This is a genomic window from Paenibacillus sp. ISL-20 (genome assembly GCF_018613005.1).
In the GTDB taxonomy this organism is placed as follows: domain Bacteria; phylum Bacillota; class Bacilli; order Paenibacillales; family Paenibacillaceae; genus Paenibacillus_AQ.
In genome coordinates this window covers 57,672-115,342 of the sequence record NZ_JAGGRD010000003.1, presented here as the reverse complement: position 1 = coordinate 115,342, position 57,671 = coordinate 57,672, and the positions used below count along the sequence as shown (strand labels likewise).

Sequence of the window (57,671 nt, the reverse complement as noted above, 5' to 3'; positions counted from 1 at the left end):
TCCACGAATCAGCATATGGATATTAGCCAGCGTGTGATCCAGGCGCGTTCCCGTAGCTCCTAGAATCAGGATGGATTCGGGGGAATGCTCCAGTGCCATTTCGAAGGCAAGCTCGGTGTCGGTCAAATTTTTATCGATCGGATCACAGTCGATTACCTTACCACTCATAGACCGTACTCGATCCATTTGGCCGGGCGGAATGGAGTCAAAATCTCCAACGGATAGGTGCGGCTTAATCCCATGTTCAATCAGGTAGAGGGCTCCGCGATCAGCCCCTATAATGAAGTCCCCGTTTTGAACCTCATCCAGGAAACGTGGTGACAACTCCCCACCTGTAAAGATCAGGACGCGAGTATGGCTCATTATATAAATTCCTCCTTTTTCGAGAGAATTGTCATTGTATTCTAGTATAGAGCAGTTTTCATGCTTGCACAATTTTAATAGGCACGGCTACAATGTAGTATGTAAATTGACGGGGGAGCGGGGGAACTGAATTTTGGACATGCATCTGTTTGACGTATTCAGTATCATTGGCACCATTGCGTTTGCCATGTCCGGAGCTTTTGTAGCTATGGAAGAGGAATACGATATTCTGGGGGTTGTGGTTCTGGGTTTAGTCACAGCCTTCGGCGGGGGTATTATTAGAAACGTATTGATCGGCGTGCCGGTTACCACCCTGTGGAGCCAGGGGGATTTAATCATGCTCGCGATGATTTCGGTGTTTGTAGCGTTTGTGCTGCCGCTCGGTTTGATTCAGCACTGGAAGAAAACGGAGGCACTGTTCGATGCGATCGGATTATCTGCCTTTGCAATTCAAGGGGCTTTATATGCTACACAAATGAATCACCCCATGAGCGCGGTGATTGTGGCTGCTGTGCTTACCGGAAGTGGCGGGGGAATGGTCCGCGATTTATTGGCAGGGCGGAAACCGCTGGTGCTGCGTGATGAGATCTATGCGGTCTGGGCCATGATAGCAGGAGTCGCCATCGGTCTTGGTGTCGCCACCAAGACATGGGAACTGCTGGCTTTGTTTGTTATGGTGATCGTATTTCGGATGCTGTCCGTGCTTTATAAATGGAAATTGCCCAGAAGGTCGCTGCATGAGGGCCATCCTGCGGCAGCTAATGGAAAGAAAATCAGTTCAAGTTAATGGAAGGTAGGCAACAATACTCATTAAGTTAGATTTCTCGTAAAATGACGATTTATTATAGCGTGAAGGAGAGAGGACTATGGTAACCGTTTTGTTTGTATGTTTGGGCAATATCTGCCGCTCGCCAATGGCAGAAGCGGTGCTGCGACATAAAATTGTACAGCGTGGGCTGCAGGAAAAGATCAGCGTGGATTCTGCCGGCACAGGAGATTGGCATATCGGGAATGTTCCCCATGAAGGAACCCGAAAGCTGCTGGACAGCTGGCAAATCAGCTACGAAGGAATGGTTGCTCGCAAAGTGGTAAGCGAGGATCTCGTCAAGTTCGATTACGTCATCGGCATGGATGATTCGAATGTGGCAAATATGCGCAAGTTAGCGGGCGGCGACCAGGCTGCGATTCTGAAGTTTATGGATTTGCTGCCCGATGAAAAGCTGCGCGAGGTGCCGGATCCGTATTTCACTGGAAATTTTGATGAGGTGTACCGGCTAATTGATGCGGGGTGTGACATCTTACTGGACAAAATCATGAAAGAAAAGCTATAATCGATTCGAACAAGCGGTGAGTCCACCGCTTTTTTGACGAAAATCATTGAAAGCGATACCAAGAAGAACGGGCTGCCGAACATAAAAGATGAACAATGCACATTCCATAAAAAATGCGCGGTTGTTCATCTTTTTTTGAAGTGAAGCAACATGAGTGGCGTAACTTGTGCTAAAACTATTGCTTCAAAGGTATTCTTTTTTGCTAACTGCTTTAAAGCGTAACGCATGAAGTCCCGTGTGGGACAGGCAATGAATTTTGCTGTAACAGGTCATTTATATAGCCAATGGGTTTTGCCAATCTATCGATTAATCCAGGAAGTACATAAGAGCAGCAGGGAGCTCTTTTTGCCAGAATCCCCAAAGGTGACGGCCGTCTTTTTCAAGATAGGATAGGGTGGCACCCCGTTCTTCCAGCAATGCCTTTGTTGAACGATTCAGTTCAACGAAGTTATAGACACCTGTATCGGTTGCGTAGTTGTCTTCTTGCAAGCCTACAATCATATAGATGTCGAGCCAGGATAAATCCTGTTCTTCCCTAATCATGTTCTGAGACTTCTCATAGAAGGCGCCGGACAAGCTGATGATTCGGGTAAAGAGATGCGGGTAACGCAAGGCGAGATGCACGGAGACGCTTCCGCCAAGGGAGTCGCCGGCGAGTACTCTTTCTGCGGGCTCTTTGCGCACAGGATATTTTTGTTCGACGAAGGGAATAATCTCTTCGGCGAAGCAGGATAGGTAAGCATCGAAACGGTTGCCGAATGGCGCATACTCCTCGGTGCGAACTTTGGTGTTCACTTCCACGCCTACAATGATGAACGGCTCCACGCCTTCTTCGAGTATGAGCTGGTTGGCCCAAGTCGCGATGCGACCAAAATTGAAAAATTCCTCTCCATCCTGACAGTAAACGACAGGATAACTGAGAATTTCATTGTATCCGGGAGGAAGGTAAATGCGCAGCGTTCGATTCTCCTGCAGAAACTTGCTTTCAATCACTTCTTTTACAATGGTTCGCTTCAATAAACGTTCATTCGTCATCATTCGTCACCTTTTTCGGGTTAGTTTTTGAAATGCGGTAAACAATAAGTTAAAATTACCCTGACATGTCTAAGTTGGCTGCTGTTCTATGATGTTTGTCATACTGTTATAGTATTATCTATTATCTGTTATACATACAAACGTTAAGAAATATGAAATTTTATCTCGTATTTCTTTGACGAATGGAGTGAAACAGGTGTATAATAATTCTATAACAGCGGAACTTGATATTCAAATATTTATTGAGGTGAAAAAAATGACCAAGGTTCCTTATGAAGTATATACCGAGGAAGTCGAAACTCTATCTGTACTTTCCCCGGATGGCAAAATCGTAAACAAAGATCTTTTGCCTGAATTGTCAGATGATCAACTGAAAGAAATTATGTACCGTATGGTATTTACCCGTACTTGGGACGACCGCGCCGTAAATCTCGGCCGTCAAGGACGTCTCGGTTTCTATGCTCCTGTATCCGGTCAAGAAGCAACAATGGTAGGTAGCGAATTCGCGCTTGAGAAAGACGACTTTGTCTGCCCGGGCTACCGTGATATGCCGCAAATCGTATGGCATGGACTTCCACTTTATCAAGCATTCCTCTACTCCCGCGGACATCAGCATGGCGGACAAATTCCAGAGGGTGTTAACGTATTGATGCCACAGATCATCATTGGTGCGCAAATCTTGCACGCTATGGGTATCGCTATGGGTTACAAATTGAAGAAGCAAAAACAAGTTGCTATTACGTATACCGGTGACGGCGGTTCTTCCGAAGGCGACTTCTACGAAGGTTTGAACTATGCAGGCGTGTACAAACTGCCTGTTATCTTCTTCGTGCAAAACAACGGCTATGCAATCACAACTCCATTCTCCAAGCAGACTGCAGCATTGTCTATTGCACATAAAGCTGTAGCAGCTGGTATCAAGGGTGTTAAAGTTGACGGCATGGACGTTCTCGCTGTGATCAAGGCCGTTCGTGATGCTGCAGAACGCGGCCGCAATGGCGAGGGCGCAACGCTTATCGAAGCTGTGACATACCGTTTCCGTCCGCATTCCCTGTCTGACGACGCTACGAAATATCGTACGAAGGAAGAAGAGGGCGAGTGGAACGAGAAGGATCCGATCGCACGTCTTGCGAAGTACCTGGAAGCAAAAGGCCTCTGGACAGAGGAAGATACAGCTCGCGTGAGAGAAGAAGCGAAAGCGAAAGTCAACGAGCAAATTAAAAAAGCGGAACAAACGGAAAAAATGACGGTACCTGGTTTGATCGACAGCATGTTCGAACAAACACCGAAGCATCTGGAAGAGCAGAAAGCCGATTTTCAATAAAAATGACGGGCCGATGATTGTCGAAGGTTGATCCTGGATAATCATCCGGTTTGTCATGGCTGTATGCCTCAGGTCTGTTTTAAATTGCGTTTTGACATCGATATATAGCCGCAAGGCATAACACTGGAATTTTAGTGAACTGTATTTCTTAAGGAGGAAATGAAGCAATGGCACAAATGAACATGAAAGAAGCGATTCGCGACGCCATGCGCGTTGAATTGAGCCGTGACCCTAACGTTGTCATCTTCGGTGAAGACGTAGGTAATGTCGGCGGTGTTTTCCGGGTAACGGAAGGCCTTCAAAAAGAATTCGGGGAAGAGCGCGTATTCGATACGCCGCTGGCTGAGTCCGCTATCGGCGGTTTGGCAGTAGGTCTCGGTATTCAAGGCTTCCGTCCGATCGCTGAAATTCAATTCGTTGGATTTATCTTTGAGGCGCTTGATCAAATCGTCGTTCAAGCAGCGCGTATGCGTTACCGTTCCGGTGGACGTTACAACTCCCCAATCGTATTCCGTACGCCATTCGGCGGCGGGGTTAAAGCAGCTGAGCTGCATACGGATGCACTCGAAGGTTTGATTACACAAACCCCGGGTATTAAAGTTGTAGTACCTTCCAATCCTTATGATGCAAAAGGACTCATGATCGCAGCGATTCGCGATAATGACCCTGTGTTCTTCATGGAGCACTTGAACCTGTATCATGCGTTCCGCGCTGAAGTTCCTGAAGGCGACTACACCATTGAGCTTGGTAAAGCTAACGTGGTTCGCGAAGGAACCGACGTTACGATCATCGCTTACGGCCTGATGGTTCATACCGCAACGAAAGCGGCGGACGAACTTGAGAAGAACGGAATCAAAGCGGAAATCATCGACTTGCGCACCATTTCTCCAATCGACATCGATACTGTGCTTGCTTCGGTTAAGAAAACCAACCGTGCCATCGTGGTTCAAGAAGCACAAAAATCGGCAGGCGTAGCTGCAGAAGTTATCGCTCAAATCAACGAGAAAGCGATTCTGCACTTGGAAGCTCCAGTGCTTCGCGTGACTCCGCCGGACACGGTGTATCCATTCGCGCAAATCGAGGACACCTGGTTACCTACTCCAGCACGTATCGTGGATGCCGTCAATAAAGTATTGAATTTCTAATAGCAGCAATATCTAGGGAGGTTTTTCAGTTGGCAAAATTTGAATATCGTTTTCCAGAGCTGGGTGAAGGTCTGCATGAAGGTGAAATCATCAAAATGCATATCAAGCCAGGCGACAAAGTAACAGACGACGACATCATCATGGAAGTACAGAACGACAAGGCAGTCGTAGAAGTTCCTTGTCCCGTGAACGGTACGGTTCAAGAAGTGTTTGCCAAGGATGGTCAAGTGTGCCGTGTCGGTGAAGTGGTAGCTATCATCGATGCTGAAGGCGACATTCCTGAGCAAGAAGCTCCTGCTGAAGAGCAGTCGGCGCAAGAAGCTGACGCAGCGAAAGGCAGTGCAGATACAACTTCTTCACCGGCTCAAAATGCTCCGGCTGACGCTAAACAAGGCGGAAACGGTGAAGCAGCAGCGCCAGCAGCACCTAACCGTGAAGTTCTGGCTACACCTAGCGTGCGTAAATTCGCTCGTGAGCAAGGCGTAGACATTGCACAAGTGCAAGGCTCCGGCAACAACGGTAAAGTGACTCGCGAAGATGTTGAAGCCTTCAAAAACGGTGGAGGCCAAGCAGCAGCTCCAGCGCAAGAAGCGGCTTCCGAAACGAAAGCAGCTCCTGCAGCAGCATCCGCAGCGGTGGATACTCGTGCAGAAGAAGAGCGCGTACCATTCAAAGGTATCCGTAAAGCGATCTCGAACGCCATGGTTAAATCGGCTTACACAGCTCCTCACGTTACGATCATGGACGAAGTTGACGTAACCGAGCTGGTAGCGTTCCGTACTCGCATGAAACCGATCGCCGAGAAGAAAGGCACGAAAGTTACGTATCTGCCATTCATCGTTAAAGCACTCGTTGCGGCTAGCCGTCAGTTCCCTGCTTTGAATGCGATGATCGACGAAGAAGCGAACGAAATCGTGTACAAAAAATACTACAACATCGGTATCGCTACAGATACAGACAACGGTCTGATCGTACCGGTTATCAAAGATGCGGATCGTAAGAGCATCTGGATGATCGCTGACAGCATCCGTGACCTGGCTGCTCGCGGCCGTGAAGGTAAACTGTCTCCTAACGAAATGAAGGGCAGCACGATTTCCATCACAAACATCGGATCTGCAGGCGGTATGTTCTTTACACCAATCATTAACTTCCCAGAGGTTGCTATTCTCGGTACTGGCCGCATCAGCGAAAAAGCGGTTGTGAAGAACGGCGAGATTGTAGCAGCACCTGTTATGGCATTGTCCTTGAGCTTTGACCACCGTATCATCGACGGCGCAACGGCTCAAAACTTTATGAACTATATTAAACAACTGCTCGCTAACCCTGAGCTGCTTGTTATGGAGGTGTAACTAATGGTAGTTGGAGATGCTTCTTTAGATATTGATACTCTAGTCATTGGTGCTGGTCCTGGTGGTTATGTGGCGGCGATTCGTGCCGCCCAACTGGGTCAAAAGGTTCTGATCGTTGATAAATCGGAACTCGGCGGTGTTTGCTTGAACCGTGGTTGTATTCCTTCCAAGGCTTTGATCGCTGCAGCTCATCAGTTCGAATCCGCTAAGCATGCCGATGCATTCGGTATTTCCGTGGAGAACGTAACGGTTGATTTCGCGAAAACACAGGAATTCAAAAACGGCGTTGTCAAAAAAATGACTGGCGGCGTAGCCGGTTTGCTGAAAGGCAACAAAGTGGAAGTTTTCAACGGCGAGTGCATGTTCATCAACGAAAACGAAGCGCGTGTATTCAATGATCATGAATCTCCGCGTTACCGCTTCAAGAACTGCATCATTGCTACAGGTTCCCGTCCAATCGAACTGAAGCCATTCCCGTTTGGCGGACGCATCTTGTCTTCTACCGAAGCATTGAACCTGCCTGAAGTACCGAAGAGCATGATCGTAATCGGTGGCGGCTACATCGGTGCCGAGCTTGGTCAAATGTACTCCAAATTCGGTTCGAAAGTAACGATCATCGAAGGTCTGGACAGCGTTCTGGCTGGCTTTGACAAAGACATGACAAGCCTCGTTACGAAAAACATGAAGAAAACCGGTATCGAAATTATCACAGGTGCTAAAGCTGAAAGTGCTGAGCAAAACGATAAAGAAGTTACCGTGAAATACTCCGTGAATGGCGAAACCAAAGAAGTAACAGCAGATTACCTGCTGGTTACAGTTGGCCGTCGTCCCAACACGGACGGAGAGCTCGGTCTGGACCTGATCGGCCTCGATATGGATGAGCGCGGATTCGTGAAAGTTGACCATCAAGGACGCACAAGCATTCCTCATATCTTCGCAATCGGGGATATCGTGTCTGGTCTGGCGCTTGCACACAAAGCTTCCTATGAAGGTAAAGTGGCTGCTGAGGCCATTTCCGGAATGCCTTCCGTTGTGGATTACAAATGTATTCCAGCGGTTGTGTTTACAGATCCAGAATGCTCCAGCGTAGGTTACACCGAAGCTCAAGCGAAGGAAAAAGGCCATAAAGTGAAAGCTGGCAAATTCCCTTACGCTGGTAACGGACGTTCCGTATCCTTGAACCATCCTGAAGGCTTCGTGAAGATCGTGGCTGAAGAAGGAACAGGACTTATTCTTGGAGCGCAAATCGTAGGTCTGGAAGCTTCCAACCTGATTGCAGAGCTTGGTCTTGCGATTGAAATGGGTGCTACGCTTGAAGATGTAGCCTTGACGATCCATGCACATCCGACGCTTGGCGAAATCGTAATGGAAGCTGCGGAATTGGTTATGGGTCATCCGATCCACATCATTGCCCGTTAATCCAAACGACGTTTTTCGAGTCATTATATATTCGGCCAGGAGGCAGAGAACGCGCAGGCGGTTTCTGCCTCCTGTTTTTGTGTGTGGATATCGAACATGGTAGACTGTTGATATGAGATTCTAGTGAGGTGACTATACATGAAACAATACTTGGAGCTGCTGCAAGACATTCTTGATCATGGAGTAGAGAAAGGGGACCGTACGGGGACGGGAACGTTATCCGTATTTGGAAGACAGCTGCGTTTTGACCTTTCCAAAGGCTTCCCTCTGATGACAACCAAGCGGATTCACCTGAAATCGGTGATCCATGAGCTTCTGTGGTTCTTAAGCGGGGAAACGAATATCCGGTATCTGAAAGAAAACGGCGTGCGGATATGGGACGAATGGGCGGATGAGGACGGCAATTTGGGACCGGTTTATGGCTCGCAGTGGCGAGCATGGGAAACGCCGGATGGACGCTATATCGACCAGATTGCCAATGTCATCGATTCGATTAAAAACAATCCCGACTCCCGGCGGCATATCGTCAGTGCCTGGAACGTGGCAGAGATCGATAACATGAAGCTGCCTCCATGCCATTTTGTATTCCAATTCTACGTGGCGGGCGGGAAACTCTCCTGTATGCTTACCATGCGTTCTGTGGACAGCTTCCTTGGGCTGCCGTTCAACATTGCGAGTTATGCGCTGCTCACCCATATGGTTGCCCAGCAGTGCGGCCTAGAGCCGGGTGAATTCATCTGGTCCGGAGGCGATGTCCATATCTATTCCAATCATATGGAACAGGTCAGAACGCAGCTTGAACGTGAGCCTTATGAGCTGCCGAAGCTGGTCATCAAGCGCAAGCCGGAGAGCATCTTTGATTATACATTCGAAGACTTTGAATTTGAGGGTTACCAGTATCATCCAACCATTAAAGCAACCGTAGCTGTATAAATAGAGTTCAAGCGGGTTTGCAGTGACATCACATATATAGGAAGGAGAGACTGGAGTCATGATATCCATGATATGGGCAATGGGCAAGGATCAGGTGATCGGGCTGAATGGTACGATGCCGTGGCGTTTGCCGCGGGATATGGCCTTTTTTAAGGAGACGACCCTGCACAAAACGATTCTGATGGGGCGCAAGACCTGGGATTCCTTTGGCAGTAAACCGCTGCCTCACCGAAAGAACATCGTGCTTACGAGAGACAAAAGCTTCACGCTGTCAGAGGATCAAGGCATCGTGATCCATGATATCGATGAAGCCCTTCCCTACGCGGAGAACGGAGAACTGATGGTGATCGGCGGATCGCAGATCTATGAATTGATGCTGCCGAAAGCGGATCGTCTGTACTGCACATTTATTGATGAGGCTTTTGAAGGGGATACGTTCTTCCCTGAAGTGAACTGGGATGAATGGAGGATTATTGAAGAAGTTCCCGGCATAACAGATGAGAAAAATCCATATGCCTACCGGTTTGTTACATTTGAACGAAAATAAAGAGCTTGTTGGTGAGCTTAAACGGGATAGACATCCTCCAATCCATTCATGTTGACAACACTTTGATAGTAGGATAGTACAAATGATCATGCATATAGTCCATTTAACAGGAGAAAAGCGAAATGCTACTATATTTTTAATGTTTATTCAAATCGCAGCTTAAATAGCCGCTAATCGTGGGGATTCATGCTCTGATAAAAATTTTTTTAGCATAAATAGAAAAAATAAATCAGGTTGAAACCTGTTTCTTGGGTCATCTGAAGATCGATGTCGGATGATTTATGATATGATAAATTGTACATGGTAACCAGCATGGATAGAACGGATGGGGGTAAAGCAGTATGTCTACACCAACAGGATTTATGGAATATCAGCGCCAGCTTCCGGCAGATCGGAGCCCGGCTGAACGAGTTAAAGACTGGGAAGAGTTTCATAAACATTTAGAAGAAGAAGAGCTCCAGACCCAGGGAGCACGCTGCATGGACTGCGGTACGCCATACTGCCATACAGGGATCGATATGCTCGGCGGCACTTCGGGTTGCCCGATTCACAATCTGATTCCGGAATGGAATAATCTTGTTTATCGGGGATTATGGAGAGAAGCTTTAGAGCGTCTTCATAAAACAAACAATTTCCCTGAGTTTACCGGACGCGTATGTCCTGCCCCTTGTGAGGGTTCCTGCACCGTCGGTTTGATCGGGGAGCCGGTCACGATTAAATCCATCGAGCAAGCGATCATCGATAAAGGCTTTGAGGAAGGGTGGGTCGTTCCCGAGCCGCCGGAAAAGCGCACGGGACGTCGCGTAGCCGTCGTCGGTTCTGGTCCGGCAGGGCTGGCTGCTGCTGCTCAACTGAACAAAGCAGGCCATTCCGTAACCGTCTTTGAACGTGCCGACCGCATCGGCGGCCTGTTGACATACGGAATCCCATCCATGAAGCTGGACAAGGGGATTGTTCAGCGCCGTGTCGATCTGCTCGCGGCTGAAGGCGTTGAATTCGTTGTCAACACTGAGATCGGCAAGGATATTCCCGCCAAGCAGCTGATGGAAGACTACGATGCCGTCGTACTGTGCGGCGGTGCAACAAAGCCGCGCGAATTCAACATTGAGGGCAGTGATCTCAAGGGCATTCATTACGCGATGGATTATCTGAACGGAACCATCAAGAGCCTGCTGGATTCCGGTCTTGAAGACGGCAATTACTTGTCGGCAAAAGACAAGGACGTTATCGTCATTGGCGGCGGCGATACCGGCTCCGACTGCGTCGCGACAGCGCTTCGTCACGGCTGCACCAGCGTCACTCAGTTCGGTACGCATAAGCAGGCTCCGCTGCAGCGTGATCCGATTGCGAACCCTTGGCCACAGTTTCCGAACGTGTATACGCTTGATTACGCACACGAGGAAGCCAAAGCGCTGTTTGGCAACGATCCACGCGAATTCTCTATTATGACTACGAAATTTGTCGGAGATGAAGAGGGCAATCTGAAGGAGCTTCATACCGTTCAAATCGAGCGTATTGTAGATGAAACGGGTCGTAAAGTGTATCAACCGATTCCGGGCACAGAAAAGGCATTTCCTGCTCAAATGGCGTTCATCGCCATCGGTTTTGACGGACCGGAGCATACGTTGGTCGAGCAGCTTGGGCTTGAAACGGATCGCCGTTCCAATGTGAAAGCACCGTATGGCAAATATACGACCAATGTGGATAAAGTATTTGCCGCCGGAGATATGCGTCGTGGTCAAAGCCTCGTGGTATGGGCCATCAACGAAGGACGCGAGGTGGCACGCGAGGTAGACAAATATTTGATGGGTGCGACCGTACTGGTTTAATCCTTCTCCTAAATATGCTATCATACTAATAGTAGTTAAAAGGACTTCGCGAGAGCGAAGTCCTTTTTGGAGTTAGCCACCGCGCCATGGTGACTCATCGGGGAGGAGAATGTCATTTGAAAACGTTGGTCATTGCCGAAAAGCCGGATATGGGACGGAACATCGCTGCGGTCATCGAGCCGAGGGCCAAGAATAACCGTACATATCTTGAAGGTGAGCAATATATCATAACTTGGGCTATCGGACATCTGGTTGGGCTAGCGGAGCCGGATGCATATGATCCGAAATACAAACGCTGGAATTTACGGGACCTGCCTATCATTCCGGAGCAATTCAAAATCATCCCGAATCCGAAAACCAAAGATCAGCTGAAGGTCATTGGAGAGGTCGCCAAACGCTGCAGCCATATCGTAAATGCATGTGATGCGGGACGAGAAGGACAATATATTTTCGCTCTTATCCAACAGCAATTAAAATTGAAACAGCCTGTAAAAAGACTATGGATTTCGGATTTAACGGCGGAAAGCATTGCCCGTGGCTTCGCGGAGTTGAAGGATGGGGTTGAATTCGAGAATTTAACGCAAGCTGCGCGCGCACGCAGTGAAGCTGATTGGTTGATCGGCATGAATGCGTCGCGTGCCTTTACGACCCGTCATCAGACATTACTGTCGGTTGGGCGGGTCCAGACGCCGGTTCTGGCTCTGATCTATGACCGGCAGAAGGAAATCGAAGCCTTCGAATCGCAAACGTTTTATGACGTGAAGGCCGTGTTCAAACAAGAGCAGTTGGAGTATACCGGAACATGGCAGGGAGAGCGGCTGACCTCGCAAGAGAAAGCAGAGACGATTGCATCCAAGGTCAATGGGAAGAATGGGGTCATCACTAAATATGAAGTCAAAGAAACGAAAGAATATCCGTTCAAATTGTATGATTTGACCCTGCTTCAGCGTGAAGCCAATGCCAAATACGGATATTCTGCCAAAAAAACGCTGGATCTTGCGCAAGCGTTGTATGAGCGTCACAAGGTGATTTCATATCCGCGTACCAACTCCAATTATGTAAATGAACAGAACATCGAGGGCATGCACAAGGCACTTCATATGTTGAAATCGACCTCCTATGCATCGATGGCTGAAGGAGCGGATCCTAGCCGGGTGCACATAAATAATAAAGCGGTTTGCAATCCGCAGCGGGTTGAGGATCACCATGCCATCTTGCCGACGTTAAAGCGTCCGGGCACACTCAGCAAGGAAGAGCAGCATATTTACGATCTGGTCATCCTCCGGTTTCTGTCCCATTTCTACCCGCCGGCGATGTATAAGCAGCATACGGTGCTCACCGAGGTCGAGGGCGAAACGTTTAAGACGGGAATCAAGGAATTGCTGTCGCTAGGCTGGAAAGTGCTGATTGCCCAGGACAAAGAGCAGAAGAAAGCCAAGTCTTCCAAGAAGGGGAAAGAGGACGAGGAAGAAGAAACTCAGGAATGGAACGACCGTTCCTTCGATCTGTCTCCCGATGAGCCGGTACACTGCAAAAAATCCGAAGTGAAAGAAAAGGCAACCCAGCCGCCAAAGAGTTATACGGAAGGTACCTTGCTGAAGGCGATGGAGAGTGCCGGAAAATCCATTGAGGATGAAGCGCTTCGGGATGCGATGAAAGACAGCGGTCTGGGAACGCCGGCAACCCGGGCAGCGACCATTGAACGTTTGAAGAAGGTCGGATATATTACAATGCAGGGCAAAAGAATCACCGTTACCCAAAAGGGAAGGACGGCGGTGGAGTTGATCCGGCATGCTGGCGTAGAATTACTCGCTTCGCCTGAGATGACGGGTCAATGGGAACGGCGTCTTCACCAAATATCCAAGGGCGAGGCTTCCGCTGACGTGTTCATGCAAAACGTGCAGAAGTTTACCATTTCGATCATCAATAAGGTATCCTCGCAGCGTCAGGCCCCTTCGTCATTATTCGGCGGGGACGAGGACAAGTCCAAAGGCAGAGGGAAGCGAAGCACGGGGAAAGTTGCCGCAGCCCCACGCGACAAGGAAGAACGTACGGCTAAGCGGACTCCGAAGTCGGATGCCTCCACTTCAAGTGAAGCACCGTCCGTACGCTCTTCATTAGGCCGATGCCCTAGACCCGGATGTGAAGGGCATATTATTGAAGGACGCAAAGGCTATGGCTGCGCGAATTTCAAAACCGGCTGCAACTACGTCATCTGGAAGGAATTTGCCGGTAAACAAGTTTCCCATGCGATGCTGAAATCCTTGCTGCTTCAAGGCAAGACCCAGCTATTATCCTTTAAAAACGAGGACGGCAGCACGTATAAAGGCAGGATTGTCCTAGCTGCTGAAGGGAACGGAAAACTTGCCGTTCAGGCAGAGGACTCGAGTGAAGCCGTGAAATCGTGAGGCGGCACAGTTAAAAATAAAAAACCGAGCCAACCAGGGATACCATCCTTGATCGGCTCGGTCTATTTTGATTAATCTAAGTGGTCTTCAATGACCTCTGGCACTTCGGTTAGCGCAGAAACGGTATATAACACATTATACGGCTCTTGCTTCAACTCGACCAGATTATATTGCCATTCGCGCTGCTGCTTGATATAGATGCTGTTGATGCCGGCCGTCAGCGCTGGAACGACATCCGTGCGAAGCGAGTTGCCGATCATCCATGTATCGGAGCGGGAGAATGTCCCCAACGTGAGGATTTCTTCCAATGCCGTAATATTTTTATGCTGGCGAATGTAGATTCGGTCATTGAAGTAATCGGCCAGCTTCATCTGTTTGATTTTACGTCTCTGAATTTTGGTCTCGCCTCCTGTGTAGAGGTGGAGGCAGTGTCCATCTTCCTGAAGCTTCTCGAGCGTCTCGACCATGCCGGGGTAGGCTTCGATTTCCTGCTCATATACACTGAGCCCTAACTCGTAGAGAAGCTCTTCTTCCTTGCGCGAGCTTTCTCTTCCATGAATGCGGCCGAAATAATGGTACGTATCAATTAGGGATTGCGGGAAGTTCGCACTTGCAAATCCCAGCTTATCTACGCCGGCTACGTCGATTTCCATCTGCTTGGCCCGGACTTCTTCAGTAGTCAAGCCAACATGTTGAAACCATTCGGTCATACACTCGAAGTAATCGCCGAGAATCAGATTGAAGTATTTGTTGCAATGTATTAATGTGTCATCCATGTCGAAGATAATATGTTGCGATGTTTTACTCATGGTATACTCCTTCTTGCTATGAAAGTCGAATGTAAGTTTCCAGAAACATTTGAAGCTCGGCAGCCCCATCCGGCCGCAGGCTGAATCTTTCGTTATTCTCGGACTTCAGATGGGAGCGCAGCAAGCCTGCTGCTCTCAATATCATCAAGTGGTGCATCAATTCCTCATAGGGCTGACCCAACTCGGACGCCATTTCGGACACGGCCTTCGGCTCATCTGCAATATAACGCAGGAGACGCAGGCGTTTCGGGTCGGCGAGAGCCTCGGTCATGCGGAGGAGAACGACGGGCGGCTCATCTTCCTCTTCTTCCGGGATATCGATAGGATACTGGAGCAGGAGTACGTTCTCATAGAAGCAATAGGTATTGATCGGCCGGAAATGCGTGCCCGGGAACAAAACGACGTTTTCTTGAGGCACATCGTCCAGTATAACCCCGCTTGAGGCATATTCGATCAAATTTTCGTCATCCATTTTCGGAAGGAGCATTCGTTTCTCTTCGGCATCGTCTTCCAGGAGCTGATATAGGTCAGGCTCCACTTCCGAGAAGTAGTGCTCATGCCACAGCTTCATCAGCGGTGTGTAGTTTTCTCGAATTCTAGATGTTTCATCCCGCGAGAGGGAGGGCAAGTGAGGCTGAAGCAGGTCATGCAGCTCTTCCACGGCGGAAGTTTCAATCCAATTCAGAAAATCCGGGATTTCAAGGTGTTCTCCTCGAAGCATGATTAAGGCGTATAACACATCATAATCCGCGAGCGGCCATGATCGGGCTCGGCTGAACTGGACGCGAACAGGCTGAGGTAAACGCTCGTCCATCTCTGTTATCAGCTGTTTTCCGATATCCAGGTTATCGGTCCATTTCCTTGTTGCATATATCATGAAGCTGCCCAGCAGCTCGTAGACCATAGATACATCGATACTAACTTTATATTTCATTAACGGATACCCTCCCAATTGATGGCATTGTTATTATTATGGCTTGTATGGATTGGGCTTGTCCACTATAATGTTCATCTGACTGTTTAAATTCATCGTTTTTTCACATTAGAGGAGGACTATATTTCAGTGACAGAAGCTGTAACCCCCCGTCAGGGGAGAACTCATTATTTCATTTTAATTGCCGTCGTCGTTGCGGCTGGTTTAAGCCAGGGACTGTTATTGCCGGTGCTGGCTATATTTTTGGAACGGATGGGCATTTCATCCTCCATGAACGGATTGAACGCGGCTGCCTTATATGTAGGCTCATTTGCCATGACACTTGTTGCGGAAAGACTTCTCGGCTGGGTCGGTTTCAAAAAACTGATCATTTCGGGACTGGTGCTCGTGATGCTGTCGCTGGTCGCTTTTCCGTTAGTTCCAAGCGTGGCCGTCTGGTTTGTACTGCGCGTGCTCGTCGGTATAGGCGACAGCGCACTTCATTATGCCGCCCAGCTATGGGTGCTGATGATGTCAACGGTTAAGAACCGGGGGCGAAGCATATCCTTTTATGGCATGTCCTACGGTTTGGGATTCAGTATAGGGCCGCTGGGTATTCCGCTGTTGAAGTATGGCGAGGCGGTACCATTTATAATTCTAGCCGTGCTATTCTTGTTCATTCTATTGGTCGTGCTCTTCAAACTTCCAAACTTGAAGCCGGAAAAAAGCGAGAATGGGGATCAGCAGCCAGCTGGACGCTATCTCAAAAGCTACCGCCTGGCCTGGTTTGCATTGATACCCGCGTTTCTCTACGGATATATGGAAGCAGGAATTAACAGCAACTTCCCGGTATACGGGTTAAGAAGCGGGTTTACATTGGGCGAAATTTCGGCGTTGCTTCCTTTTGTCGGCATCGGCGGTCTGGTGCTGCAGCTTCCCCTCGGCATGTGGAGTGATAAATTCGGACGCAAACGGGTGCTGACGATCGCTGGTATTGTGGGCGGATGCTGTTTCTTGCTCATTCCTGCGGCAGGAACGAATTTCTGGGCAACCTTAGTATTACTAACGCTGGCCGGTGGCCTGGTTGGTTCTTTCTTCTCCCTCGGTTTGGCTTATGCGGCGGATATCCTTCCCAGAGTGCTGCTGCCGGCGGCCAACGTCGTGGCTTCCTTCCATTTTAATGCGGGTAGTATAGCAGGACCGAATGCCGGGGGCGCCATCATGGAAACGGGGTGGAACGGAGGGATCTTCGTACTGCTTGGTGGATTGTATATTCTGTTTGCCTGTACGGGATTATGGTTTAAAGTCAAAACCACATCAACACAAGAATAGAAACATGTGTTCTCATGGCAATTGCTTTCGCTTTCTTCTAAACTAGAGAGTAGGAATATGCACTTGACGGGAGAGACGATAACATGATTAAAGTGGATCGGCTGAAGAAAGCGATGGGTCCTGAACGCACACCGGTGTTAAAGGATATCACTTTTCAGATGGAGCACGGGGAAATGATCGGTCTGATCGGTGCTAGCGGAAGCGGGAAAAGCTTGTTGATGAGCTGTCTATCCATGCAGCAAAAATGGGATGGCGGTAAATTAACGATTGATGGCGAAGATATGATGAATCCTGCGGGAAAACGGAGAATTCGCCGGGAATGGGCTTATCTTGAGCAGAACCCGTCTTTGAATGTTAATCGAACGGCACTTAAGAATGTATTGATCGGACAATCCAGCCAAACACCGCTGTGGCGGATGGTAACCGGGATGGTCCGGTCTGATGATTATATGGGAGCTATGGATACGATCGAGCATCTTGGTTTGTTGGACAAGGCTAAACGAAAGGCCGGCGAGTTAAGCGGCGGCGAGAAGCAGCGGATTGCTATTGCCCGCGCACTTGTTCATGGTGCCAAGGTGATTTTGGCGGACGAGCCGGTCACGGGACTTGATCCGGCCTCGGCCGAGCATGTATTGAAGACACTTAAGACCTTGTGCGAGGAAGAACGTTTAACTGTATTTACCGTTATCCCCTTGAAGTTAGCCGAGAAGTATTGCACACGGATCATGGGTCTATCCGGCGGAGAGCTGGCCGTGGATGTGACTGGAAGACGTTTAACCCATGGCGAGAAGTTAAGACTGTAATTATCGATCACCAAAGACGCCAGGTGAATGTATAGAAATGAGTTGATACTTATTGAAATATAGAGTGATGCAAGCCCTCTTGGCAGGCTTGTTACTATGGATCATAAGCGGCTGCACGTTTATTCAGGACCCGGTCTCCTTAATGAAGAAACCGGATTTGCCGACGGATAAAGCGACGCTGAATGGCGCCATCCAATCTGCGCTTCTGAAGAATAAGCTGGATAATGCCGCCATTATCCGGCCGCGAAGTGACGTGGATAGCAGTTCCATCCGTATTCAGGACCTGGACAATGACGGGATTTTGGAAGCTGTCGTCTTCTATCAGACGCCGGACGATGAAGTGAAAATCCATGGCATGATTATGCAGCAGCAAGGCGACACATGGGTGAAGAATCTTGATTTCGACGGAGAAGGGACGGTATTGGAGTCGTTTGATTTCGTTGATTTTACAAATGACGGCAAGGTCGACATCGTAGCTGGCTTCTCACGCGGAGAAGAGAATCTTCAGAACCTGCTGGCCGTGTATTCATTCTCCGGGGATTCGCTCGAAAAAATACCGGCTTTGCCATATACTCATTTTAATATCGGAGATATGAACGGGGATAAGATCAACGATATTACGGTTGTCTATCTTCAGCAGAAAGAGCTCTCGTATATCAGCACCTATCAATACGATAAATTCGAGGACGCCTTTGTCGAGCTGAACAAGCTGGATCTGGGACCGAATATCGAAAGTTATTACAATGTTGTCGCAGGTAAAGTGGCCAAGGACAAAGAAGGTATCATCTTGGACGCTTCGGTTGTATCCAGCTCTTCTTATTCCAAGCTCATCATTATGGAGGATAACCAGTTTATTGACGTCCTCCAGGATGAATTGCTTACCTACAAGGAACTGCCTGTGGAGAGCGAAGATGTGAATGATGACGGTATTTTAGAGTTTGGTGTTCTTACGAGACCGAGCGGCTGGGAAGATCGGCTTATTCTGGATGAGATCCCGTTCTTCACCACGTACTTCCAGTGGGACGGAGTGGTACGGGAGACCAACGAAAAAGAAGGGCTTCAATTCGTACTCCAAAGGTACTACGATATGAACAATCGCTTCTATCTGGACTTTCCGCCAGACATGTACAATAAGATTACCATCACGCCGGAATCCAACAAAAATGCTTATTTGAATTTTGTGACGACCGACACGGGAGAGTCCGTTGCCGAGATTAAATTCTTTTCAAAGGCCCAGTGGGGGAAAGCCGAATCCGATTGGGAGATTCTGGTAAAGGAGAAAAACCGCGTAATTGCTTATCGCAGTCATGGCGATCTGAAATTGAGTAAAAAAGATAAAAAGCCAAACAGCAATAATGTGGCTCCTATCGAAAGAAAGGGGAACTAGACCTTGAGTAAAGTGCTCATATTAGAAGATGAAGAATCTATCCGCAGTTTTATCGTAATTAATCTGAAACGAAACGGCTTTGACGTCCTGGAGACTGGGGATGGCAACGAAGCCCTTCGTTTGCTGCAAACGACGCCAGATATCGATATCGCCTTGCTTGATGTCATGGTACCAGGGATTGACGGATTTGAAGTTTGCCGCAGAATTCGGGAAACGAACGAGCGGATCGGTATTATTTTTCTGACGGCAAAAGTTCAGGAGCAGGATAAAGTGTATGCCCTCTCCGTTGGTGCCGATGACCACGTAAGTAAACCGTTCAGTCCGACGGAGTTAATCGCCAGGCTGCAATCTTTACTGCGGAGGGTGAATGTCCAGCGTGCGGGAACCGCCAAGGTATCGTTTCAATCAGGTCCCTTTACGCTGGATCTGATCTCCAAGCAGTTTAAGAAGAACGGGCAGCCGGTGGAGCTGACGCCAACAGAATTTTCGCTGGTGCAGTTTTTCCTGGAGAAAGAAAACACGCCGCTTAGTCGTGATGTGCTGCTCGATCATGTATGGGGCAAAGAATATATGGGTGACCCCAAAATCGTGGACGTGAACATTCGGAGACTGCGCCAAAAAATCGAAGGCAATCCTTCCGAGCCGGAATACCTCCAGACGGTATGGGGACACGGCTATAAATGGAAGGGTCAGGGACAATGATCATCAAAAAAGGCATTCGGCGGCAAATCGTGCTGCACTACTTCCTGGTAGTGTTCATCGCCTTGCTGCTGATTGAGGTTATTTTTCTAATCGCTTTACGATCGTATTATTACGATACGGTACGCAATCATATTTTGAATCACATTAATACCGCCAACGCCTTTTATCAGCCCTTCCGATTGACGTCAGCGGAGAACGCTAACCAGTTGAGCGAGATGGTTCGCCATTTTGAATTGTATACTACGGAGCTTCAAATTTTGAATCCGGCTGGTCAAGTTCTCTCTACATCAACCGGCTTCGAGATAGAGCAGACCATCAAGACCAGTGATGTTACCCAAGCGCTTGCAGGCAATACGGGCCGTTGGATTGGCAAGCAGCAAGGTACGGGGCAGATCGTTATGGCCGTATCCCAAACAGTTTCGAACGGATTTGAGAAAACGTACATTCTTCGCTATGTGACTTCGCTTGAGTTCATTAACGACAAGCTGATGAAAATCACGCTGTTTGCCGTCAGCATCGGGGGGGGCGTGCTAGCGCTCGTGCTTGCCTTTAGCATTGGACTGGCCAACTCCATCGTAAAGCCGCTCAACAACATTACAACGGTATCCGCGCAGATGGCCAAGGGCAAGTTTAACGTGAGAATCAAAGGCGATTATAAATACGAGCTTGGCGAGCTATCGTCAACCCTAAACTACATGGCGCAGGAGATTGTACGAAGCAACCAGGTGAAGGATGATTTTGTTTCATCCATTTCACATGAGCTGCGGACTCCGCTCACAAGTATTAAGGGCTGGAGTGAAACGCTCGACTCCGGCGGTTATGATCCGGAAGAAACGAAGATCGGGATGCAGATTATTTCCAAGGAAACCGATCGTTTGATCGGTCTTGTTGAAGAGCTGCTCGACTTCTCCAAGCTTCAGCAGAATGAGATGAAGCTTGTGAAGGGTATCGTGAATTTACGGGAGCTTCTGCAAGAGATTATGCTCAATCTGTGGACCAAGGCCGAGAAGAAGGGCATCCAGATCAAACTGGAGACCGATGAAAAGCCGATTATCTATGGGGATGCCAACCGCTTGAAGCAGGTGTTTCTGAACATTGTGGATAATGCGATTAAATTCTCGCATGAGAACGGCGTGATCAACTTGTCCTTCGCTATGGAAGATAAGTTTGTGATCGTAACCGTGGAAGATCACGGTATTGGCATATCGGACGAACATCTGCGGCGGGTAAAGGATCGGTTCTTCCAGGTTAATCCGCTTAACGGGGGAACGGGACTGGGCCTTGCGATTACGCAGCAGCTCATTGAGCTCCATGGGGGCACGATGGAGATGGAAAGCGAGCTCGGGCACGGAACATCCGTTATCGTCAAGCTGCCGCTGCCTGAAGGAAAAATACCGATGGCCGGCGGATTAGAGAACGGTGAGGATGACGTAGCCGGACCGACCGTATAAGCTTTGCCGGGTTACCGGCAAAGCTTTTCTCAAAAGTACAGAATTGTTAAGTTTTCAGCGAAACGTACTGTATTCGCACTAAGCATCGAAGCATAGGCTCCACTTTGTGGGGCTGTTTTGAAAGGGGAGTGCGGAATTGGGAGACACAGCAGCAACGTTTTCTACTGAGCAAGGTCTGTTTGAATTAAAAGTGGCTGAAGCAGAACACGCAGGGGAGATGCTGGCGCTTCTAACGGAGGCGGCAGAGGTGATGGAACAGCAAGGGCGCAAGCAGTGGAGTCCATCTCTCTTCTCCTTGGACTTGATGGAGCAGTACCTGGCGGAGCGGGAAGTGTTTATCCTCTGGCATAAAGACATGGCCGTCGGCATGTTCACGCTGCAGTATAGGGATCCAGCCTATTGGGGAGAGCGGGACGATCCGGCCTATGGTTACCTGCATCGGCTGACCGTACGCGCCTCCTATCGGGGACTGGAGCTTGGAACCAAGATGATTTCCTTTGCGGAATCGTATTTGTTATCCATGGGTAAACAGGGTTTCAGACTGGATTGCGTAACCCATCTGCCAACGCTGAATCAATTTTATCAGCGCCAAGGATTTCAGTTCGTGGCTGAGCAGGATATGGGTGGTCGTGTCGTGAATTTATATGAGAAGAGATTTATTTCATAATTTTACACTTTTATAAAACCTAAGTCGCATGCGCTTGAAACACAGTCAGCAGGGCACGATACATGAGAAAAAGCGATCCGTGACGGATCGCTTTTTTGTATAAAAGTCTGAAGAAATTGATCTCAGAGCTAATATGTTGTTGAAGAACTCGTTTAGGATGAAGAGACATTCGCCCGCAAGCGTCCTTTTTCGTATACATCCTGAAGCAGTCGTGACGGTTGGGTACGAATGGTTGGTTTCGGAAGTACGGTCTCATAAGGTCCAACAACCACAACGTTGCCGGGAGTTCCTTTTACAATCGCTCCATCCTTGATGATCGCTCCCTCGCCGATAATGGCATGCTCGATATGAGCGCCCTTGCCGATTTTGACATTCGGCATGACCACACTGTCCTTGACGATGGAGTATTTGCCAATCTCCGCACCGCAGAATATAACGGAGCTCTTGGCTTTTCCTTCGAAGGTGCATTGGTCATGAATCAAGCAGTCGGTGTGTTCCGTATTGCGGTTCCGCGCTGCCGAAGGTTTGGTCTTCCAGGCACGGGTATACATGGGCCAATCGGGTCTTTCCAGAACAAGCTCGTTTTGGCTTAGCACATCCATATGGGCTTCCCACAGGCTTTCTACGGTGCCCACATCGCGCCAGTAGCCCTGGAAGCGGAACGCAAGCAGCGACTCTTCTCCGTACAGCATCTTAGGGATGACATCCTTCCCGAAGTCATGGCTAGAGTTGGGATCAGCCGCATCCTCAATGAGGTGCCGCTTCAGATAGTCCCAACGGAACAAATAAATGCCCATTGAGGCAAGGTTGCTTTGCGGTTCTGCCGGCTTTTCGGCAAATTCAATGATATTGAGATTGTCGTCAACGCTCATGACGCCAAACCGGCTGGCGTCTTCCCAGGGCACTTCCATCACGGAGATCGTGGCAGGTGCCGCCTGCTGTATGTGGGCTTCAAGCATTTCGCGGTAATCCATTTGATAAATATGGTCCCCGGATAGAATAAGGACATGTTCGGGATTTTGATCATCGATGTATGGAATGTTTTTATAAATGGCGTCTGCTGTACCCAAGTATCCATCTTGGTGTGTGCTGTTGGATGGAAGCAGAGCGATGCCTTCACGTCCTGTATGTGTAAGTCCCCAGGGTTCACCTTCACCGATATGTTCGTGTAATGATTCTGCCTCATATTGTGTTAGCACTCCAACCGTATCGATTCCGGAGTTCACACAATTGCTGAGAGGAAAATCGATTATACGATAATGTCCGCCAAATGGAACGGCGGGTTTTGCCAGCTTGGACGTAAGGGGAGCTAATCGTTTACCTTCTCCACCGGCCAGAAGCATAGCAATACAGTCTTTTCTCTTCATCACGTTTCCCTCCCAATGTATTTTCACGTTGTACATTACATAAACGACATTCCCGGGGTTTGAAACGATTATATTGAAAAAGTAAAATGAAAATTACAAAATTATTTTTCAGGGACATTTTTTATTTTCAAAATGGTTAGAATGGGGTAATAGCACTAATAATATTTGGATTTATAAAGAAAAAGCGGGTGACGATGATTGAACCAAGCAGTTAGGGAAGGAAACATGACTCCGGAACAATTGTATTTATTTCATGAAGGAACCTGGCATCACAGTTACCAATGCATGGGTGCACACCGTGCTACGGAAGATGGAGTTGAAGGCGTGCGTTTTACGGTTTGGGCTCCGAATGCAAGGCAGGTGGGTCTTGCCGGAGACTGGAACGGCTGGGACGGTTCCCAGGACACGTTATATAGGATACCCGATTCGGGAATTTGGAGTCGGTTTTTCCCTGGGATGAAGACTGGAACTTTTTACAAATATCATATCACCGGACCGTATGGAGAAACGTTCTTGAAGGCGGATCCGTACGCGTTTCACGCCGAAGTTCGACCTGCAACCGCATCGGTTGTGACCGATCTCTCTGGATATCATTGGGACGACGCAACATGGAGAAGAAAGAACAGATCCCCCTACACCAAGCCGATGAACATATATGAAATGCACTTTGGAACCTGGCGGCAAAAAGAGGACGGCTCTTTCTATACATACCGCGAACTGGCAGACCAGCTGATCCCCTACTTGCTGGAGATGAGCTATACCCACGTGGAATTCATGCCCTTGGCTGAGCATCCGTACGACCTTTCATGGGGGTATCAGGGAACCGGATTCTTTGCGCTGACCAGCAGATACGGAAGTCCCCATGATTTCATGTATCTTGTTGATCAGCTGCATCAAGCTGGTATCGGCGTGCTGCTCGACTGGGTGCCCGCACATTTTGCCAAGGATGCCCACGGGCTTCGACTGTTTGACGGGGCTCCTCTTTATGAATACGCAGATTCGCAAAAAGCAGAGAAACCGGGCTGGGGAACACTGTCTTTCGATTATGCCAAGCCTGAGGTGATTTCATTCCTCATCTCCAATGCCTTATTTTGGATGGATATGTATCATATTGATGGTCTTCGTGTGGACGCTGTGACAAGCATGATCCGGCTCGATTTTGAGAAGCGCGAAGGTCAGTATAGACCTAATGAACATGGTGGCTTGGAAAATCTCGAAGCGATATCCTTTCTGCAGGAATTGAATAAAGCTATGTTTCGATATTACCCGAATGCTTTGATGATGGCCGAGGAATCCAGCGCGTGGGCAGGAGTTACCGCACCTGTGCACGAAGGGGGCCTTGGGTTCAATTACAAATGGAACATGGGCTGGATGAATGACACGCTGTCCTATGCGGAGCAGGCATTCGAACAGAGGCCTACCCATCATAATTTACTAACATTTCCCATTTGTTATGCCTATTCTGAGAATTTTACATTACCGCTGTCACATGATGAAGTAGTCCACGGGAAGAAATCACTGCTTAATAAAATGCCGGGCAGCTATGAACAAAAGTTTGCAGGACTTCGGATTTTGCTTGGATATCAGATCACCCAGCCTGGCAAGAAGCTGCTGTTTATGGGGGGAGAGTTCGGCCAGTTCATTGAATGGAAGGATCAGGAGCAGCTGGATTGGCTGCTGCTGGACTACGAAAGCCACCGCAAGCAGCTGGCTTATACGGCAGCGTTAAACCGCATGTATGTAGAGGAGAAGGCTCTATGGGAGCAGGATCACAGGTGGGAAGGCTTTGAGTGGCTTAGCGCCGATGATCATGAGCAAAGTGTCTTATCTTACATGAGAATGGGCACAAAACCTGGCGATACACTGATCATCGTCATTAATTTTCAGCCCCGGGCATATGACCAATATCGGATCGGCTTACCGAGAGCGGGACAGTACGTGGAGATATTGAATTCCGATCACACCGATTATGGCGGCTCCGGACTGATCAACGTCGAAGACTTAAAAGCGGAGAAGAAGGCTTGGCATGGACAAACCCACAGCCTGGAGATCAAGCTGCCTCCACTCGGCATGGTGGTGTTAAAGAAAAAGCCGCGTTCCAGAAAATCGCAGGATCGAGAGGCCGTTTCACTGAAGGCAGCAGCAGTAAAAGAGAAGACGGCACGGAAAACCAAACGAATCCAAAGGGGGAAGCAGGATTGAAATTGTTATTTGCAGCTTCAGAATGTGGACCATACATCAAGACTGGCGGATTGGCGGATGTGATTGCTGCTTTGCCGAAATCCCTTCGCGGCATGGGCGAGGATATTCGGGTGGTTCTGCCCAAATATCACGGCATTCCTGACGACTACCGGGAGCGCATGGCGCATGTCGGGGAAACCCGGGTGCGGGTAGGCTGGCGCGAGCAGTATTGCGGCATCGAGTCCCTGGTTGAGGACGGGGTCACGATTTATTTTGTAGACAATGAATATTATTTTGGCCGCGAAGGTATTTACGGCTACATGGACGATGGCGAACGCTTTTCGTTCTTCAATCGTGCCGTTCTCGAGATCTTGCCGGTAATCGGCTTTCAGCCGGACGTGCTTCACTGCCATGATTGGCATACGGCGATGATTCCGCTGCTCCTTGAAGATGTCTACCGCCATGATCCTTACTATGCGGGCATTCGAACCGTATTTACAATCCACAATTTGTTGTATCAAGGCGTATATCCGTACGAGGTGCTGGTCGATCTGCTCGGAATCCACAGCCGTCATTTTACAGCGGAGGGCGTAGAATATTACGGAAACGTGAATTTCATGAAAGCGGGAATCGTGTATGCAGATCATGTAACGACGGTTAGCCCGACTTATGCTTCGGAGATCCAGACCGGTTATTACGGATACGGACTCGACGGGCTTTTGTCAACCCAAGGTTCGAGATTGAGCGGCATTGTGAATGGCATAGATACTAAGAGCTACAACCCGGCGACCGATCCGCATATCGCAATGAAGTACCGGAGCGGTCTGAATAAGAAAACACAGAACAAGATTGCCTTGCAGGAAGAGTTGAATCTTCCGGTAGCACCGCATATTCCGTTGATGTCGATGGTGACGAGGCTGGTCGATTCGAAGGGGCTCGATCTGCTCATCCGGATTCTGGATGAGCTGCTCTACTATGATGAGATTCAATTTGTTGTTCTGGGAACGGGTGATCCGTCTTATGAGCATTGGTTCAAAGAAGCGGCGAATCGGTATCCCAATAAAATGTCGGCCCAGATTCGGTTCAATGAACCGTTATCGAGGCGCTTCTACGCTGGCAGCGATCTGTTCCTGATGCCTTCCAAATTTGAACCGTGCGGTATCAGCCAACTCATCGCCATGCGTTACGGCAGTGTGCCGATTGTCCGCGAAACAGGCGGATTGAATGATACGGTTCATGCATACAACGAGTATACGGGGGAAGGGAATGGATTCTCTTTCAAGGATTACAATGCACATGATATGATGAACACGATCCGGCGCGCGACCTCGATTTACCGTTTGCCTGAGCACTGGCGTAAAGTGACTAAGAACGCATTGGGCGGGGATTATAGCTGGAACGTTTCGGCCAAGGAATATCAGGAGATATACCATCAAATCACCCAATCTCAGGCTTGAACCATAACAAGACACAGGGGTGCAAGGATAGCCAAGTAAAGCGCTATCCTTGCACCCCTGTGCTAGTTAAAGCTCGGTATAGATGTTATGGTGCCAGTTGTCTGAAGCTTCATATTTCTTAATATAGGAGTTTGTACCACATAAGATGAGTTTACTAATGTTTCAATCGCCGGCATAAAATTCGATATGCATAAGGATCTAAATCGATATGCATTGTCCCGTTTACTGGTTTTACGGGCTCTTTTGTCTCGGCATCAATCCAATCGGTCGTGACGATAGGATGCGATATGGTGCGTTTCGAGTGGCTGTTGTTCATCCAGACGATAAAATGCATGGTTTCGTCCGCACGCTCGTACACAATGCAAGGATCATGGAGATTCGCTTGCAGAAAGCGGAAGCGTCCCTGTCTCAGCGCCTTATGCTTTTTCCGAAGCGCGATCATCCCTTGATAAAACGCATACAGCTCTTGGTTTCGTTTCTTTGGATCCCATTCCATGCATTTGCGGCAATTGGGATCTCCGTCACCGGTCAATCCGACTTCGTCGCCATAAAAGATGCACGGCGTACCCATGAATGTAAACAGAAATACAACGGTGAGTTTCATGCGCCGGATATCTTCTCCCACACGGGTAAGCAGCCTCGGCGTATCGTGGCTGCACAGCAGATTAAAGACCACTTCGTTGGTCTGCTGCGGATATCGCATCAGGATCGAGCCGATACGGTTGGCGAACGTGAGCCCGTCCATGTTGCCGTTGAAGAATTCCAGCACCTTATCGGCAAAAGGATAATTCATTACGGAATCAAACTGGTCACCTTGCAGCCAGATTAAGGAGTCCGACCAGACCTCGCCCACGATATAAGCCTCAGGGTTGGCCTTCTTGACAACCTGTCTGAAATCCCGCCAGAAATGATGGTCGATTTCATTGGCAACGTCCAGGCGCCAGCCGTCGAGATTGATCTCTTTGATCCAGTATTCGGCTACACCCAGCAAATACGCCTTCACTTCAGGATTGGCTGTATTGAATTTCGGCATATTTCCGAAAAAGCCGAAGGTGTCGTAGCTGGGAATGCCATCCTTGACCTCGCAAGGAAACTGGTTCACATGAAACCATTCGGCATATCTCGATTTTTCGCCGTGCTTCAACACCTCCTGAAAGGGAGGGAACTCCTCGCTGCAGTGATTGAATACCGCATCGAGAATCACTCGAATGCCTTTAGCGTGACAAGCATCTACTACTTTTTTCAACAACTCATTATCGCCAAAGTGCGGATCCACCTGTTTATAATCAACCGTGTCATATTTATGATTGGAGGGGGAGAGGAAGAGCGGAGTAAAATAAATGGCGTTAATGCCCAGGTCAACGAGATCATCCAGATGATCCAGCACGCCCTGCAGGTCACCGCCGAAGAAATTATCCACCTCCGGCTTGCCGCCCCAAGCCTTGGTTTCTTCGGGATTGATGGCCGGGTTTCCGTTAGCAAAGCGCTCTGTCATAATTTGATAAAACACGGCTTCTTTGGCCCATTCCGGTACTTTGAATACATCGACTTCATGTATGTACGGAAATTCAAAGTAACCTGCAGGCGGATAAGGATAGTCCCATCCAATTCCGCTATCCACCATATAAACCGTTTCATCTCCGGCATGAATCCGAAAGCCGTAGGACAGTCTTTTGTATTTTGGCCTGACTCCGCATTCCCAGTAATCAAACATGTCATCCGAGGCGGCCTTTTCCATGGTGATCTCGAAGTACGTACGGTCCCAATCATATTTGTCGCCAGTCATGGCAACAACAGAATCAATGTCGTTTTTCTTGGTTCGAATCCGAAGATGAATGGTTTTTGTATCATATGCATAAGCCCATTTATCTCTTGGAACATGATACAGTGCTTCTAACAGCATGGTTACACCTCCTATATGAGTAAAGCTATAGCTAATAAATAACCAACTGCTGGCTTGCATGAATCATGGAGTGAAAGAGACCGCCCGGCTAGCCTCCCTATTTATCAAGTACTGCATGTTATGCGCAATTATAAGATGGGAAGGGGACGGATAGATTATGCATCGTCGGAGGATTGCTCACCATAGAACCTCGCATCACTTTCTGGATGATGCTAAAGTCCTGTATTTACATTTATATGCAGGAAAAATTGAACAGCCCGTAATGGTTAACATAGCGAAGTGATTTCCACAATATGGACTCTCAATCGATTCACCCCTCTTAATTTATTTGTTTAATGGTTAAAAGAATCATGAGTAATATAATCCTAAGGGTATGATGAATTGACCATTGTATTAAAATAGTGGAGTAGACACGATATGTAGAATTTAATATAAGGGTGCTGTTCATGAGAACCCATGAATTTTCATTGCATATTCATGCATCCTGTTTTATAATGACTCAGTTGCATTTTTTCTATGGTTGAATTTATTTGTAACAGTTAGGGGAGAAACGAGACATATGAAACGTAAATTTACAGCGTGGATGACCCTGTTCATGGTGGTCGTGCTGTCTTTTGGCAGTATCGTTCATGCGGAGGGTGAGAAGAAAACGGTGATTCTCGGCACGAGTGCCGATTATGCACCTTATGAGTTCCATAAAACGATAGATGGCGTGGATACCATCGTCGGATTTGATATCGATATTGCGAAGGAAATCGCCAAGGATCTTGGCGCCGAGCTCATTATTAAGGACACCTCCTTTGATGCTCTCTTGCCGGAGCTGACGAGCGGACGCGTGGATTTTGTCATATCGGGCATGAATCCGACAGAAGAGCGCCGAAAGAGCATCGATTTCTCTGAACCTTATTATGCTGCGGAACAATCGGTTGTCGTTCGTAAGGAAGATGCACTCAAGTTCAACACGCTTGAAAGCCTGGAGGGAGCTCGCATCGGGGTTCAGAAGAGCTCCATTCAGGAGTCCATTGCAAAGACAATTCCGAAAGCCAATGTGGTATCACTGGATAAAATCCCGGACCTGCTGCTGCAGCTGGAATCCGAGCGCGTGGATGTTGTTCTCGCCGAGTATCCAATCGCGAAGACGAATATGAATGAAGCGACGATGGTAATAACAGACGCTAAACCGACGGCTGAGAATGACGCCTATGCCATTGGGGTTCGCAAAGGGAACGAAGAGCTGCTCAAGAGCATTAATGCTACACTCGAGCGCTTGAAGGAAAATGACCAGATCCAGAAGTTTGTCGACGAGGCCAGTGATCTGGCTGCCGGCCGCACGGCAGAGAATCTGAACACAATTGAATTCTTTTGGAAGTACCGTGATTATTACGCCAAGGGAATCCAGTTTACGTTGCTTATTTCGGCTCTTGGTGTATTTTTCGGCTTCATTCTCGGTTTGATTATCGCTTTAATGCGGATGTCGGGTGTTAAAATCCTTAAGTTTTTGGCTACCGCTTATATCGAGATCATCCGTGGTACGCCGATGCTGGTCCAGTTGCTTATTATCCATTACAGCTTGGCGGCGTTTGATATTAAATTCTCACCGATCCAGTCGGGTATTTTGACGCTTTCTATTAACAGCGCTGCCTATCTAGCTGAAATATTCCGTGCCGGCATTCAAGGCGTGGACCGCGGTCAATTGGAGGCTGCACGCTCTCTCGGAATGACCAAGGGCAAAGCGATGCGCCACATTATTTTGCCGCAAGCGTTAAAAGGCGTGTTGCCTGCGATCGGTAATGAATTTGTTGTCATCATCAAGGAATCCTCCATCGTCTCCTTCATCGGTGTGGTGGACATTATGTATCAAGCCCAGATTTTGCGCGGCATGACGTTTGCGGCAATGAATCCGCTGCTTGTGGCTGCCCTGATCTACTTTATACTGACATTCGTTCTTTCGAAGCTTCTGGGTGTCTGGGAAAGGAAGTTGAGTGCAAGTGATTACCGTTAAGGATCTTCATAAATCGTTTGGCAAGCTGGAAATCTTGAAGGGCATTGACATTGAGATTGCAAAAGGAGAAGTAGTGGTTGTCATCGGGCCGAGCGGCTCCGGTAAAAGTACCTTTTTACGATGTCTCAATTTGCTTGAAGTGCCGACCAGCGGCGAAATTTCGTTCGAGGGTGAGCTGATCACCGCCAAGAATCACAATATCAATGCAACCCGTGAGAAAATGGGCATGGTATTTCAGCAGTTTAATCTGTTTCCTCACAAGAAGGTCATCGATAATATTACGCTTGCTCCTATTCAGGTGAAGGGGGTCTCGGCAAAGGAAGCCGAGGCTACTGCAGACGAGCTGCTGAAGTCGGTTGGCCTGCAGGACAAGAAGGAGGCATATCCTTCCCAGCTGTCCGGTGGACAGAAGCAGAGAATTGCCATTGCCCGCGCACTCGCGATGCAGCCGCATGTCATGCTGTTTGACGAACCGACCTCCGCACTGGACCCTGAGATGGTGGGTGAGGTATTGGAAGTAATGAAGAAACTTGCCGAAGGCGGTATGACGATGGTCATCGTCACCCATGAGATGGGCTTCGCTCGGGAAGTGGGGGATCGGATCCTGTTCATGGATGGTGGTAAAATCGTAGAGGAAGGCACGCCGGACCAGCTGTTTGGCAATCCGACTCATCCTCGTACGCAAGAGTTTTTAAGTAAGGTTTTGTAACTTTTATATCTACATTGTAACAAACAAAAACAGCGCCATACCTGATTGTTTCAGGAATTGGCGCTGTTTTTGTTGGTTTATTGGTAACAATTGCTTGCAGTTTAGGTTACAAAATTGTGATATATTGATGTTCGTTGACATATTACATCCGAATTACCATGCTACATATGAGGAGGCATCTTTAGATGTTACAACAAATGAAATCATGGACTAGAAATTATGGACTTAACAAAAATAATAAGATCGCTGGAAAAACAGCAAAATGGTTTACCGTTACAGCCGTTGTACTCGGCCTGACTTTCGCCGGAGGGGGACTGCAGGCACATGCAAGCTCAGTGCATGTCGCGAAGAACGGCGATACCTTCTACTTCTTATCTAAACAGTACGGAGTAAACATGGACAAGCTGATGAAGGCTAACCCTACGATTAAGGCAACAAATATATACCAGGGGCTAGAAATCACCATTCCAGGGACGGTATCGATGAACTCGACGGCATCTGCTGCACCTATCGCTCCAGGAACCTCCGGATTTACGCCCAGCTTGAGCGTTTCCCCTGAGAAGAACGTGGTAGAAGCATGGGGCAAGACGTTTAATTACAGCAAAACATTGTCGGTCAAGGCTACTGGCTATTCTTCTGCAGCAAGCGAGAACGGTGGTTGGGGCGCGGTTGATTACTTCGGAAATTCCCTTGAGCTCGGTACCATCGCTGTCGATCCCAAGATCATTCCGCTCGGTACCAAGGTGCTTGTAACAGGACATGAGCATCCAGGACTGCCGAAAAAGGCATTTGTGGCAGAAGCTCGTGATATTGGCGGAGCTATTAAAGGGAATAGGATTGATATTTTCATCCCAGGTTCAAAATTGTCCGTGAATCAATTCGGCATTCAGGATATCAAATTGTTCATTATCGAATAATTCAATAATAATTCTAATACGGAAGACGGCTAGATGGATCCAAACTCCAGTTAGCCGTCTTTTTTTGTTCTTCAGATCTATCTCGACTCTGACACGCCTAACATCTCCGGGAGTGTGACGAAGCTATATCCCTTACTCCGCAGCTCGGTAATAATGTCCGGGAGCGCTTCGATCGTTCCGGTTAGGTTGGATCCCACGCCACCTCCGGCATGTTGGAGTACGATCGAGCCTGGCCCAACCGCTGATAAAATGTTGCTTTTCACCTCTTCCTTACTCAGCCCTTTCCAATCGAGGGAGTCGACATTCCAATTCACGACTTTGTATCCGTTTTTGCGTGCCCACTGAAGCTGCTCTTCATTAATATCGCCATAAGGCGGACGGATTAGCCGAGGATCCACTCCGGTTAGGGATTTCAAGATCGTATTGGTACGTCCGATTTGGCCTTTGAATTTGTCCAGGCTCAGCTTGTTCAGCTGCGCGTGATTATAGGAGTGATTGCCAATAGCGTGACCTTCTTCATGAATTCGTTTCGCAAGATCGGGATGTTTTTTGGCCCGTTCCCCCACTGCAAAGAATGTGGCTTTTACCTGAAACTTTTTGAGGATGTCCAGTACTTTTCCGGTAAATCGGGGATCCGGGACATCATCAAAGGTCAGAGCGATCTGTTTGACCCGGGGTCCGCTGGAGCGAAAGGTATCCGGATATTTTCTCAGTAATTGACTTAAAGACGGCGCATCGTCTGAATTTTGGGTCTTATTGCGCTTGGCATGATCCAAGTTTTGGCCGGATTCCGACATGACGGAAGTGTCCTGGGGTTGAAGTGACAAACTATGTACATCAGACGCGTGTGCCGAGATGTCCGGCACCATGAAAAAGAATAACAGGATACACAACAGGCAGCTTCCTGCACGGTATCGATTGAACATCACGATCGGCCCCTTTCGCTTTTTAATATGGTATGCCCAGTTGATCGGGCGATTATCCTCAATATGGGAATGCGATGTTTTTTAGTTTTCCCTCAGAAAGGTGTATAATAACCGGTAACAGATTGGTTATTACATCTGATCATTTGGATATGGAAGGAGATAATCGCTTGGCAGACTTGTTTACACCTTACAATTTCAAGAATTTGACCCTGAAGAACCGCATTGTTATGCCACCGATGTGTCAATATTCCGTTCAAGCTGAGGACGGGATTCCGAATGATTGGCATTTTGTTCATTATGTCAGCCGTGCCGTTGGAGGTACTGGCTTCATTATTGTAGAAATGACAGGTGTCCATCCTGATGGACGCATAACGAATCAAGACACGGGGATATGGGACGATAATCAGATCCCAGCCTATCGCCGTATTGTGGAGAGTGTGCATTCTTATGGAACCAAGATTGGTATCCAGCTTGGGCATGCCGGAAGAAAAGCGCAGGATGCAGAACCGTCAGTAGCCCCTTCTGCGATTCCGTTCAGTTCCCAATACAAAATGCCCAAGATGCTTTCCGGGGCTGAAGTGGAAGAGCTCATTCAAGCCTTCAAGGAAGGCGCGCGTCGAGCTGTTGAGGCCGGGTTCGATACCGTTGAGATTCATGGCGCCCATGGTTACCTCATTCATCAGTTTCACTCGCCGCTAACGAACCAGCGCAGTGATGAATATGGTCAAGACCTTCCTCTGTTCGGTGAGCGGGTTGTTCAAGCCGTTAAGGAAGTCCTGCCCGAAGGCATGCCGATCATAATGAGGGTATCTGCAAAAGAATATGTGGACGGCGGCTATGATGTGCAATACTGTGCGGAGATTTGCAAACGTTACCGCGATGCCGGCGTCGATATTTTTCATATCTCCTCGGGGGGAGAAGGCCAGGTCGGCGCCAATGGAGGTCCGGAAGCGAAGCCCGGTTATCAGGTGGATCTGGCAGCAGAGTTCAAACAGCTGTTAAAGGTGCCTGTTATTGCGGTAGGATTGCTGGATGATTACCATGCCGCGCAAGAGGTGATTTTGTCAGGCAAAGCGGATCTGGTGGCGATTGGCCGGGGCATGCTCCGCGATCCCTACTGGGCTGTTCATGCAGCCAAGGCGCTTGATGGAGGACAGAAAGTCCCCAAGCAATATGAACGAGCATATTAAAAAATGCGTGTTCCAAAATTGTGAGTTTTGAACAACTTCTAAAAAATTTTTGAAACGTTTGGGAACATGCAACGTAAATATTAATCATATACCAGTATTTTAAAGTGAAAGCGAGAGGAAGAGAACGATGTCCATATTTAAAAGATTGCGCGATTTGACCATGTCCAATATTAACGCCATTATCGACAAGGCGGAAGACCCGATTAAAATGACGGATCAGTACATTCGAGATATGACGGAAGATCTTGAGGATGCTGAGAAAGCGGTAGCTTCACAAATTGCCATTGAGAAACGCTTTAAAGCACTTTATGAAGAGCAAGCTGCGCTTGTGGAAAAACGCACGCAGCAAGCGCATACCGCAGCACAAGCTCAAAACGTTGATCTTGCTCGCCGCGCGCTGGAAGAGAAGAAGGCCGCCGAGGCCAAGCGTGATGAGTACAAAGCCAGCTACGATCAGAACAAACTGGCAGCCGACAATCTGCGCGGCAAGCTGGAAGAAATGCGCAAGCAGCTTACAGCGATGAAGAACAAACGTGAAACTTTGGTCGCTCGCTATAATGCCGCTAAAGCGCAAACGGAGATCAACAAAGCGATGAACGGGTTTGGGACTGATACAGCATCGGCCGGATTGAAACGAATGGAAGAGAAGATGCTGGCTATGGAAGCTCGTGCGGAAGCAAGCAATGAAATGTCGTCAAGTGAGAAATCCCTTGATGAAGAGTTTGAGAACCTTGGCAAGGACAAAGTCGTTGAGGATGAGCTTGCAGCCTTGATGAAACAATACGAGAACAAGTAATAACGGATTTTAGCGGTCTAACAGTTATATTGTTCAGGGGGCGAGGGAGAAACAGCAGAGCTGAATGCAGCTGAGCTTCTCCTTCGCTTTTGTTTGATCGTAGATATAAGGGAAGAGCCTTTTATTAGACGTCTGTCTTCAATTGAGGCAGCCCGGGCTTAAGGGAGTTTTTTGTATGTTGAATGTGGAGGCTTAGAGATGGATTTTGATATGATCTTGCGTGTATTGCTATGGACAGCTGTCGGAGGGCTGCTGTTGTTTGTTTTGATGTTTGTGGATTCCCTGTTCACGAAATATAACGATCTTGAAGAAGTGAAAGCGGGTAACATGGCGGTAACCACAAGACTGATATTGAAACTGTTCGCACAAGGGTATATTTTATCCGTGTCGATTGGTACGTCATATCATCTACTTGAGGCGATAGTGGTATCAATCATTTCGTTTATCATATTACTGGTTCTCGAATCGTTGACAGAGCTCATACTGCGTAACTTCGGCAAGCTGAACCTTGACAAAGGAACCCGCGAGGGTAAGACGGGATACGGTTTGTTTGCAGGTTCGCTGCATGTGGTTGGAGCGTTAATTATTACCGCTTGCCTATAGAACGCATAATGGAGATAGGGGACAGGAAAGATGAGTATGTGGAAAAGAATCAGCAATTTATTTAGTAAGCCGGAGCCGCCCAAGGTAGAGAAAAGCATGCTGCAGCTGGCTCCCGGCGATATTTGCGAAGTGTCTCTGGTCACTTATGAAGTCACGGGTCGTGTGCACAATCGCGGTCGTAATGCGGTCGTCTTGACGCTGCAGGATGGCAGCACCATTGCTTATCTGCATATCGAGGAACGCGAGACGGTTCAGTATGCGTTATACGCTCCGATCGATGGACGGCTGGATTCTCCGGATGAGGTACCGTCCATCATCGATTTGGACGATCATGTATTTCATTTGGAAGAGGAATACGGGGGACATGTATCGATCACCGGTCGTACCGCATTTACGCAAGGTGGGGAGCAGTATGTATGGCAATACCAATCGGATGATTACAAGCTGCTGCGAATTGAATGGCAGAACGGGCGGTTTATGTTGTATGAAGGCGAGAAAGTGATACCGGGGGACGTTCGAGTTATCCGGGCGACTTAGGAGTGGTGGCATGAAGGAACGCTCTTTTATATCTATAAAAATCATATTGGTGCTGAGTTTGTTCGTATCTTTATTGAGTGGATGCGGAGCGCCGAATATCAAGGATACCTATCCGCTGGAATCCGTCAATCGGGACGGAAATGCAACGTCCTATGTATACCGGGCAGCTGATAAAAGTGTTCCCGATGTTGCAGACGAGCTCACGGCGGCAAATACGCCGGATCAATCGTCCCCTGAGGATACCGAGCGGATGTTTCTGGTGTATGGGGATGAGTATTACCATTTGCAGCAGGACCCCCAGAAGCCAACCGATACGCTGATTGAGATCAATTCCAGGGAGTATGTTCAGCGCAATTATGATTCAAGTTTTCTGCAAGGTTACTTAACGGCAGTTCTGATCGGGAATTTATTTGATTCGATGGGCGGCGGAGGTTACCGGGGGTATACAAGTAAAGATGTGTATAAACCGGCACAAGGTAACTATAAGAAGCCGACAAGCCAGGATAAGAAGATCGCTCCGCCGTTGACGGTGGACCGGAGCGGGAAGATTACTCGGCGCGGTCAAGATTCTGCCGGTACCGGTGGAAGCCTGTTCCGAAGAAATCCGGATACTAGCGGAGACCGCGGCACGATTAAGCGAGGCGAAAGCGGCGGGGGTTTGTTCGATTCGCCGAAGAAATCGTACAAGAAGCCGAAGACCCGAATGGGATCTGGCAAGATCTTCAGAAGGGGACGAAGGTAAGCAAGAAGTTTATAAGCGTATGGTCGGGTGACCATGCGCTTTTTTTGTCTGGGCACCAATACACACGGTTGGTGTCTTCATTCTCTAGAGCCAAAGCGCAAAGATGAGACCTGACGCTCGGCTCAGAATGTAGTACAGTAAGAATGTCAGGTTTCTTTGAGTCAGAAAGTGAGGAATGCGTTGTGAAGGATATTCATTCGATATCGCCTAAGAAACAAAATCATAAATTTGATCGGCGCGCTTTACAGGTAGCGGACGCACAAGCGCTCGCCGCTTCATATGCAGGGCTTGGTCAGGAGGAAATCATTCGGCTGCAGGACAGTGATGGACGTGTGCTTGCTTCCGATGTCATCGCCCCCCACCCGTTTCCGGCTTTTGCACGTTCGGGCATGGACGGTTATGCTGTTCGCTCAGCGGATTTGGTGGCATGCGATCTAGGGGAAAAGGTGTGGCTTGAGGTTGTCGACCAGATCCCGTGCGGATATGTATCTGCAATCCCGATCGAGCAAGGTAAGGCTTCCCGCATCATGACAGGCGCTCAAGTCCCTGAAGGGGCAGACGCTGTCATTATGCTTGAAGCGACGGAGCTTCGAGTGGAAGATGATGGCCTAACCCATGCAGGCTTCAAGCGGTCCATCGAGAAGGGAAAGAATATCACTCCCCTCGGATTCGAGCTTCAGGAAGGTGATTTGATCCTACGCCGTGGAACTCTCATCGGGCCTGGAGAAATTTCAGTTCTGGCTACCTTCGGCATACATCAGGTTGAAGTATACCGTCAGCCGGTGGTAGGAATCTTCTCGACGGGCACCGAACTACTGGACATCACCGAGCCGCTTGAGCCCGGTAAAATCCGAAACAGCAATACCTATATGCTTGCATCGCAAATTCGGGAAGCCGGTGGTGTGCCAGTGATTATGGAGGCGATCCCGGATGATATCGAGCTTGCCCGCCAGAAGGTGGAGGAAGCGCTGCAGGTGTATGATATCGTGGTTACGACAGGCGGCGTTTCAGTAGGCGACTACGATATTATGGGCGAGCTGGTGACATCCGGCGGTCTGGACATGCTGTTTAATAAAGTCACGATGCGTCCCGGAAGTGTTACAACCGCTGCAGTGAAGGATGGTAAACTGCTATTCGCGCTATCGGGTAATCCGGGGGCATGTTATGTGGGCTTTCTGTTGTTTGTCAGACCTGCGATCCGAAAGATGCTTGGCATGGAGCAGTTGTTTTTAACCGAATGGACGGCAGAATTGGGTTCGGATTACTCGAAAGTGAATAACTTTACCCGTTTCGTCCGGGGAAGCCTTGAGGTGTCAAATGGAAAGCTTATAGCGACACCTGCATCCCTTGATGAATCGAGTGTTATGATCACGATCAAAGACAGTGACTGTTTAATTGTGATCCCGCCAGAGCTTCGAGGTGCAGTTAAAGGCCAAACCGTACAAGTTCTCGTTCTGCCAGGAGCCTGGACATGAAGGTTTTCCAGGTATGCGGTTATAAGAACAGCGGTAAAACCACGTTGATAGCCTCCTTGATTCCACTGTTGAAACGGCATGGCATTCGGACAGCCATCATCAAGCATGACGGGCACGGATTCGAAATGGACCACGAAGGGACAGATACGTACAAATTCCGTGAGGCGGGAGCCGAGGGGATTGCCATCGCTTCGCCAGGGCGTACGGCGATGCTGATGGAAACGGAGCTGGAACTTGCGTCGTTGATCCATTTGTACAGCGATTTTGAGCTGGTGCTTGTTGAAGGCTATAAGATGCAGCCTTATCCGAAGCTCGTACTGCTGCGGGGACCGGAGGACATTGGGCTAGTGGATCAAGTTGAGGAGATCAGGGGTATTGTGGTGCGTCCTGGAATGCTAAAGGAACCGTCAGCCCTGCATGAGATACAGCAGCGGTTATCGGTTCCCCTATTTACTTGGAATGACACAGCGCGAATTACGTCGCTGCTGCTGTCATTATAAAGAAGTTGTGGTTAATCATCGGAGCGGCGTTCAATCGCCTCGGACATCGTTTTGTCCGTTAAGTGGGCGTACACTTCGGTTGTCTCGGTGGATGCGTGACCCAGTTGTTCTTTGGTTTTGTAAATATCATTTTGCAGATAATAATCGGTTGCAAACGAATGCCGCAGCTTATGCACGGTGAGGGCTGGTTTGCCAAAACGCTTGGCGTATTTGATGATCATCGCCTGAATTGCCCGCTTGGTCATGCGTTGCCCTTCATTCTGGCCGTTACGCAGTGCAACGAACAGAGCCTTTTCTTTTTTCGGTACCTTGTAACGGGCCTGCCGAAGCTGCAGATAATATTCAAGATCGTCTTTGGCTTGCGCACGGAAGTAGACCGGGGTTTTAAAGGTTTCGTCGTTATTACCTTTACGATAGACATGGAGCATTTTATTGTTCAGGTCGATGTCTGCCAGATTCAAATTGACCACTTCGGATACACGAAGGCCGGAATTTAATATGAGGCTGGCGATACAGGCATCTCTGACTTTATTTTGCTCATGCGCATAGAGCGCCTGTTTGTTCTGCTCCACATCCAGCCCATAACCTTCGTGAATGTAAGTAATGAAGTCCTGAAGCTCTTCTTCTTCCAGTATTTTACCTTTTAACTTGGCAGCCGTATCTTTGGGTTTATGAATTCGCTTAATTTCCACTTTAGCCATGATGTTACGCTTGAGAAGCGGGTAAAAGTCCTCGTCCTCTGCAATCTGGCTTAAATAATGAAACAGGGAGCGCAGCGATGAGAGCTTGCGGGAAACCGTGATTCTGGAGTTGGTCCCTTCCCGGCGCGTAGTCAGATATAATCGATAACTGGTGATGCTGTCCATGCGCAGCGTCTCCAGCTCGAGCAGCGTCACCTCCCGGTTAGAGGTTGCTTGGGACAGCCCCTCCGACCGGAGCCAGTTAAAAAACGTTTCATAATCCCTTACATATTCGAGCAGGGTGGAGGGGGAGAGATCCGGGAGCTTGTAGTCGATAAATTGCTGTACGAACCAAGGCATGTCCGGCGATTTCTCATCGAGTCTTGCACGGTCGATATCTTTTTGTATATTCATGTTCCACCTCGAATAATTGTCTTTATAGCGATGACCTGTGTCATTAATTACTAGTGTAACATATGGAAAGTCTATCGTGCTTGCAGGTGTCAGATCACGGTGCTCACTGATCCGATATTACGCTTGTGTTTCACTATGAGCGGATACTATGATGAAGATATGAAGCGTTAAATGATAGATGATATGCCCAGGGAGGCGGCAGCATGATTTCAGAACGAGCGGAACGCATGGGAATTGAGCTGGTTCCCAAGCGGAAACAAGCCGTTATCGTAAACTTGATGCAATTGTACCTATATGATTTTACCAAGTATCTGGATATTTCAGTAAATGATCAAGGGCTGTTTTTACCCTATCCGGATCTGGAAGAATTCTGGAAAAAACGAGAACGAAAATACCCTTATCTGATTACGTTTGATCAACGGCCAGCCGGGTTTGCCTTGATCGAACGGATGGATGACGCCGCAGAAGCGGACTATTACATGACGGAATTTTTTGTTATGCAAAAATATCGGCGTACGGGATTGGGGACTTGGGCGGCGACCTGGCTGTTCGATCAGTTTCAGGGCCGCTGGAAGGTGACGCAAGTGAGCAGCAATATGCCGGCGCAAGCTTTTTGGCGAAAAGTCATTGAATCTTATACGGGCGGTCGATATGAGGAATATATTGATCCGGTTCGTCACAATCCTTCGCAATATTTTAATTCCTAGTATTAGCCTGTCGAGAGATCTCGACAGGCTCTTTTTTGCTGCTTAAAAGATTGCAAACCATGCCTGCAAATGATGATGTTATTTCAACATATGAAAAATTCATAATAGAGAAATGCCCATCCATATCCTGATCTAGCCGCTGCATTATTTTCATCTGACTTCCTCTATACCTAGCACATTTTCCTGGTTTAAAAAGGGAGGCATGAAACGAAAAAAGTTAACATGGAAAAATTTCCCCCTGCAAAAGATGAATGTCCCCCTTTGAAACCAGTAGGGCTTGGAATAAAATTCTGGTAGACAGCAAGTATTACATAAAGTTCTGAAAAAATACTTAGGGGGATTAGAAATGAAAAGGACTTCCATGTTACTCATGAGTGTCATGTTGTTGCTCTCCATGTTCCTTGCAGCATGCGGTAACAGCAGTGGCACCAACACTCCTGCTGCTGAAGGAGATACTCCGAAGAAGGAAACGCCGCCGGCAGAAGAGAAGAAGGAAGAAGCCGCTCCGGTTTCGCTCCGCGTGTTCTCGACTTTCGGAGGAACTGACGCAGCTCGCGAAGCCTTCCAGGCAGCGTTGGATGAATTCACGAAGGAGCATCCGAACGTGAAGATAGACAACGACACCATGTCAGCAAATGATGACGGTTTCAGAACAAAAGTTAACACCGACATGAACAGCGGCAACGAGCCTGACTTGTTGTTCTACTTCATCGGGGCTGACGCAGAAGGATTCGTCAATGCCGGTAAAGTTGTGCCGTTGAACGAAGTTCTCGACGCTGACGCCGAATGGAAGAACGGCTTCATTCCTGACGCGCTTGAGCTTGCCAAGCAAAAAGACGGTAACATTTACGCTGCACCATTGACCGGTTTCTATGAAGGCTTGTTCGTTAACAAAAAAATCTTCGAAGAAAATGGTCTGGAGCTTCCAACAGACTGGGCGAAATTAACCACAGCTGTGAAAACGTTATCTGCCAAAGGCATTATTCCTTTGTCCGTACCATTTGACCAATCGCACTACCTGATCGAGCATACGATTTTGTCTGCAGCCGGTCCTGAAAGCCAAAGCAAAGGTCTACTTGATGGCATCGATCCAAACTGGGAAAAAGCGTATACGGCTATGAAAGAATTGTATGACCTGGGCGCATTCCCTAAAGATGCAGCAACGATCGACCTGAGCATGTCCGGCAACTACTATAGTGAAGGCCTGGCTGCTATGACCATCGAAGGATCTTGGGCAGTTGGCGGTTGGAGCGATGATACTCGTGACAACTCTACAGTTCTGCCATTCCCTACGGTTCCTGGTGGCGCTGGTAGCGGTAATGATATCGTAGGCGGTTTCGGTTCCGGTTTCTACCTCTCCAAAGCCACTTATGATGATGCAGCCAAAAAAGAAGCGGCAATCGCTTTGCTGAAACACCTGACTTCCCCGGCATCTATTCAAAAAATCGCTTCAGCTAACGGTGGTACACCAGCTGCTGACGTTGAAGTGACTGGATTGCCGCAAGTAGCTCTTGACGGATTCGCTATGGCAGCTAAAGCAGCTACCATCGTTGCACCAGTTGACAGTAAAGTTTCGCAAGAAACGTTCGGTAATCTTCGTGCTAACGTGCAGCCTGTAGTGGAAGGTAAGAAGACTCCTACTCAAGCGATCGAAGAAGCGAAGAAAACCGAGGATGCCAACAAAAAATAGTTTTCATCAGAAACGGTAGAATTAAAAGTGACGTTACGCCGCCCCTCTGCTTTCATTTGGGCGGCGTAGTCATTTCGGCAAGGACATATGAAGAAAAATAAACATCAAGGGTGATTAATATGAAGGGTGATCGCAAGTACATTGTGATGTTTTTATTACCCGCAGCAGCCATCATGACAATCTTTCTATATTATCCGTTCTTCAAGAGTTTGTATCTTAGCTTTTATCGCACAAGCGGCTTTTTCGACAAAAAGTTTGTGGGATGGGCTAACTATGAGAGACTCGTTACGGATAAACTGCTCGGCGCTGCAACGTTGCACACGTTGGAAATCATGCTCTATGTTATCGTGTTTCAGGTTGGGATCGCACTTGTGTTGGCCGTCCTGGTAGATAACATTTCCAAGCTCAAAGGGTTTTATCGAACGGTCTTTTTCTTCCCGGTTGTCATATCCGGTACTGCCATTTCCTTATTATTTGTATTGTTCTACAATTACAACTTCGGTTTGCTGAACAATTTGCTGGCGAATTTCAACATTGAGAAGATTTTGTGGCTGGATGCGAAGAATGCGCTTAAGGCAGTATCGATTCCAACGGTATGGCATTATGTGGGCTTTTATTTCGTCCTGTTCTTGACTGCCATGTCCAAAATACCAGCGGATTATTATGAGGCTGCAAAATTGGAAGGAATCACCGGGTTCAAGAAAACAACAATGCTTACAATTCCGCTCATCATGAGTGACATTAAGGTTGTTATCACCCTTGCCATTACGGGAACGTTGAAGGTGTTCGAGTTCATTTGGGTCATTACAAGCGGCCAGAATGGAACGGAAGTACTGGGAACGTATATGTACAAAAAGGCCCTGGTGGATCAGAACTTTGGTTACGGATCGGCGGTTGCTATATACATGGTGATCTTTGGCGTACTGCTTGCGTTGATTGCCAACCGTTTGATGAAAAGAGACGAGATTACATACTAAGCATTATAGGGGTGTACTGTTATGGAGCCAACCATCGTCGTTGAACACAAAACTCAGCGCGTTAGGAAAAGTCGGTTTAGTTTAGGCACCACGTTGATGTACGTGATTTTGACAGCGTGGTCCTTAACAACCATCTATCCGTTATTCTGGATCGTGAATAACTCGTTCAAGGTTTCTCGCGATGTGATGAATAATTCCTTTGGCATCGCATGGGAACCGGTGTTTGTTAACTATCAGAACGCATTTGACCGTATCAATATCGGAAGAAGTTATATCAATAGCTTGGTGATGTCCTTCAGTACCGTATTGTTGGTGTTACTGCTCGGAGGACTAGCCGCTTATGTGCTGTCCAGATTCAACTTTAAAGGCAAGCGCACGATTTATTCCATTCTATATGCGACACTTTTGATCCCGGCGTTTGCGACCGTAGTTCCGGTATATGAGCTTCTTATCAAAACCAGCCTGGTCAATACATACTGGGGCCTGATCTTCCCGCAAACGGCAGGCAATCTGACGTTTGCGACCTTGGTTATTGCCGGTTATATGGCAACGATACCGAAAGAGCTTGAAGAAGCTTCCTTTATGGACGGATGCAACCGATGGCAGATGTTTGTTAAGATATTCGTTCCGATCTCGCAGCCTGTATTTGCATCGACAAGTATCTTTGTATTTATGTGGTCGTACAATGACTTGTTCTCAGCGTTGATCTTTGTAAACAAAGAGAATGTCCGTCCGATCGTTGCATTGCTTAATGAGATCAGTTCCCAATACGGAACAGACTTTGGCCTGATGGCTACGGCAGTATCGTTGACCGTTATTCCGGTACTGATTGTGTACCTGTTTATCTCAAAGTATATTCAGAAAGGTTTGACCGAAGGAGCCGTCAAGGGTTAAGGAGACAGCGAATTCAACGAGTAGGCAAGTCAAGAGGGGACGCCTTCGTCACCTGTTTGACTTGCCTATTCGTTGTTATATTCCGTTTAGTGTTTTAATCTGAAGCAGAGTCAAATCAGCATTTTAAGCAGTGGGTCACATGCTCCTTATTGGTGTTTTGCTGAGTTTCACGAACTTTGGGTTCGATCATTTGGCCTTGATTTTGTTTGGACTGTTCCATCCTACTTCCTCCTTGAGTGTTGGTTTCGAATATAGTGTAGACCTTGACATTAATGTCAAGGTCAATCGTTTTTTTAAATCATAAAAAATCAGGTGAGCATTTCAATATATGAAAAATTCACAACAATGAAGAAACACGCTCCCTACCTCTCAAGCAAGCTGTTTTTGGTTGCACCCGTACCTAGTTACGACGAAAAGGATAAAATCAATCATCATACTAACCAAAAGAAAGTTATTGACAAAATATTAGCTTCGTGTTAATTTGTATATACAAATGAGAGGTGACTGGTTATGAACATCGATGATTCCATACTAAGCTCATGCTTGTTTTTTACATCGAATCGGTTTGCTCGTTCGATGACCAAGATGGCGGAGGAAGCCTTTGCCAAAGCTGGTTTATCGCCAACATATTCCTATGTTCTGGTGGTAATCCATCAATATCCCGGCATCACGCAGAAAGAGCTAAGCGATAAGTTATCGATTGCTCCATCCACAAGCACCCGGTTCATTGATAAGCTGGAGGAGAAGCAGTTGGTACTGCGCCAATCCGAATGGAAAGAAACGCATATTTTTTTAACGGATGAAGGGAAGTTGTTATATCAGGAGCTGAACCAATATTTTGAACAGCTGTATGGACAGTATGTTTCCCTCTTGGGGAAGGAACATAGCGAACAATTAACTAAACTTCTCCATGAATCCAGTGAAATATTGAAAAAGGGAATATAAAGCCTCTTTTTCACCCCTCATTTGTATATACATTTGATAAAGGAGAGATTCATCATGAAGATTGGTATTATCGGTGCAACAGGGAAAGCGGGAAGTCTGATTCTCAAGGAAGCACAAGCACGCGGTCATGAAGTAACGGCAATTGTACGTAATGCATCCAAGGTCTCCGATTCCAGTGTTAACATTTTGGAGAAGAACGTGCTGGATTTGACTAATGCCGATCTTCAAGGCTTCGATGTTGTCGTGAATGCCTTTGCGGCGGCGCCCGGGCAGGAAACTCAATATGTGGAAGTAGGCCGAGTATTGATAGAAGCTCTGAAAGGCACGAATACCAGACTGTTTGTGATGGGTGGTGCCGGAAGCTTGTTTGTTGATGAAGCCAAAACCTTGCGACTCTTGGAAACTCCTGATTTTCCTAAGGAATATTATCCGACGGCATTCCACGCCGGTGAGAATTTGAAAGACCTGGAGCAAACTTCTGATGTCAAATGGACATTTCTTAGTCCGGCAGCCTTCTTTAATCCGAAAGGTCAACGCACTGGCAGCTATCAGGAAGGCAAGGACCATGTCATTGTTAATTCGAGCGGTCAAAGCTATGTCAGCTACGCGGATTATGCGATTGCGGTAATGGATGAACTTGAACAGCCGAAGCATATTAATGAGCGTTATACGGTAGTATCCGAGGCTTAATTAGCATTGCAACGACCATCATATAGATCCTTGAACAAGCTGATTTCATGATGAAATCAGCTTGTTTACATGCAGGAAATCGGCCTTATCAAGTGAATAATACATCATATGAAAAATTCACAATAACAGAAAACTTCAATTTATCTAGCTAACTTCGATCTAATGCACCCCAACCTCCTGTATAGTCCCTACACAAAAGTGAAAATGGTGGGGAGAGGATCAGTCATATACTGGAAAATGTTCTTCATTCCGTTAAAATGTATAAGTTATGCGCATGGTTGCATTATCCAGTGACCTGCATACAACATCCGTTGTACGCAGGCTGATCCGGAGTGAATTGACAGTATAAACCGTTTTTGGATTGTGACAAACGTCGCAAGATATAGGAGTTCATAAGAAACGAATATTGATATCACGAAATCGGCCAGTAGACATTTTTGGCATCTTAATTTGAAGTGTAGACTGTTTATAGGTCGCAATGCTTTGTGCAGGAAGAATGGGGACGGGTAAGACGATGGTCTGGCTTTGATCTTTTGGCAAACCTTGGATTTTAATTTGTGTCCGATTTAACTTAATCCATAAGTTTTCCGGATGGACACGTTTGGGTACATAACATTTTACAACCAGAAAGTTATGGGTATCAAAAGTTTCATATCGAAGTGTATTAGGGTTAGGCAGCATTTCATTTCCGGCGGTTGCTTGTCTGATCGTATCCTTTACATAATCTTCAATTACGCTTGGATCCAGCTGGAAATCCTCATTGAGATCATTAAGATCTTTGAATGGAAACGAATTATTGTTGAAAAAAGAGTCCTTTGACAACCAGTCAGGCCGTTTGGATCTTGAGTTCACTCTATATCCCTCCCTCGTTCTGTAAATTCATTATATGGGCGAAAGAATGTTATAGTGACATCTGGGCTTTCAACCACATAGAATAAATCCAAGCGTATGATTTTGGAATGAAGAGGTGGAATTGTGGTTTCGATTATCGGCAATATGAAGATTGTAAACGTGGGCCCCAGTTCTACGGTCTTGGTTGGAAATACAGGCGTCATTGATTTAAACAGTACCTCAAAAGCTTATTCCGGCGCCAACTCGTTCACCACTGGCGATAGTATTGGTACGAATATTACAAACAACCAGGCCAGCAGCACGAATACATTCGATCCGGACTTGATCGATTCACCTAATGCTTAATTAAGGTTGTGATCCACTGTGAATCTAACAGTACATCAATGTATTAATATACAGCAGCTTCGGGTGGGAGCGGTGACTAATTCTTCGGTGCTGCAGATTGGAACCGCCGGAGAGATCCGGGCATTATCCAATATATATAACACAGGTGGGTTTACAGGCCCTGCACCGGAATTCGAGCCTCAGAATAATAGCAATAACCCCTTGGTCCCATTACCTGCGCCAACTGAAGGACTGTACAGGCAAGAATGAGGTGAATCACCTGTGCATAGATTGTATAAGGAGCAGGGGAGGCGGTTCCATGTATGATTATTATATACAGCAATTGTTCTATATTCTTCAAACCCAGTCAGAGCAGCTGAGTAGAATGGAACAGATGCTGAAGGAAATGCGCAGTCAAATAGATCAATTAAAACCGGGAAGCGAGAAAACGATAGATCGGGTGCAATATAATTTTGATTTATTGAAGATTGAAAAATTGGAAGGCACCTTAAATATTGGATTGATGCCTAAGGCTGGGCAATCCCTGGACGATATTACCGTGAATGGTCAGCCGTTAGAACAGTCTCAGACGGGATATACAGGCGGCGAACTACACTCGAACATATATCAGAATGTATCACGTTATCTAGAAGATATCGTACCTAAGCAGATCGAGCGCATGCTTCCCGAATCCAAGCTTGTAGTTGGTGATGAATATGCTGGGGTTATTATTGAAGATATTCGTAAACAACTCGGAGACCGTATAACGGTTTATCTGAAGCAATATCAAACGAATAGGGAAAATATGAACCCGCAAGATGTTGAGCAATCGATCGTCAAACAAGTGAAGAGTGAGATCGTTACGGCAGTCGAGCAGCACCTTCTTAATTTGCAACGAGGGAAGTGGAATTCAAATGAAAATGACAGTCGTCAATAAAGAGCTTCAGGTTGGTTCGATCCGCATTACAGCGATCTCAAGTTCATCGGTACTGTTGATTGGAGATACCCATATCATGAATTGCTCCTCCATGTATGATACGCCTTCCGAATCACTGCAAACCACCCCACTTGTTCCGTTATCTCCGGGTGCCGCATCATGAAGCGTCATTCACACGTTGATCACATGTATATCATCAATATTTCCAATAGCTCCGTATTTGTATGCGGTGAGTCGGGACATATCGATGCCGATACGCGTGCATTGGCGGTTCAGCGGCAGGTGCCGGTGTTTTTTGAAGATGAGGGACAATATGAGGATTACCCGATATTTTCTAGGTCCATACCCACATGGCCGCCGCACTCAGACGTAGAACTAAATATTATACAAGATTATAAAAAGATTCATGTGGGATGCGTCGATATTATAGCCACTGCATCTGCATCGGTTGTACAGGTGGGTCCGAACGATACTATGGATTTGGAATCCAGGGTGAAGGCGATCAGACATTTTATTACGGATGCGCCCGAGTATTTAAAGGATTATAAGGGAGTTATCGTCAAAAAGAATTTCGTGAAGAAGGACTAATCTCAGTTAGTTCGAAAGCTTGCTACCCTGACGATTCCCTGGATTGGTAGGAGATATGTGCAGAACAGGAGGAGCGCCATACGCTCCTCCTGTTTCTATGTGATCTACGGATTATTCTCCTTGCTGATGGGCAGCTTCGTCTTTGATCTCTTCTCGGAAGCCGGAAATACTCTTTTCGCGACGAGCATTACGATCTTGAATCTGTTCTTTCTCACTTGCCGGAATCTCATCCCCGAACTCCTCGAGATAATCTTCGGCTTCACGGTAGTTCTCAATCGTGTTCTGGACGGCCTGCTGCAAATGTTCTACATTGTCTTCGCGATTATCGGGTTTAGCCATGAGTTGTCACCTCCTTAAATTCAACTGCCTTGCTAAAATTTCACACCTCAAGAGTTTTCCATAATAAAAACATCCTTATGCATACGAGGCTGACACTATCAAAAAAGCTACAGTATTGTAAATATTGCAAGTCACTTCTTTACATATCCGTTGGACGGAATATGTTATAATGTCGAAAAAGCAGACTTGCAGCATGATATCGAAATAAGAGGAGGAAGAATTCTTGAAATCAAGTCGTTTTATATTCTGGCTCAGTATGCTAATGATGATGGCATTGATGTTAGCAGCCTGTACCTCAGAACCGATAAAACAACAGCAAACTTCTACAGTAGAAGACCCTCCTGAATCGGTTGAAGAAGAAGGTCAGACCATTACACTAGTTACGCCGGATACGGCGATGAAAGCGCCCGAGGAAAAAAGTAAATATCAGATACATACACGGTTGACGGATTTCCAACTCTTAAATGAGTCAACAGGGATTGCTTGGGGGATAACGAACACGGAGCTGCGCCTTTACCAGACCCAGGATTATGGTGAAACGTGGGTTGATATCTCTCCATCCCCCAATGTACAGTTCGTTGATAAACTGGAGTATGGGAAAGACATCGTGTTCACGGATAAGAAACATGGCTGGATTATACGCAACAAGCAGAGATCAGCTGAAACGATTCTGCTCAATACGACGGATGGGGGAGATACCTGGAAGCTTTCATCGCTGCCGGAGACAGGTATCGTCACGGCCATGTCCTTCGTTTCATCTCAGCAGGGATGGATTATGGCGAAGGGAGATCTTTCCCGGGGCTCTGAGGAGAAGTCGCTATTTCGAACCAGCAATAATGGCGGATTATGGGAAGAGGTTATGCAGAATACAGAGTATCCTACATCTCGTGTTCCCGGCAGCGTGATTCCACGAACAGGGTCCATTATCGGCTTAACTTTCACGGATTCGCTTGTCGGATTTGCGACCATTCGTGAAATGCAATCCTCCAAATTGTATATTACCCGTGATGGAGGTCAGAGGTGGAAGTCCTCCGGACAGATATTCAAGAGCAAACTGCTGGATCAGTGCGGTTCGGTCTTTGCCGGCGCCCCCAAGTTTCTGGGCAGAGGCAGTAGTGGAAGTGAGGTTTATATACCGATTACCTGCGTCAAGGAGGAACAGGCGAGCTATTTGGGTTACTTTACTGCCGACACGGGGAAATCATGGAATCTGGTGTCATTCCCCATTGCGGGTGATACCGGTCAGGGGTCTATTCAGCCTGTTTTCCGGCGGCTTCATGATGGGTGGAGAATGGTGAACGGTATTGTTTATCATACGAATGATATGGGCAAGACCTGGAAGCCATTTCCAAGGAGTAAGCTGCTGAACGATAATCTTGCCAAATATCCGAACGTGGTAAAACTGCAGTTTACATCTTCTGATGTCGGTTGGATGCTGATTGAAACATCGGACAAGAATCGATCGCGTCTGATGAAGAGCAGTGACGGCGGGGCAACCTGGCAGGGTCTATAGTTTTCGACGAGAATATATGATCTGAATATGCCGATAAAAAAAGCAGATTGAAAAAGCTTTATCGAATGTGACCATCAGTTCGGATAAAGCTTCTTTTCGGTATATATTGTGAAATTAATCACAAACAATAACCTCCATGTATGCTACTATAAAGGTGTAATCAGATACTCTAAATTGTTTAGAAGGGGACGATCCTCATGCATACCGATCAAATGACGATAAATTTCCTCCGCCTTTGCTACCATTGTGATGATGCTTGTTTATGCGACACCGAGGAGCAGTGTCTGGCCTGCTGGAATGAGCAGGGAATGACACCGGAGGAGCATGAAATGACAGGACAAGAAGAAACGATGAAATGGATGAGATTGGCTTACGATTGAATGGAAATGAAGACAATGAAGACAATAAAGAGAATGAATGAAACAGGACGTTCTAGTCCCGGGAAGAAGCTGATGACTGGTAAAATGCAGACATCAGCTTTTTTGGTGCTCCCAGAAAGGGACAAGTTCTTTAAAATTTCAATCAAACTTTCCATAAGGTATGAGTTAAATTGTCCGAATTAAAGCATATACATATTTCAAGACAAGGTGGAGGGGGGAGCCGTATGGGATCGGGGTCAGTGTGGATGTTCGATTTTTTCGGCAGCGTTATGCCCGTGTTTTTCATCGTCGTCATCGGGATCATTTTGCTGTCGGCCGGTAAGGGAATCTTGCAATGGAGTCAGAATAACCGACAGCCTTTGCTATCGGTCGATTCCAAGATAGTGAGCAAGCGAACGGAAGTGAAACACACGCAGCAGACAGATGATACGATGTCGAGCCGTACTCGTACCACCTATTATCTGACATTTGAAGTGGAAAGCGGAGACCGTATGGAGTTTGTTGTGAATGGGGAGGAATTCGGCATGTGCGCAGAAGGAGACGAGGGGCTGCTGCGTTTTCAGGGAACCCGGTATTATGGGTTCGTTAGGCATCCCAGAGCGCATCTTAGCGTGGTTCGAGGTTATGACCATCCCAAATAAGAGACGAGTTTGATTTTTATATGCGCCTTCTCTTGTGGTATATATGAAGGAGAAGGAGGGACAGCATATGAAATTTCAGGATAAAACGGTTGTGATCACGGGCTCTGCCAATGGGATTGGCCGCGGATTGGCTGAGGCTTACGCTCTAAGCGGAGCTCGAGTGATATTAAGCGATGTTCATGAAGAGCAGGGCAACCTGGCGGCAAACATCTTGAAGGAACAAGGATTGAACGCTATCTTCGTCCCTTGTGATGTAAGGAAGGAAGAAGATATTAACCGCCTGATGAACCAAGCCGTCCAATATGCAGGCACCATCGATATTTTGATTAATAATGCCGGAGTTTCCCGTTGGAAATCGCCATATGAGCTTACGGTTGAAGACTGGGATGATGTGATCAACACGAATGCCCGAAGCTGTTTTTTGGCTACGCGTGAAGCGGCGGTACATATGAAAAAGGCTGGAAGTGGCGGGGCTATCGTCAATATGTCATCCACGCGTTCGATTATGTCCGAGCCAAATTCGGAGGCTTATGCAGCTTCCAAAGGAGCTATTGTCGCGTTGAGCCATGCCATGGCCGTCAGCCTGGGACCTGATGGGATTCGGGTGAATTGTATAAGTCCTGGCTGGATTGAAACAGGAAATTACGATGAGCTCCGTTCAGTTGACCATAAACAGCACCCAGCCGGGCGGGTAGGGACCCCAGCTGATATCGCCAAAGCCTGCTTCTATTTTACCGATCCGGACAATGATTTCGTGACGGGGGCCCATCTGGTTGTGGATGGCGGCATGACCCGCAAAATGATATATGCGCCTTAGTTCTTCTGAATATGAAGAGCGTCTTCCTATGGAAGGCGCTCTTTTTCTTGATGGTCATGGGGCCGGTGTCTACCATATGATACAAATTCGTGATGCATTAACACTTTTGAAGAAAACCTGTTCATGATAAATAAAAACAGTATGATGTAATTAATGTAAGTACGATAAAAGCCACATCTAAAGAATGGGAAGGAATGAGGGTATGGGGAAATTGACGACAACCAGCACAAAAAATGAGCGTTCCAATCGAGTGTCCGTGTTCGTTACACTGCTCATGTCCTATCTTGTGATACTGCTGATCCCGGTCATCGTGTTCTGGGGACTGTATACGCAAATCGAGCGGATTATGATCGAAAATGCCAACAACTCCAACATGGCACTGATTGAGCAGGCGAAGCAGGTGGTGGACAGCCGATTGGATGAAATGCATCTGATTTCCCGGAACATCACTTCGCATCCGCGACTGGACGGGCTGCTAAAGGCAAAATCCCCTCAAAATGGAATCGAGAACTACAATTACTACACTTTCATGCAGGAAATGCAGCGATATCGTAACAGCAGCAGTTTTATCACCGATTTTTATGTATATCTACGGGAGAGCGATACGGTTCTCAGCCCTTCCTTAAAGACAACGTCCAGTGTCTTGTTTTCCGATATTTACGGATATGAGAAATTAACCTATCAACAGTATCAAACAGATATTCTGCACAGCATCCACTTTAACCGGTATTTGCCTGTTACTGAAGTGGGTAAGGGCTTAAATCAGAAACGCATGCTCACATATATGCAAACGCTTCCGTTTGGGGAGAAGGCCAATCCCAAAGGCGCGCTTGTTATGCTGATTGAGGAGAGGCAGATCGCAGGATTGCTTGATGAGATTGTGAAAACAAACCACGGAATCATTTACATCAAGGATGCCAGCGGCCAAGTGATTCTTAGTGCTGGTGAATCCGAGGTTCGCAATATGGGTAAAAACGCGGATCATCCGCGTGTGTTGACAGTATCGACAAGATCTTCGCGGAGCGGGTGGGAGTACGTATCGGCTGTGCCGGAAAAAGTGTTTATGGAAAAGGTCAATATGGTCAAACGAATGGCCGTTGGCGTTATGGCCATCTGTCTTGTCGCTGGGATTGCGGCCTGTGCCTTCATGACCTACCGCGCGTATTTCCCTTTGCGCGACATCATCCGCTTCATCCGGCAATCCCATCCGGCTAAGGAGGGGAAGGTACGTAACGAATATGATTTTATCAAATCGACCATGGCTGATTCCTTCGGTAAGCAGACGGAGATGAAGGAGCAATTGTCCAGGCAAACCCCGGTGATTCGGTCCAATTTTTTACAGCGTTTATTGAAGGGAAACGTGGATACGGCGGATATGTCCGATCATGCTCTGGATTTCATGGGGATCTCGTTCCCGCATTCCAGTTTTGCCGTTGCCTTGATCGAGTTGAGGGATGCCAGCGGGTTCATACATAATGAGCGGGAGAGAGAATGGGCCCTGATCCGTTTTGTCACCGGGAAGGTGGCAGAAGAAATTCATCCCTTTACTGCATATTCCGTGGAGCTGGAGAAGAACCTGGTTGCGATTATTCTAAACATGCCAGAGCCGCTGAGTGATGACAAGGCAGGTCAGCTGTACGATTGGGCAGAGCAGGTGAAGCAGGTGCTTGAACAGCGCTTTAAATCCGAAATAACGATCGGGATCAGCGATATCCGTACAGGTCTTGGATGCTTGGCGAGCGGCTACACCGAAAGCTTGAAGGCTTTGGAATATTCCATTTTTACCGCGTATAAACCGATTTTATTGTACGAAGAAATGAAACAGAAAACGGGGGTATATTATGATTTTCCCATTGAGACGGAAATCCAGCTCATTAACGCGATGAAAAGCGGGGATACGGATAAGGCGCAGGATATCATCCAGTGTCTGTACCACAATAACTTCAACGGACAATCCATCTCGCCTGAGCTCGGCAGACTCATGTTCGCTAACCTGCTCAGCACCATGTTTAAGCTGCTGAATGCTTTGAATTTGAAGTACGAGGATATATTCGGCGAGTCAGGCAAATCGCTTGAGGAAATTACGGAGGGGAGTACGGTAGAGGAGCTCTATCGGGAAGTGAAATGGATGTTCGGGATGGTTTGTCTCTACGTAAAAGATCAAAGGGGCGATTCCTCTTCGCTGCTGCTTGAGAAGATCAAGAGTTACATTACGGATCACCACGACGATGCCATGATCAGTCTGGCTTCCATTGCCGAACAATTTGATATTACACCGCCGTATCTGTCGGCTTTCTTCAAGAAAAACAGCGGCACTAATCTCACGGATTACCTGGCCAAGATTCGGATCGAACGCTCCAAGGAAATGATGCGGGATGCTAAAAATACGATTTCGCACATTGCCAGGTCCGTCGGTTATACCAGTGACGTTGGTTTTATCCGGGTATTTAAGAAATACGAAGGGATCACCCCGGGAAAATACAAGGATACCCTGCATTCCCTATCATCGACCTTAAGAAATGATCATCTCAATTCTTAATCCCTGTTTATACATGTTGAAACTGTACGGTATACGATGTAAGCGTTTCAGCATTAATATTTGGGGCAGGGCTGGTTGGAATCACCTAAGCCTAGTCTTATCGGATGATCATTCATTAGGAAAAAAGGGAGGCGTCGTGATTTGAAAACAAACCGGAAACGTGTTGCGAGACTTGCGATCTTTATGCTGATTGTGGCTATGATTGCCGGATGCAGCGGAAAAGGCTCGGGGGCCGTGGAGCCTGCCAGCGAAAAAGGTAAGGAAGGAACAGGCGTGGCTGCTGGCGGTGAAACGGGATATCCTGGGCAGCTTACCTATTGGGTATCGCTAAATGGAAACGCTTCAGCAACAATGCAGGATATGAACGGAATTGCCGCATATCAGGAATTGGAGAAAACGACGGGCACCAAAGTGAAGTTCCAGCATCCACCGGCGGGTCAGGAGGCAGACGCCTTCAATATCATGGTCTCGTCAGGCAATTTGCCGGATGTTGTGGAGTACGGATGGGCCAACGTATCAGGAGGTCCGGATAAAGCAATATCGGACGGTTCGATTATTCGCCTGAATGAGCTGATTGAAGAGCATGCTCCAAATGTATCGAAATTGTTGAACGAGCATCCGGAATACAAAAAGCTGATTACGACAGACGGAGGCAACATTTACGTATTTCCGTTTATCCGCGGGGACGAGTATTTGCTGACCTTTAACGGCCTTATTATCCGCCAGGATTGGCTTGATCAGCTACAGTTATCCGTGCCGGAAACGATAGATGAATGGTATGAAGTATTAAAGGCATTCAAAACCAAGGATCCCAATGGAAACGGGCAGGCGGATGAAATCCCGCTCCTGCTTGATATGGATATGACGGCAATCAATCATGCGTTTGTCGGTGCGTGGGGAATTACGACAGGTTTTTATCAGGTGGACGGGAAGGTGAAGTATGGTCCCATCCAACCGGAATTCAAATCATATTTGGAGACGATGAGCAAATGGTACGCCGAAGGTCTCATTGATCAGGATTACGCGGCAACGGACGCTACGCTAAAAGACGCCAAAGTGACCAACAATCAAGTGGGTGCCTTCTCCGGTTACATGGGCAGCAGTCTCGGCCGCTATTCTGAGCTCATGCTAAAAAGCAATCCGAACGTAAATCTGGTAGGTGCTCCGAATGTTGTATTGAAAAAGGGAGACACTCCAATCCTTGGACAGAAGGATTCGCCATTCAACGGATTTGGCGCGGCCATTACAAAAGCGAACAAGTTTCCGGCGGAGACGGTGAAATGGCTTGACTATAAATACGGTGAAGAAGGGCATATGCTGTTTAATTTTGGGGTCGAGGGAGTCAGCTACGATATGAAGGATGGATACCCGACTTACACAGATGAAGTGATGAAAAATCCGGATGGCCTATCGATCACTCAAGCGTTGTCGAAATACAATCTGGCCAGTTATTCGGGACCTTTTGTCCAGGATCGCCGTTACATCGAGCAGTATTCCGCGCTTCCCCAGCAAAAAGCTGCCATTGAGACATGGATGAAGGCGGAGAATGACCGTTTGATGCCGATTATTTCGCCAACGGCTGAGGAAAGCACACGTTATGCCTCGATCATGAACGATATAAATACGTACTACGAAGAGATGGTCAATAAATTCATTATGGGCGTGGAGCCGATCAGCGAGTTTGATCAATTTGTCCAAACGGTTCAAGGTATGGGCATTGAGGAAGCGCTTCAGATTCAGCAAGCCGCGTTAGACCGGTTCAACAGCCGTTAAATTGTAGGTGCATGAAGAGGGAGAAGACTTCAGGATTCTCCCTCTAACTATGAATGATTTTTTTGTCAGAGGAGGGCACAGGGTGCAGCTTAAGGAAGTGACAAACCACGTTACGATACAGAGCAAGCCAGAGAGCTTCAGCACAAGAGTTGCGAAGGACTTTCGCCGAAATTCCACAATCTACCTGATGCTGCTGCCGGTGGTGGCGTTTTATGCCGTGTTTCACTACGGACCTTTATATGGCCTGCAAATTGCGTTCAAAAACTTCTCGGCAGGGCTCGGTATATGGAACAGCCCGTGGGTTGGATTTCAACACTTCAGCGATTTTTTTAACGGATTTTTCTTTGAGCGGGTGGTTTCCAATACCATCATCCTGGGTGCGTACGATCTCATATTTGTTTTTCCCGCCTCCATTGTGCTGGCGTTAATGCTGAACGAGGTTCGGCATCGCATATTTAAGCGGACGGTCCAATCCATTACGTATATTCCCCATTTCATATCCGTTGTCGTGGTTGTCGGGATGCTGGTGGATTTTTTGTCGGTAGATGGGCTGATCAATCACATCATCACCTACTTCGGCGGAAAACCGATTTCGTTCATGCGGCTGCCGGAATGGTTCCGCACCATATATACCTCATCTGCCATCTGGCAAGGGATTGGATGGGGATCTATCATTTACCTCGCGGCCATTTCCAATATCGATCCATCCCTTTATGAAGCGGCTAAAGTGGACGGTGCCGGCCGCTGGAAGCAGATGCTTCAAATTACGCTGCCCGGCATTTTGCCAACGGTCATCATACTGCTCATCTTGCGGATTGGTTCCTTTATGGCGCTGCAGGATGAGAAGATCCTGATCATGTACAATCCGGTTATCTATGAGACGGCGGATGTTATCGGAACTTATGTCTACCGCAAGGGG

Annotated in this window: 56 protein-coding genes (2 of these 56 cut by a window edge); 46 read left to right on the top strand and 10 right to left on the bottom strand. The window is 47.5% G+C overall.

Annotated features, from left to right (window positions below):
• Nucleotides 1-363, bottom strand: partial view of a thiamine diphosphokinase gene (locus tag J7E85_RS03395; protein WP_215154976.1) — the 5' portion only. It extends 282 nt beyond the left edge of the window; only the first 363 of its 645 coding nucleotides appear in the window; its start codon is at nucleotides 361-363; its stop codon lies off the left edge, out of view.
• A gap of 139 nt (nucleotides 364-502) precedes the next feature.
• Here J7E85_RS03395 and J7E85_RS03390 point away from each other — a divergent pair, with 139 nt between their 5' ends.
• Together J7E85_RS03390 and J7E85_RS03385 are read left to right on the top strand one after the other, a co-directional pair.
• Nucleotides 503-1,150: a trimeric intracellular cation channel family protein gene (locus J7E85_RS03390; RefSeq protein WP_215155097.1), complete on the top strand. Its 648-nt coding sequence runs from the start codon at nucleotides 503-505 to the stop codon at nucleotides 1,148-1,150.
• A 79-nt stretch (nucleotides 1,151-1,229) separates the two neighbouring features.
• The gene (locus J7E85_RS03385) at nucleotides 1,230-1,694 is read left to right on the top strand and encodes a low molecular weight protein-tyrosine-phosphatase (protein WP_215154974.1); all 465 of its coding nucleotides are present in this window, start codon (nucleotides 1,230-1,232) and stop codon (nucleotides 1,692-1,694) included.
• Nucleotides 1,695-2,000: 306 nt separating this feature from the next.
• Here J7E85_RS03385 and J7E85_RS03380 read toward each other — a convergent pair whose 3' ends face one another.
• Nucleotides 2,001-2,729 (bottom strand): alpha/beta hydrolase, encoded by a 729-nt coding sequence (locus J7E85_RS03380; protein WP_215154972.1) that lies wholly within the window; start codon nucleotides 2,727-2,729, stop codon nucleotides 2,001-2,003.
• 256 nt (nucleotides 2,730-2,985) lie between these two features.
• Between J7E85_RS03380 and pdhA the strand changes: the two genes are divergently transcribed.
• The 8 genes from pdhA (at nucleotide 2,986) to J7E85_RS03340 (ending at nucleotide 13,683) form a co-directional block, all read left to right on the top strand.
• Nucleotides 2,986-4,053 (top strand): pyruvate dehydrogenase (acetyl-transferring) E1 component subunit alpha, encoded by a 1,068-nt coding sequence (gene pdhA, locus J7E85_RS03375; protein WP_215155095.1) that lies wholly within the window; start codon nucleotides 2,986-2,988, stop codon nucleotides 4,051-4,053.
• Nucleotides 4,054-4,220: 167 nt separating this feature from the next.
• Complete coding sequence (locus tag J7E85_RS03370; RefSeq protein WP_076321175.1) at nucleotides 4,221-5,198, top strand: alpha-ketoacid dehydrogenase subunit beta; 978 nt, start codon at nucleotides 4,221-4,223, stop codon at nucleotides 5,196-5,198.
• Between the two features lie 29 nt (nucleotides 5,199-5,227).
• Nucleotides 5,228-6,547 (top strand): dihydrolipoamide acetyltransferase family protein, encoded by a 1,320-nt coding sequence (locus J7E85_RS03365; protein WP_076321176.1) that lies wholly within the window; start codon nucleotides 5,228-5,230, stop codon nucleotides 6,545-6,547.
• A gap of 3 nt (nucleotides 6,548-6,550) precedes the next feature.
• On the top strand, nucleotides 6,551-7,966 hold the full coding sequence (gene lpdA / locus J7E85_RS03360; RefSeq protein WP_009589200.1) for a dihydrolipoyl dehydrogenase: 1,416 nt from the start codon (nucleotides 6,551-6,553) through the stop codon (nucleotides 7,964-7,966).
• Between the two features lie 138 nt (nucleotides 7,967-8,104).
• On the top strand, nucleotides 8,105-8,899 hold the full coding sequence (thyA, locus tag J7E85_RS03355; RefSeq protein WP_215154970.1) for a thymidylate synthase: 795 nt from the start codon (nucleotides 8,105-8,107) through the stop codon (nucleotides 8,897-8,899).
• A 58-nt stretch (nucleotides 8,900-8,957) separates the two neighbouring features.
• A complete protein-coding gene (locus J7E85_RS03350) occupies nucleotides 8,958-9,446 on the top strand; it encodes a dihydrofolate reductase (protein WP_215154968.1) in 489 nt (162 codons plus the stop codon).
• 341 nt (nucleotides 9,447-9,787) lie between these two features.
• Nucleotides 9,788-11,275: a glutamate synthase subunit beta gene (locus J7E85_RS03345; RefSeq protein WP_215154966.1), complete on the top strand. Its 1,488-nt coding sequence runs from the start codon at nucleotides 9,788-9,790 to the stop codon at nucleotides 11,273-11,275.
• Between the two features lie 116 nt (nucleotides 11,276-11,391).
• Nucleotides 11,392-13,683 (top strand): type IA DNA topoisomerase, encoded by a 2,292-nt coding sequence (locus J7E85_RS03340; protein ID WP_215154964.1) that lies wholly within the window; start codon nucleotides 11,392-11,394, stop codon nucleotides 13,681-13,683.
• Between the two features lie 71 nt (nucleotides 13,684-13,754).
• Here the strand turns inward: J7E85_RS03340 and J7E85_RS03335 are convergent, their stop codons facing one another.
• On the bottom strand, nucleotides 13,755-14,492 hold the full coding sequence (locus tag J7E85_RS03335; protein ID WP_215154962.1) for an HAD family hydrolase: 738 nt from the start codon (nucleotides 14,490-14,492) through the stop codon (nucleotides 13,755-13,757).
• A gap of 16 nt (nucleotides 14,493-14,508) precedes the next feature.
• Nucleotides 14,509-15,426 (bottom strand): ArsR/SmtB family transcription factor, encoded by a 918-nt coding sequence (locus tag J7E85_RS03330; protein ID WP_076321182.1) that lies wholly within the window; start codon nucleotides 15,424-15,426, stop codon nucleotides 14,509-14,511.
• Nucleotides 15,427-15,555: 129 nt separating this feature from the next.
• Here J7E85_RS03330 and J7E85_RS03325 point away from each other — a divergent pair, with 129 nt between their 5' ends.
• The 6 genes from J7E85_RS03325 to J7E85_RS03300 all read left to right on the top strand — a co-directional run bounded on the left by J7E85_RS03325 (nucleotide 15,556) and on the right by J7E85_RS03300 (nucleotide 21,747).
• Nucleotides 15,556-16,737: an MFS transporter gene (locus J7E85_RS03325; protein ID WP_213644986.1), complete on the top strand. Its 1,182-nt coding sequence runs from the start codon at nucleotides 15,556-15,558 to the stop codon at nucleotides 16,735-16,737.
• Nucleotides 16,738-16,820: 83 nt separating this feature from the next.
• The gene (locus J7E85_RS03320) at nucleotides 16,821-17,540 is read left to right on the top strand and encodes a phosphonate ABC transporter ATP-binding protein (RefSeq protein ID WP_215154960.1); all 720 of its coding nucleotides are present in this window, start codon (nucleotides 16,821-16,823) and stop codon (nucleotides 17,538-17,540) included.
• Between the two features lie 88 nt (nucleotides 17,541-17,628).
• Nucleotides 17,629-18,927 carry a hypothetical protein gene (locus J7E85_RS03315; RefSeq protein ID WP_251035423.1) on the top strand — a complete coding sequence of 433 codons (1,299 nt, stop codon included), beginning with the start codon at nucleotides 17,629-17,631 and terminating at the stop codon, nucleotides 18,925-18,927.
• Nucleotides 18,928-18,930: 3 nt separating this feature from the next.
• Nucleotides 18,931-19,629, top strand: a complete 699-nt coding sequence (locus tag J7E85_RS03310) for a response regulator transcription factor (protein ID WP_076321185.1) — start codon at nucleotides 18,931-18,933, stop codon at nucleotides 19,627-19,629.
• Nucleotides 19,626-21,080 (top strand): sensor histidine kinase, encoded by a 1,455-nt coding sequence (locus J7E85_RS03305; protein ID WP_215154958.1) that lies wholly within the window; start codon nucleotides 19,626-19,628, stop codon nucleotides 21,078-21,080. Before J7E85_RS03310 ends, J7E85_RS03305 begins: the two co-directional genes overlap by 4 nt.
• 136 nt (nucleotides 21,081-21,216) lie before the next feature.
• Complete coding sequence (locus J7E85_RS03300) at nucleotides 21,217-21,747, top strand: GNAT family N-acetyltransferase (RefSeq protein WP_215154956.1); 531 nt, start codon at nucleotides 21,217-21,219, stop codon at nucleotides 21,745-21,747.
• A gap of 152 nt (nucleotides 21,748-21,899) precedes the next feature.
• Here the strand turns inward: J7E85_RS03300 and J7E85_RS03295 are convergent, their stop codons facing one another.
• On the bottom strand, nucleotides 21,900-23,114 hold the full coding sequence (locus J7E85_RS03295; RefSeq protein WP_215154954.1) for a glucose-1-phosphate adenylyltransferase: 1,215 nt from the start codon (nucleotides 23,112-23,114) through the stop codon (nucleotides 21,900-21,902).
• Between the two features lie 225 nt (nucleotides 23,115-23,339).
• Between J7E85_RS03295 and glgB the strand changes: the two genes are divergently transcribed.
• Together glgB and glgA are read left to right on the top strand one after the other, a co-directional pair.
• Nucleotides 23,340-25,316, top strand: a complete 1,977-nt coding sequence (gene glgB / locus J7E85_RS03290; protein ID WP_215155086.1) for a 1,4-alpha-glucan branching protein GlgB — start codon at nucleotides 23,340-23,342, stop codon at nucleotides 25,314-25,316.
• Nucleotides 25,313-26,752 (top strand): glycogen synthase GlgA, encoded by a 1,440-nt coding sequence (gene glgA / locus J7E85_RS03285; protein ID WP_215154951.1) that lies wholly within the window; start codon nucleotides 25,313-25,315, stop codon nucleotides 26,750-26,752. Before glgB ends, glgA begins: the two co-directional genes overlap by 4 nt.
• 154 nt (nucleotides 26,753-26,906) lie before the next feature.
• Here the strand turns inward: glgA and J7E85_RS03280 are convergent, their stop codons facing one another.
• The gene (locus J7E85_RS03280) at nucleotides 26,907-28,655 is read right to left on the bottom strand and encodes an alpha-glycosidase (RefSeq protein WP_215154950.1); all 1,749 of its coding nucleotides are present in this window, start codon (nucleotides 28,653-28,655) and stop codon (nucleotides 26,907-26,909) included.
• Between the two features lie 559 nt (nucleotides 28,656-29,214).
• On the opposite strand from J7E85_RS03280, the gene J7E85_RS03275 reads away from it, so the two are divergent.
• From J7E85_RS03275 to J7E85_RS03265, 3 genes are all read left to right on the top strand, one after another.
• Nucleotides 29,215-30,657, top strand: a complete 1,443-nt coding sequence (locus J7E85_RS03275; RefSeq protein WP_215154948.1) for an ABC transporter substrate-binding protein/permease — start codon at nucleotides 29,215-29,217, stop codon at nucleotides 30,655-30,657.
• Entirely contained in the window at nucleotides 30,644-31,366 is a 723-nt protein-coding gene (locus J7E85_RS03270) for an amino acid ABC transporter ATP-binding protein (protein ID WP_215154946.1), read from the top strand. The genes J7E85_RS03275 and J7E85_RS03270 overlap by 14 nt, the downstream gene beginning before the upstream one ends.
• Before the next feature lie 185 nt (nucleotides 31,367-31,551).
• A complete protein-coding gene (locus J7E85_RS03265; protein WP_215154944.1) occupies nucleotides 31,552-32,283 on the top strand; it encodes a 3D domain-containing protein in 732 nt (243 codons plus the stop codon).
• Nucleotides 32,284-32,360: 77 nt separating this feature from the next.
• On the opposite strand, the gene J7E85_RS03260 is transcribed toward J7E85_RS03265, so the two are convergent.
• On the bottom strand, nucleotides 32,361-33,209 hold the full coding sequence (locus tag J7E85_RS03260; protein WP_215154942.1) for a polysaccharide deacetylase family protein: 849 nt from the start codon (nucleotides 33,207-33,209) through the stop codon (nucleotides 32,361-32,363).
• Nucleotides 33,210-33,376: 167 nt separating this feature from the next.
• On the opposite strand from J7E85_RS03260, the gene J7E85_RS03255 reads away from it, so the two are divergent.
• The 7 genes from J7E85_RS03255 to mobB all read left to right on the top strand — a co-directional run bounded on the left by J7E85_RS03255 (nucleotide 33,377) and on the right by mobB (nucleotide 39,052).
• Entirely contained in the window at nucleotides 33,377-34,399 is a 1,023-nt protein-coding gene (locus J7E85_RS03255; RefSeq protein ID WP_215154940.1) for an NADH:flavin oxidoreductase/NADH oxidase, read from the top strand.
• Nucleotides 34,400-34,526: 127 nt separating this feature from the next.
• The gene (locus tag J7E85_RS03250; RefSeq protein WP_215154938.1) at nucleotides 34,527-35,195 is read left to right on the top strand and encodes a PspA/IM30 family protein; all 669 of its coding nucleotides are present in this window, start codon (nucleotides 34,527-34,529) and stop codon (nucleotides 35,193-35,195) included.
• A gap of 198 nt (nucleotides 35,196-35,393) precedes the next feature.
• Nucleotides 35,394-35,798, top strand: coding sequence for a DUF350 domain-containing protein (locus J7E85_RS03245; protein WP_215154936.1), 405 nt, complete (start codon nucleotides 35,394-35,396; stop codon nucleotides 35,796-35,798).
• 30 nt (nucleotides 35,799-35,828) lie between these two features.
• Nucleotides 35,829-36,335: a DUF4178 domain-containing protein gene (locus J7E85_RS03240; RefSeq protein ID WP_215154934.1), complete on the top strand. Its 507-nt coding sequence runs from the start codon at nucleotides 35,829-35,831 to the stop codon at nucleotides 36,333-36,335.
• A 10-nt stretch (nucleotides 36,336-36,345) separates the two neighbouring features.
• Entirely contained in the window at nucleotides 36,346-37,077 is a 732-nt protein-coding gene (locus tag J7E85_RS03235; RefSeq protein ID WP_215154932.1) for a DUF4247 domain-containing protein, read from the top strand.
• 182 nt (nucleotides 37,078-37,259) lie between these two features.
• Nucleotides 37,260-38,552: a molybdopterin molybdotransferase MoeA gene (locus J7E85_RS03230; protein ID WP_353049455.1), complete on the top strand. Its 1,293-nt coding sequence runs from the start codon at nucleotides 37,260-37,262 to the stop codon at nucleotides 38,550-38,552.
• On the top strand, nucleotides 38,549-39,052 hold the full coding sequence (mobB, locus tag J7E85_RS03225; protein WP_215154928.1) for a molybdopterin-guanine dinucleotide biosynthesis protein B: 504 nt from the start codon (nucleotides 38,549-38,551) through the stop codon (nucleotides 39,050-39,052). Before J7E85_RS03230 ends, mobB begins: the two co-directional genes overlap by 4 nt.
• A gap of 11 nt (nucleotides 39,053-39,063) precedes the next feature.
• Here the strand turns inward: mobB and xerS are convergent, their stop codons facing one another.
• Entirely contained in the window at nucleotides 39,064-40,146 is a 1,083-nt protein-coding gene (xerS, locus tag J7E85_RS03220) for a tyrosine recombinase XerS (protein WP_076321203.1), read from the bottom strand.
• 203 nt (nucleotides 40,147-40,349) lie between these two features.
• Here xerS and J7E85_RS03215 point away from each other — a divergent pair, with 203 nt between their 5' ends.
• From J7E85_RS03215 to J7E85_RS03190, 6 genes are all read left to right on the top strand, one after another.
• Nucleotides 40,350-40,853: a GNAT family N-acetyltransferase gene (locus J7E85_RS03215; RefSeq protein ID WP_215154927.1), complete on the top strand. Its 504-nt coding sequence runs from the start codon at nucleotides 40,350-40,352 to the stop codon at nucleotides 40,851-40,853.
• 346 nt (nucleotides 40,854-41,199) lie between these two features.
• Nucleotides 41,200-42,543 (top strand): ABC transporter substrate-binding protein, encoded by a 1,344-nt coding sequence (locus J7E85_RS03210; RefSeq protein ID WP_215154925.1) that lies wholly within the window; start codon nucleotides 41,200-41,202, stop codon nucleotides 42,541-42,543.
• Nucleotides 42,544-42,662: 119 nt separating this feature from the next.
• Nucleotides 42,663-43,520, top strand: a complete 858-nt coding sequence (locus J7E85_RS03205; protein WP_215154923.1) for a carbohydrate ABC transporter permease — start codon at nucleotides 42,663-42,665, stop codon at nucleotides 43,518-43,520.
• 21 nt (nucleotides 43,521-43,541) lie between these two features.
• Nucleotides 43,542-44,414 (top strand): carbohydrate ABC transporter permease, encoded by an 873-nt coding sequence (locus J7E85_RS03200; protein WP_076321208.1) that lies wholly within the window; start codon nucleotides 43,542-43,544, stop codon nucleotides 44,412-44,414.
• 510 nt (nucleotides 44,415-44,924) lie between these two features.
• Nucleotides 44,925-45,359 (top strand): MarR family winged helix-turn-helix transcriptional regulator, encoded by a 435-nt coding sequence (locus tag J7E85_RS03195; RefSeq protein WP_076321209.1) that lies wholly within the window; start codon nucleotides 44,925-44,927, stop codon nucleotides 45,357-45,359.
• Between the two features lie 54 nt (nucleotides 45,360-45,413).
• Entirely contained in the window at nucleotides 45,414-46,049 is a 636-nt protein-coding gene (locus tag J7E85_RS03190; protein WP_215154921.1) for an NAD(P)-dependent oxidoreductase, read from the top strand.
• A 390-nt stretch (nucleotides 46,050-46,439) separates the two neighbouring features.
• Here the strand turns inward: J7E85_RS03190 and J7E85_RS03185 are convergent, their stop codons facing one another.
• A complete protein-coding gene (locus tag J7E85_RS03185; protein ID WP_215154919.1) occupies nucleotides 46,440-46,901 on the bottom strand; it encodes an Hsp20/alpha crystallin family protein in 462 nt (153 codons plus the stop codon).
• 123 nt (nucleotides 46,902-47,024) lie between these two features.
• Between J7E85_RS03185 and J7E85_RS03180 the strand changes: the two genes are divergently transcribed.
• The 5 genes from J7E85_RS03180 to J7E85_RS03160 are packed head-to-tail and all read left to right on the top strand — an operon-like array spanning nucleotide 47,025 to nucleotide 48,750.
• A complete protein-coding gene (locus tag J7E85_RS03180) occupies nucleotides 47,025-47,246 on the top strand; it encodes a spore germination protein (protein ID WP_076321212.1) in 222 nt (73 codons plus the stop codon).
• An 18-nt stretch (nucleotides 47,247-47,264) separates the two neighbouring features.
• Nucleotides 47,265-47,495 carry a spore germination protein GerPB gene (locus tag J7E85_RS03175; RefSeq protein WP_215154917.1) on the top strand — a complete coding sequence of 77 codons (231 nt, stop codon included), beginning with the start codon at nucleotides 47,265-47,267 and terminating at the stop codon, nucleotides 47,493-47,495.
• Between the two features lie 49 nt (nucleotides 47,496-47,544).
• Nucleotides 47,545-48,162 (top strand): spore germination protein GerPC, encoded by a 618-nt coding sequence (gene gerPC / locus J7E85_RS03170; protein WP_215154915.1) that lies wholly within the window; start codon nucleotides 47,545-47,547, stop codon nucleotides 48,160-48,162.
• Nucleotides 48,140-48,325, top strand: a complete 186-nt coding sequence (locus J7E85_RS03165) for a spore gernimation protein GerPD (RefSeq protein ID WP_215154913.1) — start codon at nucleotides 48,140-48,142, stop codon at nucleotides 48,323-48,325. Before gerPC ends, J7E85_RS03165 begins: the two co-directional genes overlap by 23 nt.
• Nucleotides 48,322-48,750: a spore germination protein GerPE gene (locus J7E85_RS03160; protein ID WP_098743334.1), complete on the top strand. Its 429-nt coding sequence runs from the start codon at nucleotides 48,322-48,324 to the stop codon at nucleotides 48,748-48,750. The genes J7E85_RS03165 and J7E85_RS03160 overlap by 4 nt, the downstream gene beginning before the upstream one ends.
• Before the next feature lie 111 nt (nucleotides 48,751-48,861).
• On the opposite strand, the gene tlp is transcribed toward J7E85_RS03160, so the two are convergent.
• Entirely contained in the window at nucleotides 48,862-49,089 is a 228-nt protein-coding gene (gene tlp / locus J7E85_RS03155; RefSeq protein ID WP_071218157.1) for a small acid-soluble spore protein Tlp, read from the bottom strand.
• A gap of 223 nt (nucleotides 49,090-49,312) precedes the next feature.
• Between tlp and J7E85_RS03150 the strand changes: the two genes are divergently transcribed.
• The 7 genes from J7E85_RS03150 to J7E85_RS03120 form a co-directional block, all read left to right on the top strand.
• Complete coding sequence (locus tag J7E85_RS03150) at nucleotides 49,313-50,602, top strand: YCF48-related protein (RefSeq protein ID WP_215154911.1); 1,290 nt, start codon at nucleotides 49,313-49,315, stop codon at nucleotides 50,600-50,602.
• Between the two features lie 197 nt (nucleotides 50,603-50,799).
• Nucleotides 50,800-50,982, top strand: a complete 183-nt coding sequence (locus J7E85_RS03145) for a hypothetical protein (RefSeq protein WP_215154909.1) — start codon at nucleotides 50,800-50,802, stop codon at nucleotides 50,980-50,982.
• Between the two features lie 224 nt (nucleotides 50,983-51,206).
• Entirely contained in the window at nucleotides 51,207-51,623 is a 417-nt protein-coding gene (locus J7E85_RS03140; protein WP_076321219.1) for a DUF2500 domain-containing protein, read from the top strand.
• Nucleotides 51,624-51,690: 67 nt separating this feature from the next.
• Nucleotides 51,691-52,440 (top strand): SDR family NAD(P)-dependent oxidoreductase, encoded by a 750-nt coding sequence (locus J7E85_RS03135; protein ID WP_215154907.1) that lies wholly within the window; start codon nucleotides 51,691-51,693, stop codon nucleotides 52,438-52,440.
• Nucleotides 52,441-52,642: 202 nt separating this feature from the next.
• Nucleotides 52,643-54,979 (top strand): AraC family transcriptional regulator, encoded by a 2,337-nt coding sequence (locus J7E85_RS03130; RefSeq protein ID WP_215154904.1) that lies wholly within the window; start codon nucleotides 52,643-52,645, stop codon nucleotides 54,977-54,979.
• Between the two features lie 141 nt (nucleotides 54,980-55,120).
• Nucleotides 55,121-56,752: a type 2 periplasmic-binding domain-containing protein gene (locus J7E85_RS03125; RefSeq protein ID WP_215154902.1), complete on the top strand. Its 1,632-nt coding sequence runs from the start codon at nucleotides 55,121-55,123 to the stop codon at nucleotides 56,750-56,752.
• An 82-nt stretch (nucleotides 56,753-56,834) separates the two neighbouring features.
• A protein-coding gene (locus J7E85_RS03120) for an ABC transporter permease (RefSeq protein WP_215154900.1) crosses the window boundary here: on the top strand, nucleotides 56,835-57,671 show its 5' portion. The gene runs 123 nt beyond the window's last position; the window shows 837 of its 960 coding nt (coding positions 1-837); the start codon lies at nucleotides 56,835-56,837; its stop codon lies beyond the right edge, outside the window.

Coding starts and splice junctions, on each gene's coding strand:
- J7E85_RS03390 (WP_215155097.1), top strand. CDS start 503: ATGCATCTGTTTGACGTATTCAGTATCATTGGCACCATTGCGTTTGCC.
- J7E85_RS03385 (WP_215154974.1), top strand. CDS start 1,230: ATGGTAACCGTTTTGTTTGTATGTTTGGGCAATATCTGCCGCTCGCCA.
- J7E85_RS03380 (WP_215154972.1), bottom strand. CDS start 2,729: ATGACGAATGAACGTTTATTGAAGCGAACCATTGTAAAAGAAGTGATT.
- pdhA (WP_215155095.1), top strand. CDS start 2,986: ATGACCAAGGTTCCTTATGAAGTATATACCGAGGAAGTCGAAACTCTA.
- J7E85_RS03370 (WP_076321175.1), top strand. CDS start 4,221: ATGGCACAAATGAACATGAAAGAAGCGATTCGCGACGCCATGCGCGTT.
- lpdA (WP_009589200.1), top strand. CDS start 6,551: ATGGTAGTTGGAGATGCTTCTTTAGATATTGATACTCTAGTCATTGGT.
- thyA (WP_215154970.1), top strand. CDS start 8,105: ATGAAACAATACTTGGAGCTGCTGCAAGACATTCTTGATCATGGAGTA.
- J7E85_RS03350 (WP_215154968.1), top strand. CDS start 8,958: ATGATATCCATGATATGGGCAATGGGCAAGGATCAGGTGATCGGGCTG.
- J7E85_RS03345 (WP_215154966.1), top strand. CDS start 9,788: ATGTCTACACCAACAGGATTTATGGAATATCAGCGCCAGCTTCCGGCA.
- J7E85_RS03335 (WP_215154962.1), bottom strand. CDS start 14,492: ATGAGTAAAACATCGCAACATATTATCTTCGACATGGATGACACATTA.
- J7E85_RS03330 (WP_076321182.1), bottom strand. CDS start 15,426: ATGAAATATAAAGTTAGTATCGATGTATCTATGGTCTACGAGCTGCTG.
- J7E85_RS03320 (WP_215154960.1), top strand. CDS start 16,821: ATGATTAAAGTGGATCGGCTGAAGAAAGCGATGGGTCCTGAACGCACA.
- J7E85_RS03305 (WP_215154958.1), top strand. CDS start 19,626: ATGATCATCAAAAAAGGCATTCGGCGGCAAATCGTGCTGCACTACTTC.
- J7E85_RS03295 (WP_215154954.1), bottom strand. CDS start 23,114: ATGAAGAGAAAAGACTGTATTGCTATGCTTCTGGCCGGTGGAGAAGGT.
- glgB (WP_215155086.1), top strand. CDS start 23,340: ATGACTCCGGAACAATTGTATTTATTTCATGAAGGAACCTGGCATCAC.
- J7E85_RS03280 (WP_215154950.1), bottom strand. CDS start 28,655: ATGCTGTTAGAAGCACTGTATCATGTTCCAAGAGATAAATGGGCTTAT.
- J7E85_RS03275 (WP_215154948.1), top strand. CDS start 29,215: ATGAAACGTAAATTTACAGCGTGGATGACCCTGTTCATGGTGGTCGTG.
- J7E85_RS03265 (WP_215154944.1), top strand. CDS start 31,552: ATGTTACAACAAATGAAATCATGGACTAGAAATTATGGACTTAACAAA.
- J7E85_RS03260 (WP_215154942.1), bottom strand. CDS start 33,209: ATGTTCAATCGATACCGTGCAGGAAGCTGCCTGTTGTGTATCCTGTTA.
- J7E85_RS03250 (WP_215154938.1), top strand. CDS start 34,527: ATGTCCATATTTAAAAGATTGCGCGATTTGACCATGTCCAATATTAAC.
- J7E85_RS03245 (WP_215154936.1), top strand. CDS start 35,394: ATGGATTTTGATATGATCTTGCGTGTATTGCTATGGACAGCTGTCGGA.
- J7E85_RS03240 (WP_215154934.1), top strand. CDS start 35,829: ATGAGTATGTGGAAAAGAATCAGCAATTTATTTAGTAAGCCGGAGCCG.
- J7E85_RS03235 (WP_215154932.1), top strand. CDS start 36,346: ATGAAGGAACGCTCTTTTATATCTATAAAAATCATATTGGTGCTGAGT.
- mobB (WP_215154928.1), top strand. CDS start 38,549: ATGAAGGTTTTCCAGGTATGCGGTTATAAGAACAGCGGTAAAACCACG.
- xerS (WP_076321203.1), bottom strand. CDS start 40,146: ATGAATATACAAAAAGATATCGACCGTGCAAGACTCGATGAGAAATCG.
- J7E85_RS03215 (WP_215154927.1), top strand. CDS start 40,350: ATGATTTCAGAACGAGCGGAACGCATGGGAATTGAGCTGGTTCCCAAG.
- J7E85_RS03210 (WP_215154925.1), top strand. CDS start 41,200: ATGAAAAGGACTTCCATGTTACTCATGAGTGTCATGTTGTTGCTCTCC.
- J7E85_RS03205 (WP_215154923.1), top strand. CDS start 42,663: ATGAAGGGTGATCGCAAGTACATTGTGATGTTTTTATTACCCGCAGCA.
- J7E85_RS03200 (WP_076321208.1), top strand. CDS start 43,542: ATGGAGCCAACCATCGTCGTTGAACACAAAACTCAGCGCGTTAGGAAA.
- J7E85_RS03195 (WP_076321209.1), top strand. CDS start 44,925: ATGAACATCGATGATTCCATACTAAGCTCATGCTTGTTTTTTACATCG.
- J7E85_RS03190 (WP_215154921.1), top strand. CDS start 45,414: ATGAAGATTGGTATTATCGGTGCAACAGGGAAAGCGGGAAGTCTGATT.
- gerPC (WP_215154915.1), top strand. CDS start 47,545: ATGTATGATTATTATATACAGCAATTGTTCTATATTCTTCAAACCCAG.
- J7E85_RS03165 (WP_215154913.1), top strand. CDS start 48,140: ATGAAAATGACAGTCGTCAATAAAGAGCTTCAGGTTGGTTCGATCCGC.
- J7E85_RS03160 (WP_098743334.1), top strand. CDS start 48,322: ATGAAGCGTCATTCACACGTTGATCACATGTATATCATCAATATTTCC.
- tlp (WP_071218157.1), bottom strand. CDS start 49,089: ATGGCTAAACCCGATAATCGCGAAGACAATGTAGAACATTTGCAGCAG.
- J7E85_RS03145 (WP_215154909.1), top strand. CDS start 50,800: ATGCATACCGATCAAATGACGATAAATTTCCTCCGCCTTTGCTACCAT.
- J7E85_RS03140 (WP_076321219.1), top strand. CDS start 51,207: ATGGGATCGGGGTCAGTGTGGATGTTCGATTTTTTCGGCAGCGTTATG.
- J7E85_RS03135 (WP_215154907.1), top strand. CDS start 51,691: ATGAAATTTCAGGATAAAACGGTTGTGATCACGGGCTCTGCCAATGGG.
- J7E85_RS03130 (WP_215154904.1), top strand. CDS start 52,643: ATGGGGAAATTGACGACAACCAGCACAAAAAATGAGCGTTCCAATCGA.